Annotated in this window: 67 protein-coding genes, 2 tRNA genes and 1 riboswitch (2 of these 70 running past the window's edge); of the genes, 14 read left to right on the top strand and 55 right to left on the bottom strand. The window is 41.2% G+C overall.

What is annotated here, in order from left to right; all coding sequences use genetic code 11:
* Positions 1–279: the 5' portion of a hypothetical protein gene (locus tag POV27_RS06505; protein WP_272861934.1), read on the bottom strand. The gene continues 195 nt to the left of window position 1, outside the view; 279 of the gene's 474 nt are visible here — the first part of the coding sequence; the start codon lies at positions 277–279; its stop codon lies beyond the left edge, outside the window.
* On the bottom strand, positions 266–772 hold the full coding sequence (locus tag POV27_RS06500; protein WP_272861933.1) for an RNA polymerase sigma factor: 507 nt from the start codon (positions 770–772) through the stop codon (positions 266–268). Before POV27_RS06500 ends, POV27_RS06505 begins: the two co-directional genes overlap by 14 nt.
* A 150-nt stretch (positions 773–922) precedes the next feature.
* Here POV27_RS06500 and POV27_RS06495 point away from each other — a divergent pair, with 150 nt between their 5' ends.
* Together POV27_RS06495 and POV27_RS06490 are read left to right on the top strand one after the other, a co-directional pair.
* Positions 923–2,329 (top strand): S41 family peptidase, encoded by a 1,407-nt coding sequence (locus POV27_RS06495; RefSeq protein ID WP_272861932.1) that lies wholly within the window; start codon positions 923–925, stop codon positions 2,327–2,329.
* 96 nt (positions 2,330–2,425) lie between these two features.
* Positions 2,426–3,133 carry an SIMPL domain-containing protein gene (locus POV27_RS06490; RefSeq protein ID WP_272861931.1) on the top strand — a complete coding sequence of 236 codons (708 nt, stop codon included), beginning with the start codon at positions 2,426–2,428 and terminating at the stop codon, positions 3,131–3,133.
* A gap of 3 nt (positions 3,134–3,136) precedes the next feature.
* On the opposite strand, the gene POV27_RS06485 is transcribed toward POV27_RS06490, so the two are convergent.
* From POV27_RS06485 to POV27_RS06475, 3 genes are all read right to left on the bottom strand, one after another.
* The gene (locus tag POV27_RS06485; RefSeq protein ID WP_272861930.1) at positions 3,137–3,595 is read right to left on the bottom strand and encodes a hypothetical protein; all 459 of its coding nucleotides are present in this window, start codon (positions 3,593–3,595) and stop codon (positions 3,137–3,139) included.
* Positions 3,592–4,074, bottom strand: a complete 483-nt coding sequence (locus POV27_RS06480; protein WP_272861929.1) for a hypothetical protein — start codon at positions 4,072–4,074, stop codon at positions 3,592–3,594. The genes POV27_RS06485 and POV27_RS06480 overlap by 4 nt, the downstream gene beginning before the upstream one ends.
* A 115-nt stretch (positions 4,075–4,189) precedes the next feature.
* Positions 4,190–6,118, bottom strand: coding sequence for a TonB-dependent receptor plug domain-containing protein (locus tag POV27_RS06475; protein ID WP_272861928.1), 1,929 nt, complete (start codon positions 6,116–6,118; stop codon positions 4,190–4,192).
* A gap of 85 nt (positions 6,119–6,203) precedes the next feature.
* Positions 6,204–6,408, bottom strand: a riboswitch (cobalamin riboswitch).
* A gap of 45 nt (positions 6,409–6,453) precedes the next feature.
* On the opposite strand from POV27_RS06475, the gene POV27_RS06470 reads away from it, so the two are divergent.
* Genes POV27_RS06470 through POV27_RS06460 form a run of 3 tightly spaced genes read left to right on the top strand, consistent with a single transcriptional unit; the run spans position 6,454 to position 9,415 of the window.
* The gene (locus POV27_RS06470) at positions 6,454–7,596 is read left to right on the top strand and encodes an ABC transporter substrate-binding protein (protein WP_272861927.1); all 1,143 of its coding nucleotides are present in this window, start codon (positions 6,454–6,456) and stop codon (positions 7,594–7,596) included.
* Positions 7,593–8,624, top strand: coding sequence for a FecCD family ABC transporter permease (locus POV27_RS06465; RefSeq protein WP_272861926.1), 1,032 nt, complete (start codon positions 7,593–7,595; stop codon positions 8,622–8,624). The genes POV27_RS06470 and POV27_RS06465 overlap by 4 nt, the downstream gene beginning before the upstream one ends.
* A complete protein-coding gene (locus POV27_RS06460; protein ID WP_272861925.1) occupies positions 8,624–9,415 on the top strand; it encodes an ABC transporter ATP-binding protein in 792 nt (263 codons plus the stop codon). The genes POV27_RS06465 and POV27_RS06460 overlap by 1 nt, the downstream gene beginning before the upstream one ends.
* Here POV27_RS06460 and POV27_RS06455 read toward each other — a convergent pair.
* The 19 genes from POV27_RS06455 to POV27_RS06365 form a co-directional block, all read right to left on the bottom strand.
* Complete coding sequence (locus POV27_RS06455) at positions 9,402–9,899, bottom strand: hypothetical protein (protein ID WP_272861924.1); 498 nt, start codon at positions 9,897–9,899, stop codon at positions 9,402–9,404. The two genes, POV27_RS06460 and POV27_RS06455, sit on opposite strands and share 14 nt — an antisense overlap.
* A gap of 124 nt (positions 9,900–10,023) precedes the next feature.
* A complete protein-coding gene (locus tag POV27_RS06450) occupies positions 10,024–10,725 on the bottom strand; it encodes a CPBP family intramembrane glutamic endopeptidase (RefSeq protein ID WP_272861923.1) in 702 nt (233 codons plus the stop codon).
* An 87-nt stretch (positions 10,726–10,812) separates the two neighbouring features.
* Entirely contained in the window at positions 10,813–11,247 is a 435-nt protein-coding gene (locus POV27_RS06445; protein WP_272861922.1) for a nuclear transport factor 2 family protein, read from the bottom strand.
* A gap of 11 nt (positions 11,248–11,258) precedes the next feature.
* Positions 11,259–11,858, bottom strand: a complete 600-nt coding sequence (locus POV27_RS06440) for a DinB family protein (protein ID WP_272861921.1) — start codon at positions 11,856–11,858, stop codon at positions 11,259–11,261.
* An 11-nt stretch (positions 11,859–11,869) separates the two neighbouring features.
* Entirely contained in the window at positions 11,870–12,391 is a 522-nt protein-coding gene (locus POV27_RS06435; protein ID WP_272861920.1) for a hypothetical protein, read from the bottom strand.
* A gap of 86 nt (positions 12,392–12,477) precedes the next feature.
* Entirely contained in the window at positions 12,478–13,479 is a 1,002-nt protein-coding gene (locus POV27_RS06430) for a helix-turn-helix domain-containing protein (RefSeq protein WP_272861919.1), read from the bottom strand.
* A 190-nt stretch (positions 13,480–13,669) separates the two neighbouring features.
* Positions 13,670–13,909 (bottom strand): hexameric tyrosine-coordinated heme protein, encoded by a 240-nt coding sequence (locus POV27_RS06425; RefSeq protein ID WP_272861918.1) that lies wholly within the window; start codon positions 13,907–13,909, stop codon positions 13,670–13,672.
* A gap of 66 nt (positions 13,910–13,975) precedes the next feature.
* Complete coding sequence (locus POV27_RS06420) at positions 13,976–14,599, bottom strand: Crp/Fnr family transcriptional regulator (RefSeq protein ID WP_272861917.1); 624 nt, start codon at positions 14,597–14,599, stop codon at positions 13,976–13,978.
* The gene (locus POV27_RS06415; RefSeq protein ID WP_272861916.1) at positions 14,599–15,075 is read right to left on the bottom strand and encodes a carboxypeptidase-like regulatory domain-containing protein; all 477 of its coding nucleotides are present in this window, start codon (positions 15,073–15,075) and stop codon (positions 14,599–14,601) included. The genes POV27_RS06420 and POV27_RS06415 overlap by 1 nt, the downstream gene beginning before the upstream one ends.
* A gap of 104 nt (positions 15,076–15,179) precedes the next feature.
* Complete coding sequence (locus tag POV27_RS06410) at positions 15,180–15,686, bottom strand: hypothetical protein (protein WP_272861915.1); 507 nt, start codon at positions 15,684–15,686, stop codon at positions 15,180–15,182.
* A 3-nt stretch (positions 15,687–15,689) separates the two neighbouring features.
* Positions 15,690–16,523 (bottom strand): cyclase family protein, encoded by an 834-nt coding sequence (locus POV27_RS06405; RefSeq protein WP_272861914.1) that lies wholly within the window; start codon positions 16,521–16,523, stop codon positions 15,690–15,692.
* A gap of 47 nt (positions 16,524–16,570) precedes the next feature.
* Complete coding sequence (locus POV27_RS06400; protein WP_272861913.1) at positions 16,571–16,984, bottom strand: ester cyclase; 414 nt, start codon at positions 16,982–16,984, stop codon at positions 16,571–16,573.
* A 32-nt stretch (positions 16,985–17,016) separates the two neighbouring features.
* On the bottom strand, positions 17,017–17,475 hold the full coding sequence (locus POV27_RS06395; protein ID WP_272861912.1) for a TspO/MBR family protein: 459 nt from the start codon (positions 17,473–17,475) through the stop codon (positions 17,017–17,019).
* Positions 17,476–17,609: 134 nt separating this feature from the next.
* Positions 17,610–18,008: a hypothetical protein gene (locus POV27_RS06390; protein WP_272861911.1), complete on the bottom strand. Its 399-nt coding sequence runs from the start codon at positions 18,006–18,008 to the stop codon at positions 17,610–17,612.
* Between the two features lie 128 nt (positions 18,009–18,136).
* Positions 18,137–18,391 carry a hypothetical protein gene (locus POV27_RS06385; RefSeq protein ID WP_272861910.1) on the bottom strand — a complete coding sequence of 85 codons (255 nt, stop codon included), beginning with the start codon at positions 18,389–18,391 and terminating at the stop codon, positions 18,137–18,139.
* A 147-nt stretch (positions 18,392–18,538) separates the two neighbouring features.
* Positions 18,539–18,611, bottom strand: a tRNA-Arg gene (locus tag POV27_RS06380).
* 3 nt (positions 18,612–18,614) lie between these two features.
* Positions 18,615–18,686: transfer RNA gene (locus POV27_RS06375), tRNA-Lys, on the bottom strand.
* An 11-nt stretch (positions 18,687–18,697) separates the two neighbouring features.
* Entirely contained in the window at positions 18,698–20,071 is a 1,374-nt protein-coding gene (locus POV27_RS06370) for a hypothetical protein (protein ID WP_272861909.1), read from the bottom strand.
* 91 nt (positions 20,072–20,162) lie between these two features.
* The gene (locus POV27_RS06365; protein WP_272861908.1) at positions 20,163–20,612 is read right to left on the bottom strand and encodes an Lrp/AsnC family transcriptional regulator; all 450 of its coding nucleotides are present in this window, start codon (positions 20,610–20,612) and stop codon (positions 20,163–20,165) included.
* Positions 20,613–20,697: 85 nt separating this feature from the next.
* Between POV27_RS06365 and POV27_RS06360 the strand changes: the two genes are divergently transcribed.
* Positions 20,698–22,467, top strand: a complete 1,770-nt coding sequence (locus tag POV27_RS06360) for a hypothetical protein (RefSeq protein ID WP_272861907.1) — start codon at positions 20,698–20,700, stop codon at positions 22,465–22,467.
* 305 nt (positions 22,468–22,772) lie between these two features.
* Here POV27_RS06360 and POV27_RS06355 read toward each other — a convergent pair whose 3' ends face one another.
* The 15 genes from POV27_RS06355 to POV27_RS06285 form a co-directional block, all read right to left on the bottom strand.
* Positions 22,773–23,285: an alpha-ketoglutarate-dependent dioxygenase AlkB gene (locus POV27_RS06355; RefSeq protein ID WP_272861906.1), complete on the bottom strand. Its 513-nt coding sequence runs from the start codon at positions 23,283–23,285 to the stop codon at positions 22,773–22,775.
* Positions 23,286–23,308: 23 nt separating this feature from the next.
* Positions 23,309–23,752, bottom strand: coding sequence for an aminoglycoside 6'-N-acetyltransferase (gene aac(6') / locus POV27_RS06350; protein WP_272861905.1), 444 nt, complete (start codon positions 23,750–23,752; stop codon positions 23,309–23,311).
* 1 nt (position 23,753) lies between these two features.
* Positions 23,754–24,107, bottom strand: a complete 354-nt coding sequence (locus POV27_RS06345; RefSeq protein ID WP_272861904.1) for an OmpA family protein — start codon at positions 24,105–24,107, stop codon at positions 23,754–23,756.
* Positions 24,108–24,183: 76 nt separating this feature from the next.
* Positions 24,184–24,621, bottom strand: a complete 438-nt coding sequence (locus tag POV27_RS06340; protein ID WP_272861903.1) for an ester cyclase — start codon at positions 24,619–24,621, stop codon at positions 24,184–24,186.
* Between the two features lies 1 nt (position 24,622).
* Positions 24,623–24,961: a TfoX/Sxy family protein gene (locus POV27_RS06335; RefSeq protein ID WP_272861902.1), complete on the bottom strand. Its 339-nt coding sequence runs from the start codon at positions 24,959–24,961 to the stop codon at positions 24,623–24,625.
* A 14-nt stretch (positions 24,962–24,975) separates the two neighbouring features.
* Positions 24,976–25,728, bottom strand: a complete 753-nt coding sequence (locus POV27_RS06330; RefSeq protein ID WP_272861901.1) for a DUF5995 family protein — start codon at positions 25,726–25,728, stop codon at positions 24,976–24,978.
* Positions 25,729–25,870: 142 nt separating this feature from the next.
* A complete protein-coding gene (locus POV27_RS06325; protein ID WP_272861900.1) occupies positions 25,871–26,746 on the bottom strand; it encodes an energy transducer TonB in 876 nt (291 codons plus the stop codon).
* Positions 26,747–26,806: 60 nt separating this feature from the next.
* Positions 26,807–27,349, bottom strand: a complete 543-nt coding sequence (locus POV27_RS06320) for a 3'-5' exonuclease (protein WP_272861899.1) — start codon at positions 27,347–27,349, stop codon at positions 26,807–26,809.
* A 40-nt stretch (positions 27,350–27,389) separates the two neighbouring features.
* Positions 27,390–27,782: a hypothetical protein gene (locus POV27_RS06315; protein ID WP_272861898.1), complete on the bottom strand. Its 393-nt coding sequence runs from the start codon at positions 27,780–27,782 to the stop codon at positions 27,390–27,392.
* Between the two features lie 13 nt (positions 27,783–27,795).
* Entirely contained in the window at positions 27,796–28,275 is a 480-nt protein-coding gene (locus tag POV27_RS06310) for a hypothetical protein (protein WP_272861897.1), read from the bottom strand.
* 107 nt (positions 28,276–28,382) lie between these two features.
* The gene (locus POV27_RS06305; RefSeq protein WP_272861896.1) at positions 28,383–29,192 is read right to left on the bottom strand and encodes a sterol desaturase family protein; all 810 of its coding nucleotides are present in this window, start codon (positions 29,190–29,192) and stop codon (positions 28,383–28,385) included.
* Between the two features lie 2 nt (positions 29,193–29,194).
* On the bottom strand, positions 29,195–29,578 hold the full coding sequence (locus POV27_RS06300; RefSeq protein WP_272861895.1) for a hypothetical protein: 384 nt from the start codon (positions 29,576–29,578) through the stop codon (positions 29,195–29,197).
* 24 nt (positions 29,579–29,602) lie between these two features.
* On the bottom strand, positions 29,603–30,022 hold the full coding sequence (locus POV27_RS06295) for a hypothetical protein (RefSeq protein WP_272861894.1): 420 nt from the start codon (positions 30,020–30,022) through the stop codon (positions 29,603–29,605).
* Between the two features lie 135 nt (positions 30,023–30,157).
* Entirely contained in the window at positions 30,158–30,865 is a 708-nt protein-coding gene (locus tag POV27_RS06290) for a DNA alkylation repair protein (RefSeq protein ID WP_272861893.1), read from the bottom strand.
* A 25-nt stretch (positions 30,866–30,890) separates the two neighbouring features.
* On the bottom strand, positions 30,891–31,784 hold the full coding sequence (locus POV27_RS06285; RefSeq protein WP_272861892.1) for a TolB family protein: 894 nt from the start codon (positions 31,782–31,784) through the stop codon (positions 30,891–30,893).
* Between the two features lie 161 nt (positions 31,785–31,945).
* Between POV27_RS06285 and POV27_RS06280 the strand changes: the two genes are divergently transcribed.
* Positions 31,946–33,265 (top strand): DNA recombination protein RmuC, encoded by a 1,320-nt coding sequence (locus tag POV27_RS06280; protein WP_272861891.1) that lies wholly within the window; start codon positions 31,946–31,948, stop codon positions 33,263–33,265.
* 53 nt (positions 33,266–33,318) lie between these two features.
* On the opposite strand, the gene POV27_RS06275 is transcribed toward POV27_RS06280, so the two are convergent.
* The 11 genes from POV27_RS06275 to rpmH form a co-directional block, all read right to left on the bottom strand.
* Entirely contained in the window at positions 33,319–33,903 is a 585-nt protein-coding gene (locus POV27_RS06275; protein WP_272861890.1) for a hypothetical protein, read from the bottom strand.
* Positions 33,904–34,124: 221 nt separating this feature from the next.
* On the bottom strand, positions 34,125–34,970 hold the full coding sequence (locus POV27_RS06270; RefSeq protein WP_272861889.1) for a T9SS type A sorting domain-containing protein: 846 nt from the start codon (positions 34,968–34,970) through the stop codon (positions 34,125–34,127).
* Positions 34,971–35,192: 222 nt separating this feature from the next.
* Positions 35,193–35,330 carry a hypothetical protein gene (locus tag POV27_RS06265; RefSeq protein WP_272861888.1) on the bottom strand — a complete coding sequence of 46 codons (138 nt, stop codon included), beginning with the start codon at positions 35,328–35,330 and terminating at the stop codon, positions 35,193–35,195.
* 24 nt (positions 35,331–35,354) lie between these two features.
* A complete protein-coding gene (locus POV27_RS06260) occupies positions 35,355–36,239 on the bottom strand; it encodes a DUF5777 family beta-barrel protein (RefSeq protein WP_272861887.1) in 885 nt (294 codons plus the stop codon).
* Between the two features lie 6 nt (positions 36,240–36,245).
* On the bottom strand, positions 36,246–36,617 hold the full coding sequence (locus POV27_RS06255; RefSeq protein WP_272861886.1) for a hypothetical protein: 372 nt from the start codon (positions 36,615–36,617) through the stop codon (positions 36,246–36,248).
* Positions 36,618–36,620: 3 nt separating this feature from the next.
* The gene (locus POV27_RS06250) at positions 36,621–37,172 is read right to left on the bottom strand and encodes a YceI family protein (RefSeq protein WP_272861885.1); all 552 of its coding nucleotides are present in this window, start codon (positions 37,170–37,172) and stop codon (positions 36,621–36,623) included.
* 5 nt (positions 37,173–37,177) lie between these two features.
* The gene (locus POV27_RS06245; RefSeq protein WP_272861884.1) at positions 37,178–37,549 is read right to left on the bottom strand and encodes a hypothetical protein; all 372 of its coding nucleotides are present in this window, start codon (positions 37,547–37,549) and stop codon (positions 37,178–37,180) included.
* A gap of 148 nt (positions 37,550–37,697) precedes the next feature.
* Positions 37,698–39,875, bottom strand: coding sequence for a DUF3857 domain-containing protein (locus POV27_RS06240; RefSeq protein ID WP_272861883.1), 2,178 nt, complete (start codon positions 39,873–39,875; stop codon positions 37,698–37,700).
* Positions 39,876–39,886: 11 nt separating this feature from the next.
* Entirely contained in the window at positions 39,887–41,794 is a 1,908-nt protein-coding gene (locus POV27_RS06235; protein ID WP_272861882.1) for a transglutaminase-like domain-containing protein, read from the bottom strand.
* A 19-nt stretch (positions 41,795–41,813) separates the two neighbouring features.
* Entirely contained in the window at positions 41,814–44,666 is a 2,853-nt protein-coding gene (carB, locus tag POV27_RS06230; RefSeq protein ID WP_272861881.1) for a carbamoyl-phosphate synthase large subunit, read from the bottom strand.
* A 103-nt stretch (positions 44,667–44,769) separates the two neighbouring features.
* Positions 44,770–44,928 carry a 50S ribosomal protein L34 gene (gene rpmH, locus POV27_RS06225; protein WP_115123375.1) on the bottom strand — a complete coding sequence of 53 codons (159 nt, stop codon included), beginning with the start codon at positions 44,926–44,928 and terminating at the stop codon, positions 44,770–44,772.
* A 158-nt stretch (positions 44,929–45,086) separates the two neighbouring features.
* Here rpmH and POV27_RS06220 point away from each other — a divergent pair, with 158 nt between their 5' ends.
* From POV27_RS06220 to POV27_RS06210, 3 genes are all read left to right on the top strand, one after another.
* Positions 45,087–45,968 carry a DUF6263 family protein gene (locus POV27_RS06220; RefSeq protein ID WP_272861880.1) on the top strand — a complete coding sequence of 294 codons (882 nt, stop codon included), beginning with the start codon at positions 45,087–45,089 and terminating at the stop codon, positions 45,966–45,968.
* A gap of 1 nt (position 45,969) precedes the next feature.
* Positions 45,970–46,542: a DUF2892 domain-containing protein gene (locus POV27_RS06215; protein WP_272861879.1), complete on the top strand. Its 573-nt coding sequence runs from the start codon at positions 45,970–45,972 to the stop codon at positions 46,540–46,542.
* Between the two features lie 133 nt (positions 46,543–46,675).
* On the top strand, positions 46,676–47,374 hold the full coding sequence (locus POV27_RS06210) for a TlpA family protein disulfide reductase (RefSeq protein WP_272861878.1): 699 nt from the start codon (positions 46,676–46,678) through the stop codon (positions 47,372–47,374).
* Between the two features lie 7 nt (positions 47,375–47,381).
* On the opposite strand, the gene POV27_RS06205 is transcribed toward POV27_RS06210, so the two are convergent.
* Genes POV27_RS06205 through POV27_RS06195 form a run of 3 tightly spaced genes read right to left on the bottom strand, consistent with a single transcriptional unit; the run spans position 47,382 to position 49,471 of the window.
* Positions 47,382–47,753, bottom strand: a complete 372-nt coding sequence (locus tag POV27_RS06205; RefSeq protein ID WP_272861877.1) for a sulfite exporter TauE/SafE family protein — start codon at positions 47,751–47,753, stop codon at positions 47,382–47,384.
* Positions 47,754–47,794: 41 nt separating this feature from the next.
* Positions 47,795–48,763: a lytic transglycosylase domain-containing protein gene (locus POV27_RS06200; protein ID WP_272861876.1), complete on the bottom strand. Its 969-nt coding sequence runs from the start codon at positions 48,761–48,763 to the stop codon at positions 47,795–47,797.
* A 42-nt stretch (positions 48,764–48,805) separates the two neighbouring features.
* Positions 48,806–49,471 carry an alpha/beta fold hydrolase gene (locus tag POV27_RS06195; RefSeq protein ID WP_272861875.1) on the bottom strand — a complete coding sequence of 222 codons (666 nt, stop codon included), beginning with the start codon at positions 49,469–49,471 and terminating at the stop codon, positions 48,806–48,808.
* 91 nt (positions 49,472–49,562) lie between these two features.
* Here POV27_RS06195 and POV27_RS06190 point away from each other — a divergent pair, with 91 nt between their 5' ends.
* Together POV27_RS06190 and POV27_RS06185 are read left to right on the top strand one after the other, a co-directional pair.
* A complete protein-coding gene (locus POV27_RS06190; RefSeq protein ID WP_272861874.1) occupies positions 49,563–50,279 on the top strand; it encodes a pirin family protein in 717 nt (238 codons plus the stop codon).
* An 18-nt stretch (positions 50,280–50,297) separates the two neighbouring features.
* On the top strand, positions 50,298–50,597 hold the full coding sequence (locus POV27_RS06185) for a GNAT family N-acetyltransferase (protein WP_272861873.1): 300 nt from the start codon (positions 50,298–50,300) through the stop codon (positions 50,595–50,597).
* Here the strand turns inward: POV27_RS06185 and POV27_RS06180 are convergent.
* Both POV27_RS06180 and mtaB read right to left on the bottom strand, forming a co-directional pair.
* A complete protein-coding gene (locus POV27_RS06180) occupies positions 50,594–51,256 on the bottom strand; it encodes a potassium channel family protein (protein WP_272861872.1) in 663 nt (220 codons plus the stop codon). The genes POV27_RS06185 and POV27_RS06180 overlap by 4 nt on opposite strands.
* A 26-nt stretch (positions 51,257–51,282) precedes the next feature.
* Entirely contained in the window at positions 51,283–52,617 is a 1,335-nt protein-coding gene (gene mtaB / locus POV27_RS06175) for a tRNA (N(6)-L-threonylcarbamoyladenosine(37)-C(2))-methylthiotransferase MtaB (protein ID WP_272861871.1), read from the bottom strand.
* 99 nt (positions 52,618–52,716) lie between these two features.
* Between mtaB and POV27_RS06170 the strand changes: the two genes are divergently transcribed.
* A complete protein-coding gene (locus POV27_RS06170) occupies positions 52,717–53,877 on the top strand; it encodes an ABC transporter ATP-binding protein (RefSeq protein ID WP_272861870.1) in 1,161 nt (386 codons plus the stop codon).
* Positions 53,878–53,889: 12 nt separating this feature from the next.
* A protein-coding gene (locus POV27_RS06165; protein WP_272861869.1) for an ABC transporter permease crosses the window boundary here: on the top strand, positions 53,890–55,348 show its 5' portion. It continues 368 nt past the right edge of the window; 1,459 of the gene's 1,827 nt are visible here — the first part of the coding sequence; its start codon is at positions 53,890–53,892; its stop codon lies beyond the right edge, outside the window.

Genomic DNA, 55,348 nt, shown 5'->3' with positions numbered 1-55,348 from the left:
GTCATTGAACATAAAACCTACAATCCCTAAAAGGATTACGAAGGAAGCCGCAATACCCCACTTCCAATAGTTGAAAGTTCTGCTCTTGGGAAGTACAATCTCCGTCTGTATGGTTTCTTCCTTAGCCTGACCAAAGGCTACGAACATGGGACGGTATACTTCTAAGTGGCCGGGCACTTGTTTAGAAGCGAAAAACTCTTGCAGTAATTCCTCTTCTCCCAGGGTGGTTTCCCCTTGGAAATAGACTTCCAATAATTTTTCAATTTCAGCTAACTCCATAGTTGTATTGTTTTATTAATTGTTCCCTAACGGCCTTTCGTGCTCGGGATAAGGTTACCCTTACGGCAGTTTCTGTACTTTCCATCATTTCAGCGATCTCGTCGAAATCGAACTGCTCTACATCCCTTAACTGAAGGACCATTCTTTGCTTTTCAGGTAGGGTTTGCATGATTTTGAAAACCAATTCTACCCCATCGTTTACCTCGACCTTTTTCTGAAGGTTCTCGCCGTTCTGAAAATTGCTGTGCACAATTTTCAAGTTCGAAGCCTGCTTCGATTTTAATCGGTCCAAACAATAATTCTTTGTCATGGTCACGGCAAACGCCTCTGGGTTTTTATAGTTTCCAATATTCTCCCTTCCTTTCCACAATTTCAAATACACTTCCTGAACGGCGTCTTCTGCTTCTTCCGCTGAAACCAAAAGTCGCTTTGCCAAACGGTACAGTTTGTCCTTATAGGGTAGCACTTTGGCTAAAAACTCTTTTTGGTTCATGATGGTTAGTTTACAGACATTAATGATGCCATTCTATCTCTACGACGACCCACAATTATTTTTGTTACATTTTATTTTTAAATCACAATAATGTAAGTACTTTAGGGGTTTTATAGACTTATGCTATAGATTCTGAAAATAAAATTTGCCATGAAAAAGCGCTTTTTGCCCCTATTGCTTATCGTATTTCTCATCTGTTATTCCTGTTGGGAAGATAATGATGATAATTTAACCCCTGCTTCTACCTCTTCCATTAACGATTTTATTTGGCGCGGGCTTAATTTCTTTTACCTCTATAAAGCCGATACCCCCGAACTGGCAGACGATGCTTTTGCTACCAATGACGAATACAATACATTTTTGAATGGTTTCGACACCCCTGAAAGCTTCTTTGACTATTTGAAATCGAACCAAGACCGTTTCAGTATTCTTGTAGACGATTACATTGCTTTAGAAAATGCACTGGGAGGAACTACCGAAACCAATGGAATGGAATTTGGATTGGTATTCTATCCGGATGGGAGCGGTAATGTTTTTGGATACGTACGCTATGTGCTACCCAATACCAGTGCTTCACAGGCCGGACTTGAACGGGGCATGATATTCAATAGAATTGACGGTACCCAGATTACCGAAAATAACTTCAACGATCTGTTATCCCCAAGTGGTTACACTATTGGATTGGCCACTTTCGATGGACAAACAGTTACGCCCACTAACGAAACCGTTGGATTGGTAAAAGAACAGTATACCGAAAATCCGGTACATATTGTACGCACCTTGGATATCAACGGACAAAAGATTGGGTATCTCATGTACAATGCCTTTACCAACGAGTTCGACCCCCAACTTAATAATGCTTTTGCACAGTTTCAAGCGGACGGGGTTACGGATTTGGTAATCGATCTTCGTTACAATGGCGGAGGATCTGTAGAAACCGCAGTAGATCTTGGTGCCATGGTAACTGGGCAGTTTAGCGGCGATGTATTTTATACCGAACAATGGAATGCCGATCGCCAGGCAGAATATGCGGGCGCAGGGTTATTTAACACCTCCATATCTACGGGAGATGCTATCAACAGCTTAAACTTAAACGAAGTGTACTTCTTAACGACCAGAAGATCGGCATCAGCCAGTGAATTGGTAATTAACGGACTGGATGCTCATATCAATACCGTAAAGGTGGGTGATACCACTACTGGTAAGTTTCAGGCCTCTTTCCTACTCTACGATGCTCCAGCACCTAATTTTAGCCGTACACAGGCCAATCCTAACCATACCTACGCCATGTTGCCTTTGGTCTTTAAAACGGCTAACAAGAATGGTGTAACCGATTTTGTGGATGGATTGCCCCCCGATGTTCTTGTAGAGGAGGATTATGCCAATTTGGGTCAATTGGGTGATCCCAATGAGCCTTTACTAGCAGCCGCCATAGCAGAAATTACAGGCGTTCCTGCACCTCGACCTAGAGCTTCCTTTGTTCCTTTGAAGACCGTATCTGAAAGTAAGGCCTTTTCGCCTGCCTATCAGATTATGTATGTAGACGGCAATAGATAGTGTTGGATTTTCCCTAAACTAAAAGAAGGGTTCCCTCAATACGGTTACCTCAACGATTAGTGAAATCTTAGGTTTGTGATCATAAAATTACAAGCCATGAAAAAATTACTATTCTTTGCACTATTCTTATTGACATGTAATGTTTTCTCCCAGAATCAGAATTTCTTAGAGAAGCCTTATTTGGAAACTTCGGCCACCTATACCACCGAGGTGATTCCCGACAGAATTTATTTGTCCATCACCATTTCAGAAAAAGATACCCGAGGAAAAATTTCGGTAGAGGAGTTAGAAACCCGAATGATGGTAAAGCTCAAAGCCATAGGAATTGATACCGATAAGCAATTATTCCTATCAGACCTTGACAGCGATTTTCGAAAGTATCTCCTTAGAAAGACGGACATCCTTAAAAACAAGTCCTATACCCTGTTGGTTTATGACGGCAAAACAGCGGGACAGGTAATGAGAGAATTGGAACTCATCAATATTTCTAACATTGGTCTCGAAAAATATGAATATTCGAAGTTCGAAGAACTGAAAATAGAATTAAGGGGAAAGGCAGTGAGTAAAGCAAAACGACAGGCTAATGCTATATTACAACCCTTACAACAAAAAACTGGAAAAGTATTATTCGCATCAGATATTGAAACTACAGATGTGCATCTTCAAACAGGCATTTTAGTGCGAGGAGCAAATAGTTATCGCTCCAGAGTGGCAAGAGGATATGGAATTAAAAATGAAACCTATATAGGATTCAAACAAATTAAGGTACAGGCCGAAGTTACGGTCTGTTTCGAGATCCTTTAAAAACTATTGTTTAGGAAATGCATTCTTATGCATCTGCTGTACGATATAGGAAATAAGGAATCCCAAGGTAAATGTGGTTCCCACTACGCAAAAGGTGAAAGCAATGGCAGCAGGGATAAGAAACAAAAAGGGCTCTTCTTTTACAGTGAGCAGCACGATCACGCAAAAGATCATCCAAATAATCGAATTCGTGGTTAGGGAATACCGCAACGCTGTCCATAACACAGGTATTCCCTTTACCACACTTTTGTATACCAAAACACCCCCAATCCAAAGAGCAACGAGAAACCCCACGGTCAATCCAATAGCGGCCTTGCCATAAACAGCTAGCATGGCCATGGTAAAGAGCCCTTCTCCTGAAATGAGTCCCGGAAGGAAAATCGTGGCCGCAATAGACAAGCCTCCAAAAGGTAGTCCGAAGAGGTAGGAAATAAAGATGCTTTTCGACTTCAATTTGCTCATAAAATCACTTTTCTAAAACTCATTACGATGTCGTCCTCTGGCATATTAACAGGGTTTGTAATGGGTTCGCAGGTCATTAAACCATAAATTAACCACGGAGAAAGATTGTATTGATAGGAAGCTGTTTTTGTGGTTAATCTATCCTCGGAAAGCTCAAGAATTTCGCTCTCCCATGTACTTTCCAGTTCGAAGAAAATAAGTTTGTTGTCTTCAATCCAATACGATTGCTCCCCATTGCAGCTATAGAAGGTTTCCCCTTCATAATACACCCTTATTCTTCCATCATTGCTAAACTCCATCACGGTTCCAACGCCTATTCTGGGACATGATGGTGGGTGATACGCATAGTATTGATCTGATGCTACAACTTCCCATTTCCCAATCAGAGCCTGACTCTTCAATAAATCTTCAGATACTTCAGTATCATTCGATTTACAGCCCAAAACAATTAGAAATAGTGCACTTATAACAATCCTCATATCTCAAAGATAGGAAGCCTTGCCCGTTACTTTTCACAAGAGATCGTTAATACCTCAATAAAAAACCCCAACCGAATGGTTGGGGGTATTTGCAAACAATTATGAATAAAACAGTTTAAAAACTTAAGTTCAGTCCAAACTGAAAATTCCTTCCACGGGTCTGGAAACGGTACAATTCTTCGTACTCCTCATCCAGAATATTACTCACACCAGCAAATACGCGAACGTTGTCGGTAAACTGACGACTGGCAGTGAAATTCAGCAATCCGAAACTTTCCAAGACCACGGTCTCACTTAAAAAAGTTTCCGAATTAAAGAAGCTATCATCCCTATCGCTGGTATATAAATAGCTAAGGTTGATAAAGGTTTTGTTATCAGGCGCATAACTTACTCTTGCGTTGGCTTTGTGCTCGGGGATTCGCAAGGCAAAACGATCATCGGCTTGGGTATTGGTATAATTGGCAGCAACCTTCAACCAATCCCCAAATTGTTTGGATACCTCTACTTCTACTCCACTGGTATCGAATTCGTCGGAAATGTTCTGATATTGGAAAACAAACAATTCCGGATCTACAGTTACGAAATCCACAAAATTGGTTTCGTTTCTTGTAAAGTACACTGCACTTACTCTAAAATCTTTTCCAGCGGTGAACTCTAATCCACCCTCTATCGTAGTGTTCTCTTCTGGCTCCAATTCCTCATTTCCATACAAAGGATCGTACAACTGGAACAAGGATGGAGTGATATAGGCTGTGCTATACGATCCCAAGACCTTTAAGTTATTGTTCCCAAAATCGAATCCATAAGACGGGTTTACATTATATACGATGTGCGTACCATAGTTGCTATGGTTGTTCAGTCGTGCCCCGGCATTTACCTGCAATCCAAAATCGGAAATGTAAGTAGCATTCACATACGGGTCGATGATATCGAACTTGGCGGTTTCTTCGTCTACATTCTGAATAAAATCGGTAGCCCCAAATGGAACGGAGAATGAATTGAACTTACTGAAGTTCCCATTTACCCCGGCCAAAACCGTTAATTCGGAAGTTACTTGGTAGCTAGCGTAGGCATCGAACGTACTGGTCTGTGCGTCTGACTTTGAAGGAAAGGAAGAAGCAAACTCGCGATCTATCCAACTATGGCTATCGTTAATAACCAAGCTCCCTTTGTTATATTTCCATCGGAAGGTTCCCCCTGTTCTGATTTGCTCGGTAGTTCCCAAATAATCAGCATCTGTATAACTGAAATCGTCGAATTCGGTCTCAAACTGATCGGATGCGAAGAATCGCTTAATGGTGATGGCATCAGTAATTTTGTAGCCCAAATCTACTTTGGTACTAAAACTGTTGAATATATCCGCTTCAAAAGCATCTTCTCCTTCGGGTGCAGCCACAGCCGAAAGTCCGTCCGTATAGCGATTACTGAAACTCGCATTATAGAGGAACTTACCTAAGGTACCATTTATGGTCGCATGATTCACAAACTGTCCCAGTTTACGTTCGTCGGCATCTGCCGGTGCATTGGTAGCAATACTTGTCGTAAAGTCTCCAGAGATTCCCTTTTCGGCTTCCTTTTTGGTGGTAATACTAATTACCGCTGTTGCGGCACCACTTCCATAGAGCACACTGGAAGCTCCTTTAATAATCTCGATGGATTCCACGGCAGTCGCGGGAACCAATCGTAGGTCGTAATCATTGGAAATTTGAGAAGGATCATTTAACTGAACCCCATCTACCATAATCACTACCTGTCGGTTACGTCCCCCACGTACAAAGTACCCGAGGTTTTGTCCGTCGTTACTTCGGCTTCCATTGATTTCGATTCCGGAAACTTCGTTTACGATTTGTGCAACACTTTTACCGGTTTGTTGTTTTAGGTCTTCTGCGGTGATGGAAACGACCACCTTACCACTGTTTTTTCGAGCTAATGGGACCTTGGTATCTATAAATACCGAGTCCAATTGCTCTACCTTTTGTGTTTCTTGTGCAACGATGAAGGAAGATGCACAAAGGGTCAATGCCCAGAATAGGTGTTTTTTCATTTTACATGATTAAAACGGAAAAAGATAGAAGTAAGTAGAGCTCACGCTCTTCCCTTACGTTCCCAAACCTTTATCCCGAAAGTTTGACAAAATGTGAAAACTGGCAGGTCTCCTGGCTCGCCTCTTGTGTATACCTTCCCATTCTTCCTAAGAACAGTGGTGTTGAAGTTGTACACTATCCATGACGGACGGCTTACAGTTGCGGGAACAGCTTTGGATTTGCACCAAATTCCCTTTTAAGAAAGTTTTCCTGTGGAGGAAAACCCTCACCAAAATTCGACGCGAAAATAAGGCGCGTATACGGTAGCACCAAATAAAAACTCCTATTTTTGGGCATGCGAAACCTAATCCTATTCATTTCATTAGCTCTTTTGGCAGTGGGTTGTAAGAAAACCAACGAGTCTGCCGAGCAAGAAACTACCCAACCCCAATACAAGACCGAGATTAAATATGCCCAAGGTTTTACGATAGAAAATCGTGACGGTTTTAAACATATAACCCTAACGAATCCGTGGCCGGGAGCAAATGCGAGCTTTCGCTATGTACTAAAAGATGCCAATACCGCTTTGGAAGGTGAAATCGAAGTTGACGCAGTCCTCGACGTTCCAATTGACAATTTGGTCGTGACCTCAACCACGCATATTCCCTCTCTGGAAATGCTTGGTGAAGCAGAGTCTTTGATAGGTTTCCCGAATTTAGATTATATCTCGTCCGAAAAAACCCGTGGATTGATTGCAGAAGGAAAGATAAAGGAGCTCGGAAAGAATGAAGACCTCAATACGGAAATGCTTATCGATATGAACCCAGATGTGGTAGTCACCTTCGCGGTAGAAGGTTCTAACAAAACCGTGGCGAACATAAAGAAAATGGGCATTCCTGTATTGTACAATAGCGATTGGACCGAAACCCATCCCTTGGGAAAGGCCGAATGGATCAAATTCTTTGGAGCGCTTTATAATAAAGAAAAAGAAGCAGATAGTATTTTCAATGAAATAGAGCAGAATTACAATCAAGCGAAGGCATTGGCCTCACAAACCACTACCCGACCTACGGTATTGAGTGGTGCTATGTTTAAGGATATTTGGCATCTCCCACAAGGAGATAGTTGGGCCGCCCGATTTATTGAAGATGCCGGAGGGGAGTATCTCTGGAAAGACAGCGAAGGAACAGGGAGTATTTCCTTAAACCTAGAATCCGTTTTGGAAAAGGGACAACATGCCGAATTCTGGATCGGTCCAGGAAGCTTTTCCAGCTTTTCACAACTACAAGAAGCACATACCGTATATACCGAGTTTGATGCTTTTAAAAACCAACAGGTGTATAGTTTTACTACCAAAAAAGGAGAAACGGGCGGAGTTCTATACTATGAGTTGGCTCCTAACCGACCCGATATCGTACTAAAAGACATCATTAAAATATTGCATCCAGAGGTCATCCCCGATCACGAATTATACTTTTTTTCTTTGCTTGAAGAATGAAATCACCACGATCGTATAGCCGAATATTTATTCTCCTAGCACTTTTGCTGGTGGTCATTTTCTTTCTCAATGTGAGTCTCGGTTCGGTCACCATCCCCTTTTCTGAAGTTTTCAACGCATTGACGGGTGGAGAAGTTTCCAAATCGTCTTGGCAATATATTATTACAGACTATAGATTGCCCAAAGCGCTTACGGCCGTATTGGTAGGAAGTGGATTGGCCATTTCGGGCTTGCTCATGCAAACTTTGTTTCGTAATCCATTGGCAGGACCCTTTGTTTTGGGGCTTAGTAGTGGAGCCAGTTTAGGTGTGGCAGTCCTCATTTTGGGTGCCGGTGTTTTTGGAGGTGTTTTGGGTACATGGCTTACCAGTTCTTGGAGTTTGGTCATTGCTTCCGCCCTTGGGAGTTTTCTGGTGTTATTGGCGGTACTGGCAGTAACCCTACGTGTAAAAGACACCATGGCCATTCTTATTATCGGATTGATGTTTGGGAGTGTGACTGCGGCCGTAGTGGCTGTTTTGTCCTATTTCAGTAGTGCTGAAAAGCTGCAACAGTATGTGTTTTGGTCCTTCGGAAGTTTGGGGAATCAGTCGTGGGGTGGCATTGGTATTTTAAGCCTTTGCACTATAGTAGGTATCATCATTGCTTTTATTTCGAGTAAATCCCTAAATGCTTTGCTCTTGGGTGAAAATTATGCGCGAAGTCTTGGGGTCCGTATGAAAAGAACCACATTGGTCATTATCATTACCACCAGTATTTTAGCAGGAGCTATTACGGCCTTTGCCGGTCCTATTGCCTTCATTGGTTTGGCGGTACCGCATATTACAAGACAGTGGATTACCAGTTCAGATCACCGTATTTTAATTCCGGCCGTGTTGCTCTTCGGAAGTATCATTATGCTCGTTTGTGATGCCGTAGCACAGCTCCCCTTTTCTGAATATACCTTACCCATTAATGCCATCACCTCGCTCATTGGAGCGCCCGTAGTCATTTGGCTCTTGGTAAGAAAACGTAAATTGTTCTTCTAATGGCTTCAGAAAAAGAACATATCGTATTAGAGGCTAAAGCGCTTGCCATTGGCTATACTTCCAAAAAACAAAGGAGCGTGATTGCTGAAGGGATTCAGTTTCAATTTTCTGAAGGAGAATTGGTCGGTCTTGTTGGAGCCAACGGTATTGGTAAATCTACGCTATTGCGAACATTAAGTGGGATGCAAAAGGCCCTAGACGGTGACGTTTCCATTTTGAAAAGACCCCTTAGCTCCTTCCCTCCCGCAGCATTAGCAACGCAGTTAAGTGTCGTATTGACCGAAGCTCCTAGCTCCAAAAACCTGTCGGTCACCGAATTTATTTCCTTGGGACGACAACCGCATACCAATTGGTTGGGGCGATTGAGCGAAAAGGATCGAGAAATGATCCTTTGGGCCATGGAACAGACAGATACACTAGAAATACGGGAAAGAAAGTGCTTCGAATTGAGCGATGGGCAAATGCAACGGGTCGCTATTGCCAGGGCTTTGGCACAGGACACTCCATTGATCATTCTGGACGAGCCTACTACGCACTTGGACTTATATCACCGTGCTTATATTTTAAAGCTCCTGAAGCGCCTCGCCAACGACACCCAAAAGACCATCCTTTTCTCCACGCACGAGATCGATTTGGCCATTCAGCTATCCGATAAGATGATTGTGATGACGACCGATTCCATCGTTGTTGACGAACCTTGTAATCTGATTTCGCAGGGTCACTTCACCGACCTGTTCCCTAAGGATTCCATCTTTTTCGATGAGGAAACGGGAAGTTTTAGGGTGAAATAAGTTTAAAAAGCTGCCAGTACCGAATACGCCATTCCCTATTATCTTCAGAACGTTCTATAATTCGGACAACACTTCCATCGGATTGAGGAATCCACGTTTGTCTTGAGTAGAACTTCTTTCCCTTATAACTAAACTCTTTAAAGAAATACAATCTGCCATCCACATTTTGACTATCCCATAACTGAGCATTGAGGTCGTCCACATAGAAAAGCTTCCACCGATTGGTTTCCTTATCAAAGGCTCGGGTAACGTTCGCATCAACGTATTCGCCATCCCCAATGAAAATCTTCCAATTTTCTGTAAAAGCATTCATGCCTTCCAGCTTTCGTACTATAAAACTGTCTTTTTCAGGGATGGTGTCGTTATTATAAATGGTGATTTCTGATTCCCATTTGCCATTTTTCCAAAAATCGAAATGATCTGCAGATTGGGAATAGACCAGAAAAGTGGATAGAAAGAGTGTCCAAAAGGAAAGCGCTCGCATAACGATTAAGTAATTGGTTGTAAATTAATAACGCCCCCAAACTGAATTTTGTTACAGTTACTCCTAGTATTTAACGCTAACAATTTTCGTGTAGTTCGGAATTCGACTGGGGTACCCTTGCTATTTAATCCATTACCCTTCCTGCCATGGAGATCGTATTCAAAACGCAATGGGCGATGATTAAGGGCCATAAGTTTCTGCCAAACTTCACATAAGCTATTCCCATAACTAATCCTATAATGCCTACCGTAACAGATCTTTCCGATAGATCATAAGAATGCCTAAAGCCAAAAATCATAGCCTGGGCAAGGACAGCTATGACAGTGGCAAAAGTGGTTGAAGAAAACAACCGTTCAAACCACGTAATTAAAAAGCCTCTATCTAGCAATTCTTCCAACGTGGATTGTATTAACACAAAAGGGATAATGGTAAAAAAGTGAATCCAATTCCCCTTTAAATCCCCAAACTTTGAAGCTGCGTTTTCGGATGACATATCTGGCGCCAACGTAAAGGGCAAAAAGTCTTGAGTGATCTTAAAAATCATAATACCCACTGGGATTGCAGCTAAAATCCCAACTGTGACCAAGAAGGTCTTCAAGAGGTTTTCGGGTTTTCGAAGTCCAAGATCCTTCCACGAAATGTTTCGTACTTTCATTCTCCACATGGCCACGATTAAAGTTGATGATGACCACATAAGGCCATTGGCGATAAAGTGTAGATCCTCGAAATATACTTCCCGTATGAGGAACATTACAGATAGGTAAATGATTAGATCGAGTAAGAAGCCTTTTTGGTTGGCTGTGGAGGATTCGTTGGTTAAGTTCATATTGTTAGTTTGATGGTCTAGTTAGACGGCATGAATGCAAGCCCCGTTACAATTTTTCTTTGTTCTTTATACTTCTTTTGTCTGGTGCTAAAAATCGCGTACAAAACTAACGCTGCTAATAAGTCCCTTCTCCACTTTATAAATTGAAATATACTTGGTTTCCTCGCCATCGTTGGTTACAATTTCATGATTGATAACATAAGGGCCATTATCCATTTGATTTACAATTTCCACAGACACCAATTTGTTTTCGAAATCGGATTTAAAAATGGATGCTAATCTATCCGAACCTCTTCCCATTAGCTTATCCGGGTAGGTGTAAATCTCCACGTTGGTGTTGTAGAGTTTTATGAACGCATCGTAATTGTGTTCATTAAAGTAGTTCATCCTTTTATTTACTACTTCTACGGGTGTTAGACTAGAATAATTTTGTGCAACCTCTGAATTGTTATTGCCCCTTGAACCGTCTTTGCAGGCTATTATTAATAATAGTAGTACCCCAAAAATTGCTATTTTCTTCATATGGATCTTATTTAGTTCTTAGGAAAGTTTTTATCGTTTTTAACTTCATTAATCTGTGCAATATGGCGATGGGTATGCGCGGCCATATACAGGAATAGTTGAAAGGTGTCTACTGTTCCAAAATTCACATAATGATTCCTTAAATCGTCTTCTGTGGTTTGTATATAATACACATGCTTTTCCATTTTCTTCTTATAGGCATTTATGGTTGCCGTGTGATCACCATATATCTTATTAGGCTCGTAATCTTCATCAGTTTTGGTTTTATCGGTCCTGTCTTGTACATAAGCCATTAATTCTTCATCCGAATACTTCACATCCTTACGTCTTTCTGGATTGGCGGGAAGCTCGAGGGATTCTTCAAGTATTTCAAAAACTTCATCTACAAAAAGGGTGATGTGTTCGGTGCATTCTGCAATGGACCAAGATGCTTCGTCACTTTTAAAATGAAGCTGGGCATCGCTTAAGCCTTCAATAGCCGTTAATAGTTGGTTTTTGGAGGTATTTAATTGGGAAATGGCGTAGTCTCGCTCCTTTTTAGACAACACACTATTATCGCTGGAACATTGAATGAATAACACAAAGATGAATAGCATTAAAAGTTTTCTCATGGAAGTTTTATCTAATTTTTAATCATTCGTTTTGTCAAGCCCTTTTGCAAAAAGTAGCTTTCAAGTTCTTTAGATTCGCCCACCTGCGCATGATGCAATAGCGTTAGGCCATGTGGTCCTCTTGCAAAAAGTAATTCTGGATAGGTTTCAATAATTGATTTCACCAAATCTGTCATGCTCAGCATTGTAAAAGCGAAAATATTGGGTCTGGCTCCCTGTGTCATAAGGTAGTTCGCAATCTCCTTGTTGCCCATATGTATAGCTCCTTCTATGGCTTGTTCGTAATCGCCATTTCCCCAATCGTAAGCGGCGTTAATGAGATTAGGATGTTCGTTAAGCATCTCTTTAACCAATTTCAAATCCGAATGGCCCGAGATTACGAACTCTTTTATAAGGCCAATGTCTAATTGATCAGGCTCGCTTTTGGCACTATTGGATTGTTCATTTTTTGATGTGGAAAGAAAATAGGTTGGCACAGCGATGGCCGTTCCTAAACCTAAAAGTGAACCGAAAATGAATTTTTGTCTATTCATACCGAACATTGATTCTTTGCTCAATATTCAGAAATAAGAGACTAAAACACTTAAAAAAACATGTTCCTGTTAACGAAAAAAAGGAATTACGCTTTTCTATACGCTGAAGGAGTTGTACCTGTTTTTTTCTTGAAGGCTAAATTGAAAGAAGTAACATTACCAAAGCCCGATTCGTAGGCTATGGTGGCAATTTTTTCATTCTTGTAGGTGGAATCTTTTAAAAGCACTTGGGCTTTTTCTATTCGATGCTGATTGACAAAATCATAAAAATTCTGATTCGCATTCTCATTTATCGCTTGAGAAACCTCTCGTGGTTTTACATTCAACTTTTTCGCAATGGTTTCGAGGGTTACCTTCTCGTTTAGGTAGACGTCTTCATCTTCAAACAACATTTTAATTTGATGGTACAGCCTTTGCGAACTTTTTTTATCCAGTTGAGAGCTACCGTATTTCTGTAACTGCAAGCGATGCTGATGCAAAAAGAGATAGCTAAAGGCGTAGATTAATAAGGAATAGAAGATCGGACCTCTGATGTAGTAATACGTGAAATCCAATAGGTTTCCAACGTAATGAATCCAAATGAGTGTGGCGCCAATCAAAATTTTCAGGTACCAATTATAAAGGCTTCTGTTTACCTTCGATTTGTTCTTGTATAGGTATCTCCAAGAGGCAATTAGGTAGAACAACAAATGAAACACTGCAATGCCATAGTTCCAGAAGGACTCAAAGTTTCCACTTCTAGGAACAAAAGGGATAAAAAAGAGAAATAGAACAAAGGGTACAAAATGTAAGTATGCCCTTGGTCGAATGGTTTTGCTTTTTTCAAAAAGAGCGATCCCATACAACCATAAGGCAGGAGAGGCAATGAGGATTCCCGATATACCTATGTTGTTTTGCCAATTTTCCAGTGACACATAATAATTCAATACAGATTTACCAATTCTAATGGTTAATCCCAATAAGAATAGCCCCAGGAAAAAGTGTTTTTTACCGTGTCCATTTTTAAGACTGAAAACATAAAAACTTAAGAACAGTCCTTGTGCCAAGCCAATGGATGCAAGAATTAAGATGAGACCAGTTGTTAACATTAAGTGATTTGAACTTTACAGGTTCATGTATTGATTGTAAAAATCAATATTTCTTAGCCAAAATACTTTAAAGAACATGTTTATTTAAATATAATGACCTCTAATTGATTCCCATGAGTACCAAAAAAACAAATTTCTAAGCTTTAGCTTGAAGAATTATCCCATAAAGGATAGAATCACGAATTGTAGTCTATCTCCAGTAATTATTCGCTTGGGCAATAGTGGCAAACTCGGCCGCAATGACATGGGCAATGGAAATGAGCATATCGGCGTCATTGGCATAATCCGGACGCAATTTCTCTCGTACTGTAGCATCGGGCTGGGTCACTTTAATGGACAAGCGTGCCATTTTAATGGCCAAGGCACGTCCCGCTTCCGGGGAATAGGTAAGTAATGAATTTCCAGGGATGAGTTCTATGGAATCGGACATAATGTTGAATTTTGATGTTTTCAAAAGTAGTCCCTGGTCCTTTCCAAAACAGTAACATATGTCACACTAGAGTATTTTTATTTTGCGACCTTCCTGAATGGCCTTTCCATCGGCCGCGAGTTTACGCATTAATCGGGAAATGACCTCCCTAGAGGTTCCCAAATCGTCCGCAATGTCCTGATGGGATATTTTCAATACATCCGATTGTTCCCTTTCGGATTTGTTCTGAAGATAATTGAGCAATCGACTTTCTAGGTTATGACAAACGATCTGTTTGGTAGTGTGCAATAGATCTTCGTAATGTTTTTGATAATCTTTGAGCACCATATTGCAAAAGGAAGGATATTTCGTAAGCCACAAACGTACTTTATCCATAGGAAGCAACAAGAGTTCACTATCGAGTTCGGCAATGGCAGAAAATTCGGAAGGGCCTTCGTTTAGGATATGGGCAAAACTAAAAATACAGGTCTCTCCCGAAGCGATATAGTATAATAGAAACTGAATCGCATCTTCCTGATTGAATACCTTCACATTACCACTCAACACCATGGGCAAAAACCGAATGTACTGCCCTTGCCTAACAATATATTCCCCAGCAGCAAAGCTTTTAATAGAAGCCGACGCCTCCATCTCTTCGAGCAAGCTTCGTTCTAAAAGGGGAAAACACTGGGCAAGGAATTGGGTTTTCATTATTTGGTATTACTATCTGTTCTGACTAATTTTCCCTCATCGACATAATATTCGTTAACAGAATTCCCAACTCCCATTTTAGTGGTAAATCCAAGGAGTTCCCCTTCCTGCAAACAAACATTAGTAACCTTTACTGTATTGTAACCCACGTAACTTACTTCGAAATCATAACAAGATGCACTCACTTTAAGCTTGTAAGCCCCATTTAGGCGAGAATACTCTTCATATATGGAATCCGTTTTAATATCGCGGGCCGTAATTATTGCAAATGCCATGGGCTCGTTTTCTGAATCCGAAGACGTAAAAGTTTTATAGAAGACATCTCCATAGAGAATTGCCGAGGTGGCATCATTAATTCTAGATGGTTGCAATTCGGTAATTTCACTATCAATTTGGTCAATCCCTTGCCATGTGGAATCAACAAGGAAAACCAGTTTACTTTCATCATAGTTCGTTCCTAATTCAGGAGCAGCCAATCCTCCGCATACAGCGACCCTTTTCGAACACCCAGTAATGCTTAAAACTATTCCAATTGAAATAGCGCAAATAATTCTCGTACTCCTATATCTGAATCTTCGTCTCATTCCCTCCTAAACAACATGGCATTTCCATTATCGGGATCGCCAAAACCAAAAATTAGTTTGTGTGGTGATTTATTGTACATGATTCCGGGCACAAGGACTTCGTCGGGTAATCCTTCCAAAAGAATGCCCCAAGTCGTTTCCAATTTATCCCCTCCTTTATCCACAGTTCCTCGTTCTGTAAAGGTCCAATTTCCATCATGGCTTATCAATCCGAGAAATTCATGGGGACCTTCCCTATTAAATCTTGGAAGGTTCATCACTTTATAGGTGCCATTGGAGTGAATCCGAATTTCGGGCGTTACGACTTCCTGTGTTTCAGCATTTTTAAAGTCAGTCATATCATGATCCACTGTCTGTTTCTCCAGAAAATACCGTCCCACCATGTCTACCGTACTGGGCTTTTTAGTGTTGTAATCCTTGGCATAAGGATCGTATTGACAACCATAGAAAATGACGAAAAGTAAGAGAAAAAGAGCGGTTTTTATTTGGGCGGTACTACGCATAAGTTATTCTTTTACCAAAGCTATGATACGAAGCGGCGCTCCACTCCCTCCTTTTATTTTCATGGGTAGCGCAATGACTTCAAATCCTTGGGAAGGTAATCCTTCTAAGTTTGTTAGATTTTCGAAAGCGGGAATGTTTTCAGAAAGCAATATGACATGGCTTTCAAAATTCTGCGATTGGCCATAATCGATACTGGGAGTATCCAAACCAATAGCATTGATGTTTCGGTTCTTTACCAACCAATCGGCCGCAGCAGGCGATAGTCCTGGAAAGTGCAGTAATTTCACGGCCTCCTCCCCTCGCTGATCAGTGCCCAAATACTTCAGCTTATCGGGATAAAATTTAGAGTATCCGGTGTACAGCAAAACAATACTTCCATCGGGAATGGTGGTTTGCTCTTTGGTTTCCCAATTGGTAAAATCCTCAATGCTCACTTCATAATCCGGATTATTGGAAGCTCTGGCAGAGACATCAATTTTAATGGCATCACCGATTAATTTTTCCAATGGTATTTCATTCACGGCTTGCCTTCCTTCCGCAAAGTGGATGGGTGCATCAATGTGGGTCCCTCCATGTTCGGCTGTGGTAAAGTTGTTGGCAGAATAGTAATATCCCTTTTCGGTATGACCCTCAAAAACGGTATCGAGTTCGAATTCCTTGGCAGTCACCCAGTAGATAGTCTCTCGCGAATATTCATGGGAGAGGTCAACGATTTTTGGCTGTATTTCTTTGGTCGAGGTATCTTCTTCCGTTGACTCCGTTTGTTCCTTACAACCTATAAAGAGTAGCGAAAGCATCAATAAAGAGCCAAAAAGGTAGGTTGGTCTTGTTTTCATATTAGGTCATTTTGCTATAGTCCTAAAATTACTAAATATCCACTTACTTATTTCTTGAAAGATTGTTTTAGTAATAGCTGCCCCAGTAATTCGGAAACCACCCATTCCTCGGCTATTCTGTCTTCTTCGAAACGGCTCACTATCATTTCATTCCATACGATCTTCTTATTCGATGCTGGAATCCCCATCATGTTCTCGGTATGGGTTCCTTCTAATGTACGTAGCCATGCGATTGTGTCCTCTTTTTCTACTAACACCTTTATAATCGTCACCTTGATATCCGGAATGGATTTTCGGATCAGTTTGGAAAATTGCTCTAGAAAATTATGCCCTTTATAGTCTTTGCCTTCGGCATGAGCTACGTAATTTGCCGTAAAGGCCTTACGCACTACGTCTACGTCCCCTAACTCCATAAGATGCCGGGCGATGTATCGAATTTGGTCTTCTTTAGAGGTCATCATTTTGGTTTTTCTGAATGAGGTTACTGAAGGAATTAATTGTTAAAAAGTATATATCCATTCAGTGAACTGGCCAATACTAACCACAAAAAATAGGGTAGTAAAAGGTACGAATAGGATTTAAATTTTCGTCCATACGAAAATAGCATATACCCTACTACGATGGCCAATGATGCGATGACCACAAATCCTAACTGGGTATTTTGGTAGAAGAAGAAAACGGGGCTCCAGGCTACGTTTAGAAACCACTGCACAACAAACAGGGTTGCCAAGCGCTTTCTATTTGAAACCATGCCCCAGCCATAAGCCATATAGATAGAAAAACAAATCATAATGGTAGACCAGGCAGCTCCAAATACCCATCCTGGGGGTGTCCATGGAGCTTTATTTAGATTGATGTACCAATCGCCGGGAACACCTATACCGGTGAAGTAACTACTAATTCCCAAGGCAGCAAAGTTGACAATGAGAAATGCAATAATTCTATATATCATGTGATGGTTCGGATAAAATGATTCGGTATGATTTTGGGTCCGAAAAAGAACAAATAAATATACGCATTAATGCAAGGACAAGAAGGTGTTAAAAAGAGAATCTTTTTCCCTTAGGGAATGGTACCATAAAAAGATCAAAAAAGATCGCCTATGTATGGAATATCCAAAAAGGGCATGTACTCCTGCCAACCCAAGAAAAAGGAAAAGAGGACATGGATAAGGGGTGCGGACAGGAAGCTAAGTACTAAATAAAATACGGTTTGTCTTGTTCTCATTTTAAGGACTACGGGAGGTAACAGGACGGTCATGAGCATGGGAACGGGATAATATACCCACCAAGGTAGTCCCCATTGCGCCCCGTATTTACCAAATAACATTCCTACGACCACAACAAATAAGGACAGAATGATAATGATGCTACTTTGCCTTTGGAATGCTAACTTACCAATAACTAAAGCAATAATTACGAAAAATAAGAGCAAGGAGGCTAGGATCATTATGGGAAAATGCCAAACGGTGCTTAATGGTTCCATATAAGGTGAATTTTATCCCTAACTGGTTGTGTTATCTATTAAGACGCAAAAATCATAGAAAAGGTTGTTTCAACTAAAAAAGGCACGCCTTAAAGCATGCCCTCATTCCTTTGTAAAAGGGTTGTCAATTAACTTTCTTCTTCCCCTACGGCTTCTCCTTGCGTCGTTACCGATCCTGTACTGGCATTACCATATACAGGTGTTTCATTTCTTAGAATATCGATAACGCGGGCAAAGTTTTCGGATGTCATATAAGGGGTTTCTTCTCGTTTCCCCTGAAATGTGGTGAAGTAAAATTTACCTAGGTCAATTTTTGGGTCCCAAAGGGCTTGGTACCCGCTTAATTTGGTCCAACCTGTGGTCCCTTGAGCATAATGTGGCATAACTATTAATTTTAAATGTTTGTTAAATCAAAATTAACTGATAATCAGCATTTTAAACATAGTTATAACCTCCAGATTATGCCCGTATTTTGCCTTGGGTTTTTAAGGGGTTACCTCCAATGGAAATAACCCCTGCTTTCAAAAAGGTTCTGATAGCAGGGCTCGAACCTACGTCCTCCCGGAACCGGAGCCGGGCGCTCTACCGCTGAGCTATATCAGAATTAGATGGGTGCAGGGCTCGAACCTGCGTCTGCCCGGGTAAGAGCCGGGTATTCTACCACTGAATTAACCCATCCTTGCTTAATACTACGTATATATTTTAGCTTTTTTACCGGAGTAAAATTTATGCTTCTTCAATACGGTGGCCAAATACGCATTAGCCACTTGTACGCCATGCACCAACTCTGGTGTTGGCGTAAATTTCTCTACACCATGTGTTCGTGGGGCTATCCAGCCCGACTTTTCGGGATCCAAGCTCACTTTTCGACAGCTGGCAATGACCATCTGCTTATTACATGTAGCTTGTCCTTTAAACACTTCCCAAGGTAATGGTAAATCATTCCAAACCGCTGTGTTTGGATCTAAACCTCCACCCGAGAAATGGTGCCAGGAAGCTACATCTGCCGCCATTAATCGCATCACTTTTCCAAAACACAAATCGTCGAGAATAAAATCCATACCCATGGCATAGATAAGATTCATCCAATGATCCCTTGCTTTATTCCAAGCACCGGCGGTGTTGTTCCAGGTAGTGGAATCGTTACCTCGTCTAACGATCATGGTAGCGCGATTCATAGAACTACTGCTCCAAACCTCACCCAACAATTCGGCAATTTCCTGAAGAATAGTCGTCCATTTTCCCAAAAGCCAGCCCTTCTGAACTTCACTTAAGTGATCTAATACCTCCTTAGAAGTATAGATATGGGATATGGCGAACCAATTGGTTTTTCCTTCAGCAACTCCACTCCTTTTACCTCTCATCTTCTTTAAGAAAGAAGCATCTTGTCGTTGGCATCTTTTGAATAACATATCACTGATCTCATCATAGGCCCTAGCCTGACTCTTATTCGTGAATACACTTCTTAGGTTACATCTCGCATTAAAGTACGCTATAAAACAAGCAGTGTTCTTGTCTTTTTTGAATTCTTCAAAATCCAAGCGGTGTACAATACCGTGCTTAGCGATCATTTGAAATTCAACTTTCTTTTGTTCCCGTTGAAACTTAAGAAGTTTGTTTTCCAAACGCTTAATAAGCCGCCATTTTTTGTTGTAATTCCTTTTGGAAATATCCATTCCTTTGGCCTCCCGCTCATACTTATTTAAACGATCGGCAACAAAGTTGTTTCGACCATATTCCTTATGAATAAGCGGAGAAACTTTCCTTAAAAAGTTCTCTATGTCGGGTGCGTGGTTTCCATTGATATTCTCAACAGATTCCAATTCGAAAATTTCGATGGCCTTGTTTATTTGCTTATTAGCACCAACTGCCCTTGAGAATTCCTGCAACATAGACGTATACCCAAATACGTAACGCTTTAGGGAACCCTTAGCTGCTCGTTCCAAAATTCTCCTTTCAGAGTTGGATAGTTGACCACTCAATACCTCGAGAATCATTTCGGCTACATCTTCAGGTCTTTTTCGTTCCTGCAAACTTTTGTATAATGCTGCAAAGTCGGTCATGATTAATTCATTTATTGTTTACAGGGACAAGATTATAGCAGTTCTACGCAATCTATTTGCGTAGTCAAATTTTCATTATATAAACTGAGAATTACAGACTCAACCGAAGTGTCTCCTTTGAAGTGGTTAGCGACATAATGGTATTGGTACGCACAACCCCGGGAATGGTTTTTATTTTCTCTCCCAATACCCGCTCTAAAGCCTTGGTATTTCGTACCCTGATTTTTAGTAGATAGGAATATTCGCCCGTGATGAAATGACATTCCTGTACTTCATCTACCTCGTTAATCGTCTTTGCAAAATTGGCTTCTTCGGCCGGGACAGGCATCAATACTTGTACAAATGCGCAGATGTCGAAACCCAGCAGATCAGGATCGGGAATGTAGACATTATCTCTAAGTATCCCTGAGTTGACCATCTTCTTGATACGCTCTTTTACAGCCGTGATAGACAGGCCCACTTGTTCCCCAATTTCTGCATATGAGAGCTTCCCATTGGTCTGAACCAAACGAATGATTTCCGAGTCTTTAGAATCTACCATACAGTAAAAATAACCAAATATTGTTAATTATTTAGCATATTATGCATAAAAAATATAAATTTAATGCATTAATTTCATCATTCCCATGAGGCTTCTATTTTTCTTTGTAGGCGTATTCCTTTCTTTTTGGACTTGTTCCGCTCAGGTGTCCCCTACCCAACTTTTAGCAGATATCGATCAGTTAGAGGAACTTATCGAAACGAAACACATTCGGCCCTATCGCTTGGTTTCGAAAAAGAAGTTAGCGTCTGTTATACAAGAGGCCAAAGACTATATAGGAGCCAAAGAAGCCTGCGATGAAACTTGTTATGTAGCATTACTAAAGATAGTTGCCGCACTTCGCGACGGGCATTCGGTCGTTAGAACCAGTTCCCGGGAAAAGCTCTTCGGATTTATGCCCCTCACCGTTACTTGGTTTAAGGAAGGGCTCTACGTAACCCGAGTACCCGACTCCCGAACCGATCTGCTAGGAAGCCGATTAGAAGCGATTAATGATGTACCTATTGACGAAGTATTGGACAAAATAAGAACTGTATTGCCTCACGGAAACGATTCCCGATTTAAGAAATTTGCCTACGCCTACCTCCGAATGCCTGGATTACTATACGGTCTAGGAATTACCAATGATGCCGACCGAGCTTCCTTTACCCTTTCGAAAAACAATAAAACGGTCAATGCCGTTTTCGAAAACATGACCGATGAAGCCTACGAGCAAACGACCTTTGTTCACTTTGATGATCTTGCCGAGAAAATTCCCATCTATCGAAAGAACTACGACGACTACTATTGGTTTCGGTATGACGCCGATCTAAAAATATTCTATTGCAACTACAAAAGAGTGGGCACCATGGAGAAAGAACGGGTTTCCCAATTTGCAAACCGTATGTGGGGGCAAGTCGATTCCTTGGAGGTAGATAAATTCGTATTCGATATTCGGAATAATGGTGGTGGACAATTCGCCAGAAGCATGGCCTTTATTCAGGGGATATTGGATCGACCTAAGATCAATGCGCCTGGAAAACTTTTTATTATATCCGGTTACGATACCTTTTCGGCAGCTTTGGACCTGCTAAGAAAACTGGAGGTAAAAAGCAATGCCACCATCATTGGGGAACCTCCAGGGGATTATGCGGCTTCTTCGGGAGATCCGAAATCCTATACCTTGGAAAATACCGGTATTGAAGTACAGCTCTCCAGTGTTTTTCATCCTTCAGTCTTTCCAAATGACATGCGCCCTAAAATTCCCATGGATCAATTCATTGAAATTTCTTGGGAGGAATATTCGAAGGGTGAAGATGCGGCCTATCACTACATCGTTAACTATAATACCCAAATTCCTGAAAAGGCTTCCTCAGACAAGTACACGGACTATTTGGGACGTTATCATTATGATGAAGATCGACACCTCATCCTGGAGTCCAAAAACGGTCATTTACAACTCGAAATCTCTGAATCTCTTACCACCCCGATATACACAGGCACTGACGGCTCATTAACTACTGAAGTAAAAGGATTGAGTGTGCAATTGGGAAATGGGGTAACTGTACTTCGTCTTCCTGATGGGACTGCGCAAAGCTTCCACAAAACTGAAGACGAAAAGGCAGCCATAGAATATCTTTACGAGGGTAACATTGAAAAAGCTGGAAAACTGTATCGCGACATCAAATCCAACAACCCCAAAAGCCGAACCCTTCGGGATGGTGCTTTTTCTAACCATGCGTTGTTTGCCTATTTTAAGAAGCGTAGTGAAGACCGTACAAAAGCCTCTGAAATTGCTAAAGGAATTCTCAAATTAGGTATCGAACTAAACGAGGGGGACGCACCTTTTTGTGAGTTTGCACTTAGGTTTTATTAGACGGTTTTCTGTGGACAGTTGGCAGTAGCAGTTGGCAAGTTTATGGGTTACGGGTTCAAGGTTTGCGGGTTTCCAATTCGGCATTTTGGACTCCGAGTGGGCAGTGTACAGTTCTCAGTTGACAGTAGCAGTAGGCAGGTAATTCCCCGAAAGGACACTGAGTGATCCAAAGGTTTGCTTGCAAACCGAAGGATTAAGTGTCTGTGAGCTGTTTGCTTTTAATACCCCATGACAATATTATTTACACGTGTAAAAATTATTACCAATATACCATCTAAACAAATCAACGCATAAACAATTGAACATCAAATCATTTTCCGAAACGTAAGACTCATCCGTCCATTTTCGGTGTCTGACTTCGGAATTGCATGCTGCCATTCGTCCTGTACTTCATTCGTCATATAGATTAACGAACCAGAAGGCAGATCATAGTCTTCGATGATTTCCCTATTTTCAATATTCCGGAAGCGAAGGGTTCTTGTTTCGCCTATGGAAACAATGGCCACGCCAGTGCCTTCGTGTAAAATATCGGTCTGATCGGAATGAAACCCCATCTTGGATTTCCCATCCAAATAATAATTAATAAGACAATTGTTGGGTCTAAACTTGAGGGTGGCCTCGATGGCATCAATGATCATATTCAATTCATCTGTGAACTCCTGAAAGGGATAGCTCATTTGGGAATAGTTATAGGCTTTCCCGTAGCTAGCTGTCTTTCGGGCCGACATGCGCTCGTCCCAAGCTACATTGGTTTTCAATGTATTGAATAAGTCCTGTGGACTATCGATAAAATCTTCTATAAAGGTAATTCCGTTCATACCCTGAATACTACTTTAAAACATTATTTGATCCGCTTCGCAAAGCAAACGATCCTGTTTATTTCCTTAAAACCAACATGTTTATGAAGGGCGATACTGGCTTCGTTTCCTATTTCGGCATCGGAAGCTATTTCCGTGCAATTCATTTGCTTTCCCCACTGCTCTGCTTGTTGCATCAATAGTTCCGCATATCCCTTACGCCTGTACTCTGGTTCTATATAAATACCTTCTAAATAACAAACCGGTTTGGTCGTAGTGCCTTCTACATAATCATTCCGTAGGGAGACGTGGACGAACCCCGCATCTTTATCTGCCACCTTTAAAAGAAAGGCACTTTTTCCAACATCTTCGATGGCCTTAGCAAAATAATCCAGTTCTTCCTGCAATGAGCTATCTGGCCATAGCGTAAATGCAAGTTCGGCAATCACTTTCAAATTGTCCGATGATAATTCGTTAATCGAGTGCATACTATTCCAAAATAATCTCAACCCTACGGTTCCATTCATAATTCGACTTTGGGTTCATCACACAGCCTCTTGGCCTTGATTCAGCCCATCCCATCGTTTTAATATCCTCAAGGGGTACTCCAAATTGTACAAGAAGATGCTTCACCTTTTCTGCTACTTCTTCGGAGAGAATAAAATTGTCTTTCATATATCCTCTACTGTCCGTATGCGCTTCTACACTAACAGTTTCATAATCTGAGTTTAAGATCTCTTCTGCTATTTCCTGGAAAAGCTCTTTATCATTTTTCAACTTCCCGGTATGGTAATGAAAGTCGATCTCCTCTGCCAAGGAATCTAATTTGGTTTCGAACTGCATTCTCTGGGCATTCGTCGTCGAAAAAATAAGCAGACATAGTATTATCGCAAAGCTTCTCATTGTTGAAATTTAAACATTACACAAAATCACTTTCCTTGCTTCCGGAAATAAGTTCCTGATACATTTCGTAGGCACTGCGTTCTACCCAACATTCTGCCAATCTGCCATCTCTAATCGTCCAAATGGCAATGCCCGTGAAGGATATGAATCGATCGTCTGCCGCCAAACCAAAAAGTCCATTGTTTCTTCCTGAACATACCCAACGGGAAACAACCTTGTCCTGACTTTCGTTGTAAAAAAGATCTACACTTTCCGTTTTGGCATCTAACAATTGCTTGTGGAACTCTCCTACCCATTTTTTGAATTCAGAACGGCCTTCCACTACTTTTCCGGCAGTAGTGATTCGGTAGTCTTCTGCCATTAATTCGTCTATGGCATCCAACTCATGGGGACTGTGCCATACTCGATCAAAAAAGGACAACACGAGCCTTTCTGGTAGTTTCTTTTCAGTCATATTATTTCTTTTTCTTGGCGGCCGCTTTCTTGGCAATTTCGAAGGATTTACCTGCCCATTCGGCCAAAAGGGTTCTGTCTTCCAAAACCTCTTGAGGAACCTCCCAATAAGGCATGCCCTTCTTCTTTTTTTCTGAATAATAGGGCTTCATCCCATTTTCTTCATATTCCTTCTGATTGGTCTCATCTACCTTTAACCGAAAAATATCACTTCCAATCTTCCCAAACATAAGGCCTTCCCGGAAAATCCCAATACCACCAAACATTCGCTTCATGTCCACAGGTCCAAATTCAGAAAGTTGGTCCTCTACAAACTTCGCATACTCTTCACTTACGGCCATTTCCTTGTTTATTGTTAATTCTGCAGGGCAGTAATCTTGTCGGCTACGGTACCCCGTTCTCCAAATCTAATGATTCTGAAGATGAATCGCTCAATACGACCTGGTTTAACAATGGATTGCCCCAACTTGGCTATTTTCTTATCCCGTTTGGCGATCATTTCGTTTAAGGTAGTCCCAGCATCCCGAAACACCAATTCGTTGGCAAAGAGCCATGCACCTTCCCTAGCAATGTTCATACTGAAGTTGATCAGAAAATTATCCACTTTCTTGGTCACTTTCAGAATCCAAAGGAGAAAAGGCCATATTTCCGAAAGGTCCTTTTCCACCTCACCAACCAAGGCGCCCAGAATATCATTGATCTTGTTGAAATCCCCCTGCAAACTATGAATGGTTTGGGTATCTGTAATCTCTGCAGCGGCGATTCCCAAATCCAGATTGATATGGGCATTCATCCCTGCTAACAAATGCTGAAGCACAATCAATTTGCTGTTTTCGGAAGCTTCGAAGGCCACTTGCCAAGATTCGGTAATCTCTGTTCCTGCTTTATAGCCTGTGTAAGCAGCTAGATACCGATTGGCGAAGGTAACATCGAGCAATTCCATCCTCGCATCATCATCGAAAAAGTGTTGCCCTATTTTGTCCTTTACTTGCTGGGTTACCTTGCGATACAGGGCAGCAAAATAGCCTAAGGTACTTTGTTCCTCTTTGGAGGTCTCAATAATCTCATCTAAAAATCCAAGGACTTCGTCTATGGTAGTGGCGGTCATGGTCAGTTTAAAATTTGGTTCGTTGAATATGGTATGTAATGAATGTTCTTATTTCAAAAACATACAAACTGGGGAGCACTCAAAGTTAGCTAAAACTTGAGTATAACGATGACCGCCTTATTAATTATTTTCAGTCACAGGGCTAATCCACCACAGTAAATTGAAGAGGTAATCTATAGGATGTAGGAACGGCTGTTCCATCCTGTTGACCCGGCTTTAGCTGGGGGAGCTTTCCAACAGACAGTATGGCGTTTTCGTTCATTTCTTCTGGGCCGCCATTGGCTGTAATGTTTACTACTTTTCCGTCGGAATCTATAACAAACTCAATAGCTATTCTTATGGTACCCGATATTCCTAGATCATTCGCCAATTCAGTATTGAATTTACGTTGCAAGTGTTGTTGGATGAACAATGAGGTACATTTTTTCTTTTTACCTGTATCCCATTTCGATTTACAGCCGGGTGCCAAGGGTGGATCCTGAATAATAGCATATGGAACAATTAGATTTTCATCAATTTCCCTCTGAATCAATACTACATCGGTATCAGTCAGTCCTGCTTGTTTCTTTTTCTTTGATTTAACCATTTTGGGATCACGGGGGGTGTCGTTGCTTATTTTTTCAACTTGCAATCCCATCATGGGAAGCATAAAATAGGTTTTACCCTCCTGTTCCTGAACCGTAATGTGCATGGTAGAAAATCCTTCTTCTTCCGTTCCAATAAGGACTTGCGACTTTTGAATGATCCAGTTCTCTCCATTCAGAAAAAACAATTCCTTAAATCTTTCATCGGCCTTTTCGCTAAGCTTTATTTCAAAAACCCTATCTCCCCTAAAATTGAATTTGGCTCCTGTAAATGCATCCTTCATCATAGTGACAGCTTCCTTTTCTTTTACTTGATCTGGAACATAAACGCTTAGTACGTTCCATTCGCCCATGATTTCAAGCTCATCAAGATTTTGGGCATGCGCCAAAAGGCCCGTAAATAAGGTAGCCCATAGTAGAACTTTTAATTTCATATAGTTGTTTGTGTTAAGTAGTACCGCTAATAAGTGTCATGGCAGAAAGAAATGTTACCCTTATTTCCGAAACTCCCATTCCTCGAAATACTTAATGAAAATTTTAGCAATGTTTCTGGCATCGTCGATGCCGCGGTGATGCGTGCCTTCCAAGTTCATTTTCTCATGAAGTAATGCATTCTTCATCCCTATGGCACGCCTCAATTTTTTAAACTTGCCATATTGATGTTTCAAACTGATATGCTTCTCTACCCAATCGGCATTAAGACCATGAATTTCACAGTCGCTCTCCAACTGTTTTTTGTCGTAAAAACCCCATGAACAAAGCACGTACTCCTCATCATTGTTAAACCATTTTTTGAATTTTTCTATGGCTTCTCCAAAGTAGGGAGCATTGTCTACATCACTTTGGGTTATCGAAGTAAGATCTTTGCAAAAATCACTTAATACGGGGTGCTTAAGAGGTCGTACGAATTGTTCGAACTCGGAAATGATTTCTTTTCTATCATTGACCAAAACGGCGCCAATCTCAATGGTTTCATTCTGGCTCTTGTCCCATCCTTCCCAACAAGTGGCTTCTAGGTCGAATATTATATAGTTCATGTTTCTTTTCTTCTTTCAGTTTCCAAAATTATATTACCCCTCATATCTCGATGTTCTTCTTTTCAATAAAAACTCTTCCCAACCTAATAATTATAAGAATCAGTGCCACTACAGCCATAAACCAAGCCGTATTATAAACTCCGAAGTAAAAATCATCAATAGGAACGAATTGGGAAAATTGGGTGCCTAGCACAATGCAAATTAAAATAACTCGAATTAGGGTCTTAAGTTTTCCTGGTGCAGTCAGCATTTCGTAAAACCCAATGGCAACTACAAATAGAAATAATGTGTCTCCCAAAAAGTATCGATTAATCAATCCATCCAATGCAGGATTGGCTTTACCCCATTCAACATAATAGTGATAGTCTATGATCGAAAGGATCAGTTGGACTGTAATTACAACAATAGAAAAAATTGGTCTATATATCTTCAAAAGAAATGTTTATTCAATTATCTATTTCCACATCTCCCTTTATAGAAACCAGAAGTTCTCCCGTAACATCATAATAATAGTCCTTAGGAGCGTCACTCTCTTCAAGTTGATAGTTTATAAAGGCTATTTGGAGTTTTGAACCATTTTCAAATTCCAAATTCATTCCAACCACCCTATTCTCTACGATCTTGGTCATGGTATAGTCCTTTATGAAGTCGAATTCTCGGGTTATGAACTCAATATTCGTAATTTCCTGAATGAGATAGCTCTTTAATTTGAGAATGTTATCATTCTCCAGTTGCATATATTCTGTGGAATCGAACATTTGATTAAAGCCATAGTCTTCCATCGCCATGATCTCCTCCCGTGAGTTCCAACCCATACAGCAAATGCCCTTGGCAAATACCAGTTCAACGCCTCCATCGATAACCCATTGGCCCTTTTCGGGAAATTCAAAAAAATAATCGTTTACCTGAAAAAGTTTGATCTCCAAAATTGGACCTGACCGAAGAAGACGTCGAAAATGTTCTTCCCTATGCTTATCGAACATGAACTAACTGAATTGTTTTGAATTATTTTTATTCGGTCCTAAAAAGAAATTTACAACTTTTCCGACCCCTGTTTTATGCGATCCCAAACCCGTTTGGGTAAAAGCGGCTCTATCAATTGCCCTAAATAGCTATTTGGCGTTTCTTCCTGTATCCCAAATTTCTCGGGTTCTTTATCCGGACATTTGTAAGTTCCGAAAATAACATCCATAATGGGCGAAATATTCGCGTAGTTTCCGGCTCTTCTGTCCAAATCATGGTGCCAATGATGCAATTCAGGAGCGCCAATCAATATTCTGAGTTTACCAATAGGCAATCTTACGTTGGAGTGAATGTAAATGGCCCAAATACCTCTAAAGGCAATCACTCCGGCTATGGACTCCAAAGGAAATCCCATGATGAAGGCTGGTAAATTAATCAACCCAATGGTGTAAATAGAGTCCAACGGATGTTCCCGATGCGCCGCTAACCAGTCCAAATGCTCAGCACTGTGATGCACCTTATGAAAACGCCATAAGAAATCTACATTGTGCTGCAATCGGTGTCCCCAATAAATAAGGAAATCACTTAGCACCAGTACTTCAAAAACCTGTAACAAAAAGGGTTGTGAGGCTATTTTTTGTTGAAACGAATTGGGAATAATCGATGTTAGGTAATCTGCAAAGTAATTGAGTGTCCATAGCACCAATCCACTCCAAAGTAGGTACTGCCCAAGAAAAAAACAAAAATCCAACAACCACTTCGGTCGCAATATTTTCTGATGCTTTTTGGCGGGAAATACCTTCTCCATGGGTACAAAAACCAGCATAAGAAATACCAGGCTTATGCCCATTGCTTCTAGAGCGCTATAGAACTCTGCCAAGGTCATTTGCGTTTAATCGAATCTTGCTCCAGGGAATCCTTGACCATTTTCTTTAGATCTTCGGGAGTAACAATGATTCCTGATTTAGAACTATAGATTAAGGGATCGATTTGTAAGGAAGAATCCAACTTCGTACTATCTTCCAAACCTTTCAAGGGATCATGAATGACGAATGATTTGGAGGAAGAAATTAAAAATGACTTCTTCCATTTAATGGAATCAACCTTTTGAATCGTGTCTGCCTGATTGATCAACGTGCTTCCGTTGGGACTTCCAGAAACGGAAGATTTCTTTCCTCCGAAATAACCGGATTGAAAGGCCACAAATCCAATAATAAGACTTGAGAACAAGGTGAGTGTGGCAACTTTTATGATCTTGTTTTTCATGTTTCAGCTATTAAATTAAAAACATCACTCAATCCGTTTTAAGTGCATAGTTCTGGGGTCACTAAAATTGGTTGGACGTTCGTTGGGAAGTAGTCCTACATTTATGCGTAATATATTCTTATCAACAAACTCTGCAATTCCTAAAAACGTTTTTTCTTCATTCTTCCCGTGATTAATTAACACCAAATCAAAATACATCGGATTCTTTTTAGAGTCTACGCTGTATTGCATTGTTACCTTGTTTCCATCTACTTCAAATCCTTTTCCATTATAAAATCTCCGATTATCTTCAAATGAAAAATATCCATCCTTCTCGAAGGTGAAATACAATATCCCATATTCATTTTCAACTTCCCATTTCCCCACAAAATCATACGTGTCCCTATCGGAAAAAGTAAAGGACAATAGAGGAATGAGTAGAAATGCTATGACTAGTTTTTTCATAATACAAATATCTTTACTTGTAAAGCTAGTGTTTTATCACAGGTTTACCCCAGATGGATCTGGGAATCTATCTGGATTCTTTAATTACGTGCTACAAACAGGGTTTTCGATAAATCTATTGGTTTGGTTCTTTGTTTAACACCGCGCCGTTTTCCGTTTCTTCCCCACGCGTTGCTTATCTATCACTTTCTGAATATAGGTAGTCGCTAAAGGCACCTTACAGGCCGTACCATTCATGTCTACCGTTATAGCTCCTATTTTCTCGGCAATCTGAGTGGCCTTCGCCGTTAACCCCTTCACATAGGTTCCTACTGTAATGACAAAACCGTTCATGGTATATTTTACTCGATTTTGAGCGTCATCTATTTCAGCAGCCACTCGATCCAAAAGTGCTTCGTACTTTGCAATATCCAATACCTCATCATCATTTACCGTGGTATACGAAGCCAAGGTAGACCATCCTGCTGAAGCAATGCATTCGTCCGAGGATTCAATCCATTCCAATCCCAGCTCAAAACCAAAGTCGGTTTCCGAAGCCACCCAAGGCACAGCATATTCGCTTAGATACGACCAATAGGCCTTCTCTACCCAACCGTTTAATTGTTCCTTGGTGATTCGTTTTTCATCGGCCATTAGGCCCGCCAAATACATGGCGTCCGAATTTCCCGTGTCGTACAAGGCCAAGGATAGTTCGTGGTTCTTTTTCGTTTTCTTGAGGATCTTTTTTAAATCGGCCACCTTCACCCCAAAGAAGGGCTCCTTGGCACCGTGGCTCATGAGCGTATTCTTGGTCCTTTCGTCCCCATACTGCTCTAATTCCTGAAGTACTTCATTAACTGTCATGATTGAAACTTTTTAATATGTACGTCTATTTTTCTGTTGCCGTAGCATTTTTCTTGTAATGGTCAAAGATGGTTTTGAAATCCACCCGATAGATATTCACACTGGGATTCTTAATACTATCGCTACTGGCGTAATAAAGTGTCTTGTTTTTATTCGTTAAACAAGCTGAAAGATCGCTTCCGCTTGTATTCAATTCAGTTATATTTTGTGGTACGGTCCACCCATCATTTTCTTTGAAACTAATATAAAGATCACCATACGAAGAAACGTTTTCTGGTCTTCCTGAAGCTTCGAAAATAAGTATCTTCCCATCCCGACTTATTTCCAAATTCCATTCGCCTTGATCCGTATTTACAGCATCCCCAAGATTTGCAGGCGCTGCAAACTGGCCGCCCTCTGTCTTTGCCACGTATAAATCGCCTTGCCCGTAACCACCGGATCGATCGGAAGCAAAATACAGATTGCCTTGATCATCAGTTTTGGGGCTGTATTCATTACCTTCGGAATTAATGGGTTCCTGCAAACGTATGGGCGTACCCCATTTTCCGTCCTCATCTTTGTTCACCTTCCAGATATCGGCCGAAGTTTGTCCAGTTTCTGAAGCTCTTTTGGAAATGAAATATAGGGTGTTTCTATCGTTCGTTATATGAGGATCGCTGTCGTCATATACTCCCGAAAACGATACGAGTTCTGGCTTCGACCACATCTCATTCTCTTTTACGGAATGATATATGGCACTAGTCAGTGGTCCTTGCCCCCATTTATCGGCACTTCTGGCAAAATACATTTCCTGTCCCGAGGCCGAAAATGAGGGGCCGTACTCTACTATTTCTGTGGATACATTATTGGGTTCGAATAGTACGGGCTTCCCACTCGCCTGACCACTATCGCAACTGGCTACAATGAAAAGTTGTAGCAAACACAACGCTATTATATGATAAGCTTTCATCTTTATCGCTCGAATGATAAAATCTTCAAACCGAATTGCTCAGGATTGAATACGGGATATACTCAAATATAATCAAAATTAGACCGGAACCACCTCTGTAATATTTCTTACTTTTAGACAAAATATAATTCATGAGCGAACCATTCATCATTTTCCTTATCGGAGCCATTTCTGCACTGGCCGGGGCCTATGTGGGCAATCTCATTGCGCGCTTAAAGATCAAGTCCGAAACAGGGAAAATGGAAGAGCGCTTATCACAGCTTAAGGATCAAGAGGAACGATTGAATGAACGCTTTCAAACCGCTCTGAATGATAAGGAAAAGATACGGGAGGAAAAGGACTTTCTCAATGCTGAATTGGTGCGCCGTAATTCCGAAAACGATCACTTGGAGAAAAAACTGATCGAACAAAAGGATGAATTGGAGCAACTCCAGGAAAAATTCACCAAGGAATTCGAAAACCTTGCCAATAAGATTCTGGATAACAAATCGGAAAAGTTTACCAAGCAAAATAAGGAGCAAATCGATACCATCTTAAAGCCATTACAGGAAAAGATCGATCGATTTGAAAAGAAAGTAGATACGTCACAAAAGGAAAGCCTTACCATGCATGCGGCTCTTAAAGAGCAACTTTTGGGGTTAAAGGACCTCAACCTGCAAATGACCAAGGACGCCACCAACCTTACGCGTGCTCTGAAGGGAGATAGCAAATTACAAGGGAATTGGGGCGAATTGGTGCTGGAGCGCGTACTTGAGAAGTCGGGATTGGAAAAGGACCGAGAGTACTTCGTGCAGCAAAGTTTTGCCCAGGAAGATGGCAGTCGTGTTATGCCTGATGTCGTGATTCACCTACCCGATAAAAAGAAAATGGTGATCGACTCCAAGGTATCTATTACCGATTACAATCGTTATGTAAATGCCGAGGATGAAGAAAAGGAGATTCACTTAAAGGCCCATATCAATTCCATAAACAAACACGTGGAGCAGCTTTCGGACAAAAACTATCAGGACCTTTACGATATCGAATCCCCAGATTTTGTCCTTATGTTCATTCCTATTGAACCTGCCTTCGCGGTCGCCATAAACCAAGACAATAATCTCTACACCAAGGCCTTCGAAAAGAACATTGTGATTGTAACCCCTTCCACCCTTCTAGCGACCCTGCGTACGATCGACACTATGTGGAATAACGAAAAGCAACAGCGGAATGCCATTGAAATCGCGAGACAAGCAGGTGCATTGTATGATAAATTTGAAGGCTTGCTGAAAGATCTTACGGGGATTGGAAAGAAAATGGACGATGCCAAAAGGGATTATTCTGCCGCCATGAACAAATTAGTGGAAGGTCGAGGCAATCTCATTACCAGTGTGGAAAAGCTGAAAAAAATGGGTGCCAAGGCCAAAAAGTCGCTTCCCGAGAACATTATGAAACGGGCCAAAGAAAGCGAATAAAAAAGCCAGCCCCTAATTGGAACTGGCCGTACTATTTTTTCCACCAATCTGAGTTAGTTACAACTTAACTGCAAATCCACCACCTGTACGCTTGGCTCATCTGTGTTTACCGCCGGTATAGAAGTGGCATTATTGGAAAAATCGTTTGTGGTAACATCTAGAGTTAGGATTTCTCCTGCATTGTTTACTTCGAACGCCAGAATGTATGAGGTTCTTGGTACATCAAAGGAAACAAAAATATCCTTATGGTTTGTAGCGGGCACATTGGCAACAGTGGGAACAATATCCGGATGCCCTATAATTCTAACATTGCTTACTTGGTTGTGCAAAACCCGTACACTTATACTTCCTACTCCACCTCGGTCTGTACCGATAACACGAAAATCTACGGAATCGCCTGCGATAGAAGTTGGATAGCAACAAAGTACTTGACCTGCGTCTGCGGTACCTGTGGGACAGATGAACGGTCCAACCGTGACATTGGGATTGGTTGATCTAATGACCTCGGTTCCGGAGTTTTCCACAACCGACACTGTAATGGTTGGAGGTGTGGTATCATTTTCTGGAACGGTTACCCGGCAACTATAGCTAGTGAATAGCAATACGACTAAAACTGTGGTAATCTTAAAATATTTCATAATGCAAATGGTTAAAATGAACAGTCGTAAAACTATATACTGTACCATTCACATTCGGAAAGCGTTCTCCCGTTTTTATATAGGATTATTCCGTTGAAAAAATACCAGAATTCATAGATTTTCGTGCTATCCATGAATTCATGATATGGCAACCTCAAAAAAATAAAAGGTTCCTTACCAAAAATTGGAAAGAAACCTTTCTATCTAATGATTTGTATAATTTATCTCTTCAGAAACTTCTGAGTTGTAGTTTGACTTCCAGAAGCCACCTCAATTAAATAAGTACCACTTTGCAAGGCGGAAACATCGATTTGTTTCTGGGTCCCTTCAATAACTCCTTGAGCTACCTTGGCTCCCAAAAGATTGTAAATCGCATAGCTTTCCATCGCTACTTGGGCATCCAATCGCATAACGTTATCGGCTGGATTTGGAGAGAGCTGGAATGTTTTGGCCAACTGATCCTCAAAACCAATAAGCCCAATAACGCCCACATTGTCCAAATGCAGAGTAGCGTCTATACTTTGCCCAATAAAGCTTGGAGTATCACTGTGCAAAATCCTAATTTCGGTAACATCCTGTAATACCTCTTCTATGGTATTAGCTCCGTCAATAAGGGTAAAATCGGCTGCATCCAAACTCAGGGTATATTCATTCCAATTGCTTTGCGCAGGAACGGTAACGGCTGTGGTAGACGAAATAGTGGTTTCATCACTTCCTCCTTCCATAGCCAACCTTATGAAAAGATCTTCGTTGGTAGGGGTCTTAGCATTGAAATTTAGGACGATGGTCAAAGCTTCGTAATTCCCCAACCATTCATCATTGGTATTAAAAACGATCATCCTACTTCCCGGACCAGCACCACCACCACTAATCTCTTCTAGAAACGCATCTCCAGCCCCTCCAGGGCCTCCATCGGGTATATTGGTGGGTGGATTGGGCGAACTACTACCATTATCCCATCCTTGGGTAGTTCCATCCTCGAAATCATTGAATGTGCTTGTGCTAATTTGCGCCGAGGCAACGGTATAAATGCCTGCGGCAATTAAAAGAAGTACTATTTTTTTCATATTTATTTTTTTTAGAGATTAAAGTTACAAAAAAACCAGCCCTAGCCTAGCGGTGTCGGGCTGGTTTCCCAATTAACTAACTTAAAAACTGAACTATTGTTTCACTACCTTTTAGTAGTCTCCAATTCTCTTGAAGTTAGCCCCACAAAATAAATTTCACCGAGAAGGCTCAAAATGTGCCATTCCACAACATTCCCGGTATCTTTTTCTTGCATGAGCTTCTTACCCGCGACATCGTAAATAAAACGTTCTATGGGAACGTTCGTGATCTCTTTCGGGTGTTAGGAGCGTATTACTATTGAAGACAGATTTGCCTCCAATAGTAATGTCATCTCCCGCAACTAGTATAATCTTTTTCATAGCAATTTTTAATGATTATATAGTCTAGAATACTCTGCTTAAATTAAAACCAAAGAAGAAGTCTCCATCACCCCAATCTCCTTGTCCTTGTATAATAAATCCTTCTTCGAACATAGCTTGTGCATTGGTAAAATGCATCTGGAATACGTGTCCTCCCGTTTCTAAGTCCACTCCTATGGAGAGTGGGTTCTTAAAATTGGAATTGTCATTTCTATTCAGATGTATTCCGTAGTCTGCATTAATACTCCAACGCTTTGTTAACTTATATCTTCCACCGACTCCCACTGCAAATTGGTTGTTATCCTCATCGAACGTCATGGTTTCCTCTCCTTGTATCTGAAAACTTCTGGTCGCCAAATTTTCATGAATGAACGTAGGCGCCAACAATACTGAAAAGTCTTCCGAAAATTTATGGGAAACCAAGGCTTGGGTAGTATAGGTTAAACGGTCCCCAAATTCGATATTGGGGAAAAGATCTTCGTCTAAGGCCGTGTTTACGGTTATCAAATTGTATCCAACAATGGTAAAGGGAAATCCTTCGGTTTTCTGACGCACCAATCGATACTTTGCATGTACCCCATATTTTTTCTGAAGTGAGCTCCGCGCTGCACCTAAATTCAACCAATCATTTACTCCGTAAATAAACTTAATTTGGGTCACGGCATTGTCCAATCCGAAGAAATCATCGATCCCATTCTTAACGGTTCCGAACCTGTGGGAAACTACCAAATAAAGCTCTTTGGCGCCACCCAACTTGGTAGATTCGAAGTTCACCACCTTCAATCCCTTAAAGGCGGCCTTTACCTCTGTACTGGTATCCACACCTTCTTCCAATTCGCTAAGCAGGTCGTCCTGCGAAAAGACGAGCAAAGGAAGCAGTAGAAAAATACAAGTGATTATTCTTTTCATGATTAGTTAGTTGATTAGTTGTGATTGGTCTAGTTTTACGATTTCGAAGAGATCATCATATCCTATGCACCTTCCTTTCACCTTTATTTCGGTACCAATGGCCACCTCCATGGTTTCAGCAAAGACACATTGTACTTTGTCATCTAACGTAATAGAAGTTCCTTCTACCTGACTCACACTTCCCGTAACGATCACGGTTTGGTTCAATAATTCTTCCTGTCCGGATGCAAATTGTCCTTGGATTTCTTCGGCCGATCCGTTAAACACGGCGGTTTCCTCTGCAATGTTGCGATGGTCCTTGTAGAGGTACTTATAACCAACATAAGCACCCACTACAAGTACCAAAGTCACTACCAAAAAAACGGTTTTCTTTTTCATATGTCACTTTTGAGATAGTGTATACATTGCCGTAACAGTAACCTCATCGGCAATTTTATTACTCACAATACTGGGTATTTTAATATCGAAGTCCCCCGGTTTTAATATGAATGAGGTGGACATCTCCATCTGATCCCCGAGCTTCGTCAAGTTCACCTTCGTTTCCAAAGGTTGGGTCACTCCATGTATTGCAATGGTTCCTTTAAAATTAAATTCTGTAGTAGTATCTGAAAGTCGTCCGGCATCAAAATCGGTGATGCTCCCCTTTACAATGGCTTTGGGATATTGCGCCGACTCCATATAATTTTCGTTGAAGTGTTCTTCCATCAAAGCTACCTTAAAACGGAATCCCTGAATGAGTGCCAAAGAGGCAAATTCTCCTGTAGCGGTATTTAAGATGGCACTTACCGAGCTGTTTTTGGCCTTTACCTCCTCAAAAGAAGGTACCGAGGCTTCAAAATCGATCACGCCGCTCTTTGTCGCATACTTTTGGGCATTTACTTGTCCCACGCAAAGTAGCAGCAAGACAATAAGATATGTGATGTTGTTTTTCATAGTTGTTAATTTTCGGGTAGTCCGTCCGCACTCCATTGCATGATAAGGTCTATCGTTTCTTGGGGTAATCTGGGACCTCCCAAAGGCATAAGGCCCGGTGCTCCCTCCTGCCTGCTAATACGATCTAGTAATCCGCGATCCAAAACCGCATTGCGAACATCGTTATAGGTAACTAAGGGCATGGGGGCTCCATTTTGTGGAGGGTTTGAGTGGCAGGCCTGACATATATTTTCGAATACAAAACGAACATCCTGAAAGGTCACGGTCTCCTCCTCTTGAACAGGCTCCATGGGTTCAGAAATATCATCGAAAGTATTACTGGTACAGGCGTACAGGAAAAAGGGTATTCCTATTGCTAATAGAAATCTGCGGTTCATAACTTAAACTTTGGTTAGGCGATAAGCGCATAAAAACTGCCCTTACACATATATAACAACCTTAAACAAAAAAATCCCCCTTTGCTACATAAAAAAACCCTACCAAATTGGCAGGGTTTGTACGAAACTCCCAATAATTGTGAGTCTTCTATATCTTTTTAAACATTACTTTTTCTTGGCTAAAATCATACGCGTCCTGTAACCAAGGTACCATATCGCTCCATTCCGAAACTTCGTAATTTCGCTTTGCATATACTTTTTTGGTCGTATACTTTAGCATTCCTTCTTCTACTACCGCTGTAGCCGTAAATCCGCCTGTTCCATTAGTGATATTACGCTGTAGCTTATCCAGTCCAACCACCTCGAATCCTTCAGGGATTTTAATGCTCACTTCGTAAACATAGGTTTTGGCATGATCTAAATATACTCCCTTGGTACGCTCAAGTTCATCTGCTTCCAACTGTACCTGACCGCCAATAAACTTTCCTACTTCTACCAAATAATTGGGTCCAGCCTTTTTTACAAATTCGTTTTCAATGGCAAACTGATCCTTAATAATTAGGGCATCGTTAGAATATCTACCTGTCTTCTCTACGGAATAATCATAGTCCTTGATTTCTATATCGAACTCAGCCGAAACAATTTGCTCGATACGTTCAATCTTTTTATCCCGATAGGTTTTCATCACCGATTTCATTTTAGATTCGGCCTCCTTATCGGACTTATTCTGGCGCTTTTTACAATTGTAAAAGTGCTTAGTTCCATAACGCTTAAACTCTTCATTCAAAAAGTCTTCGAATACCAATCTTCTTCTTAACTCATACGGCTTAAATTGTCCTTTGTAATGTTGCTCTCTGGTAATGGCAATTTTTTTGAAACTGTCTTCGAAACTGACATTCACCACTTGTTTCGCCATGTTCTCATCTGCTGAAGTTACTGGCAATACGTCGAAGGCCACATCTTCTAGCTTACGATTCTTCTTTACACTTAAGGTATATACTTTGGTCCCTTCCAAATTCTCTGGGAAGTAATCGGATTGTACGTGGGGAGATACCTCGAATAGGTACATGGGCTTCGGAAAATTGAAGCGTAGTCCATAGGATACATTAGAACGTAATAACAAATTATCTATCGTACCATTATAATCTGCAGTAGCCACAATGATATCGTAATCGATCTCTAATTGCTTGGCCAAGCCCGCGAAATAATTCACAAATGTATTCTCATCTAGAATCACGTAATCGCTATCGCATGGGAGCGCGCTGTAGCGTATGTTGTTTTCCCGAGCAATGTAAAGCTCCAAGAAACGATTATAGCTCTTATGTCTAAGGTAATACAGGGCAGATTCTAATTGCTTGCGCTTACCGCTAATTCCCTTGTCCTTTAAATAACGTAGCACGTCTTTAACACTTCCCTTCTTTTGTGCTTCGAAATTCTTCCCATAATATTCTATAATCTCTTCCTTACTAACATCTGCCTTCCTTTCGGCATCTTTATCGGCTAGGAATACGGAAGCGTAGTATTCATTTTTGGAACGTAAGGCAAAAGTTACCTGAAACTTTAATGAAGGCAACTCTGCCAAGGGATAAAACCAGCGTGGAAACTCACTTTTCTCAACATCGGAGGCTTCGATCACATATCGACGGGTTGACTTTTTACCGGTTTCTTCTTCCTTTACTTTAGGCGCTCCATTGAAAGATTCCATATTTAGGAAATAGTCGTTCTCCACTTCTACCGCTACCCTACTAAATAGTACTGGATGACTTCTACTAATAACACGCTCTACTGGGTCGTAAATATGGGTTCCTGAAAACGTTCGTTGGAAATCATCTTCAAAAACAAATAAGTCTACAATGTCCCCTATTTCCAAATTAGGAATGGCGATCTTCTTTTCCTTATCCTCTTCTACACTTTCTGCCTCTACATCTATGATGATTTCGTCTCCACTGGGTTTAATCACTTTAATCCCTACGGTAGACTTTTCACGATAAAAATTCACAAACCCAAAGCTTGATCCTCTGTTCTTCTCGAAACTGAATTCTGAATACTCCTCTACTGCAGCCTTATCCAACAACTTTATCCTTGTGTGATAATGGGAAGGGTTGTACATTTTTTTCCCGTTGTTGGTATACTTATAGTACTCATCAACATACAGAATAACGGCACTCTCACTTTGCCATTTTTCGGGAACTTCGGATACGACGGCCTTTTTATTCTTCGGATTCCAAAATCGCTCTTGCAATTCCTTTAAGTCCTTTGACTGAGAAAAGGCGAAAGAAGAAAATAATAGGCATAGAACTAGGGCAATGGTATAGTTCAATTTCATAAAGGTGGGTGTTATTTGTTAAGCGTAATTTGTTGGTTGAGTTGCTCTTTCAACGCTTCAAATGTCTCATTCCACAACTCGAACTGGGCGGGATCTACCACGCGTTTCTTCAAAGTAATTTCATTCTTGTAAAGGATGGAATTACCCTGTTGCTGGTAGGATAAGTTTATATCCAAAAGATCATTGGAGATCGAAAGTCCTTCCGGAAGCTCGGCTTTAGAATAGCCTTCGGGCATTGTAAGATTCACCTCGGTAATATAGGCTTCTTTTAGGTAGTGAAGAAAAGGGGTTGACCTATTTTCATCAATTTGGGGTATAAGTTGTTTGGTCGGGTCTATTTCCAAATACAAAACCCCATCGAATTCCGTCACGCTGTTTTCCACTTGCACCACGAAATCTACGGACAAATCATTTTCCCGATCCTCTTCATCGGATACCTTCAGTTCATCCACGAAGAAATTCTGATTGCTCCCTCCCAAATAACCGGAAAGACGATCCAGTTTTTCGTCCCCACCAAACGCTTGGTAAGAATTCTGAAAGGAAACCCTGGTTTCTCCACTAAATGTCCTCGTAGCAGTTCCCAATAGGGATTCGTCATTTACCCGCAAGTTGTAAACCGCTTTATCCCTATTGCCCGTACCCGAAGCAGCTGGCACCTTGATTATTTTAAAGGAATCGCCATCCTGCATCATAGCCTCCTTATTCTGTATCCTAGTGGCGTATTCTCCAAACCTGTTATACTTCTCTGTACCATCTAAAAAAATGGTTTCTCCGTTAAGTACTACTGCAGCGATCATATGATTGTCTACCGACAGGGAAGGAATGGAATAATCGTATGCCAAGCGATCGGTACCAATCCATACCAAACGGGCATCGAAGCCAGCCTCCTGCAACATGTTTTTGGTGAGAATTGCCATTCCCTTACAGTCGCCATAGCGCTTGGTGAATACATTTTGAGGGCTATCGGGTTTAAACCCAGCGATTCCATCCTCAAAGGCAATGTAACGTATGTTGTCCTGTACCCAATAGTAGATATTCTTTATCTTCTCTTCGTCCGAGCTAACACCGGCAACGAGTTCCTTCACTTTGTCGGTATAGACCGACGAATCGATCTCAACACTTTCCACCAAACTGTTATACCAAGCAAAAAGATCTTCGGTATTGGAGAATAAATTCACCGTTCCTTCTTTGGATTTATAGGCCTTGGCTATGAACAGTACATGCGGATACAAATAGGAAGGCCCTAAGGAGTACTTCTTCTTAGAGCGCTCATCCAGTTCCTTATAAGTGTAGGTTATTACCGAATTTCCTTCTGAAGTCTTTTCCGACTTTTCTATGGTATATCCTTCGAAATTAAACTCCTTAATATCCAACTCCAACCAACTGGGAATGGTAACAATCAATTTTCCCTCAACTACGGGAAAATGATCGCTGAAATAAAGGCTCGTAAAGTACTTGCTATCTGTGTACCGCTTCTCAATTTCGATCATTCGGTTATACCCCTGTAGTGGAAAAGACAACTCCGTATACTTGACGCGATAGTCCGTATGGAACAAATCCTCACTTTTCATCGCCTCATCCTTTACCACAGCAGTAATATCACGCCCTTTATTGCTTCTAAGCATGAATCGCTCTACCTTGGATTCGGAATCGTAAAAAACAGGATATTGAATGCGTGCACTGGAACTAATGCCCACAAGGTTTATCTTGTCGCGCACTAAGGCCTCCAGTTTACCACTTTGCTTGTTTCTTTTAAAGGTAACCTTCGTTGTCCTACTCTTTATGGCAATATCGGCCTCCTCGTACTTCTCCTTTAATTCCTTGGCCAGGCTAACATTCTCTGGCAGTGGATTCTTCTTCTTTTGTGCAAAAGATTGAAAGGTGAAGGCACACAAAAAACAAACTAGCAAAAATCTCATAGGGGCGAATATATGGATTTTATTTGCTCAAGTACATTCTTCTGCGCGAATACAACTCGTAAAATTCGTCTTCTTTCAAGTTATCGATGAACAAAATACTTTCCCCTGTACTTTTCATTTCAGGCCCCAATTGCTTGTTTACATTCGGGAACTTGTTGAAACTAAATACGGGTTGCTTAATAGCGTACCCTTCCAATTCTGGGTTGAACTCGAAGTCGGTCACCTTGTTTTTGCCCAACATTACCTTAGTCGCATAATTTACATACGGCTCTCCATACGCCTTTGCGATAAATGGAACTGTTCTAGAAGCTCTTGGGTTGGCTTCGATAATAAACACTTGATCGTCCTTAATGGCAAACTGAATGTTGATGAGTCCCACAGTATTCAAAGCCAAGGCGATCTTCTTAGTATGATCCTTTATTTGCTGCATTACGAACTCTCCTAGATTAAAAGGAGGTAAGGTAGCGTTAGAATCCCCAGAGTGCACCCCACAAGGCTCAATATGCTCCATGATCCCTATGATATAAACATTCTCACCATCGCAAATGGCATCGGCCTCTGCTTCTATAGCTCCATCTAAGTAGTGATCCAACAACAGTTTGTTGTTAGGAATCTTACGCAATAAATCTACTACATGCGCTTCAAGGTCTTTCTTATTGATTACAATCTTCATCCCTTGCCCTCCAAGAACGTAGGAAGGACGAATAAGCAATGGGAAGTCCAATTCGTCTGCCAGCGCCAATGCTTCCTCAGTCGTTTCGGCGGTACCGAACTTTGGATAAGGAATATTGTTCTCTTTCAACAACGTGGAGAAGCTTCCACGATCTTCTGCTAAATCCAAGGATTGATAACTGGTTCCCATGACCTTAATTCCGTAGCGATCTAGCTTTTCGGCCAGCTTAAGAGCTGTTTGCCCTCCTAACTGAACAATAACCCCTTCGGGCTTCTCATGACGGATGATGTCGTAAATATGTTCCCAGAAAACAGGCTCGAAGTATAGCTTATCTGCTACATCGAAGTCGGTAGAAACCGTTTCTGGATTACAGTTGATCATAATAGTCTCGTAACCACACTCGGAAGCGGCCAGTACTCCATGTACACAGCAGTAATCGAACTCGATTCCTTGTCCGATACGGTTAGGACCAGATCCCAATACAATGATTTTCTTTTTATCGGTTACCTCACTGTCATTTTGGGCGAATACCTTTCCATCCTTCGTTTCCATTTCATTTTCGAAAGTGGAATAATAATATGGTGTTTCTGCCTTAAACTCGGCCGCACAGGTATCTACCAGTTTGTATACACGTTGAATATTCAACTCTTCCCGCTTCTTGTACACCTGACTTTCCAAACAACCCAACATGTGAGCAATTTGACGGTCTCCGTATCCTTTTTGCTTGGCTTCTAGCAACAACTCTCTTGGAAGCGTGTCTAAAGCGTAGGAAGAAATTTCTTTCTCTAGCATGTACAGTTCCTCGTATTGTTTTAGGAACCACATATCTATTTTGGTAATCTCATTGATTCGACTCAATGGGATTCCCATTTGAATGGCATCATAGATCACGAACACTCGGTCCCAACTGGCATTTTCCAGCTTCTCTAGGATCTGTTCGTAGTTGGTATAGCTCTTTCCATCGGCTCCTAAACCGTTACGCTTAATTTCCAAGGATTGTGTCGCCTTGTGAAGCGCTTCTTGGAACGATCGGCCAATACCCATTACCTCCCCTACGGCTTTCATCTGCAATCCTAGGGTACGATCGGAACCTTCGAACTTGTCGAAATTCCATCGAGGTATTTTTACGATAACGTAGTCTAGCGTTGGCTCGAACAGGGCCGAAGTAGATTTTGTAATCTGGTTATCCAGTTCGTCCAAATTGTATCCGATAGCCAATTTACTAGCGATTTTCGCAATAGGATAACCCGTGGCCTTAGAGGCCAAAGCCGAAGATCGGGATACCCTTGGGTTGATCTCGATGGCAATGATATCTTCTTTTTCATCCGGGCTTACGGCAAACTGTACATTACATCCTCCAGCAAAATCCCCAATGCTACGCATCATCTTAATGGCCATATCACGCATACGTTGGAACGTACGGTCGCTCAAGGTCATGGCAGGTGCTACGGTAATAGAATCCCCGGTATGAATCCCCATAGGATCCATATTTTCGATGGTACAAATAATAACAACATTGTCGTTATTGTCCCTTAATAGCTCCAATTCGTATTCTTTCCAGCCCATCATGGCCTTATCGATCATTACCTCGTGGATGGGTGAAACTTCCAATCCACGGGTAAGTAATTCGTCAAAATCTTCAGGGTCATATACAATGGAAGCTCCTGCACCCCCTAAGGTATAGGAAGCACGGATTACCAATGGAAAACCGAATTCTTGGGCAATTTCCTTTCCTTTCAAATAGGAATTGGCAGTAGCTTGGGGTGCCATAGGCACTCCAATCTTCGTCATAAGGGTACGGAACTGCTCGCGATCCTCGGTGATATTAATGGCGTCTATATCGACCCCAATAAGATCTACCCCAAAATCTTCCCAAATGCCTTTTTCGTCGGCTTCAATACATAAGTTAAGTGCCGTTTGTCCTCCCATAGTGGGCAATACGGCATCAATTTGTGGGTGTTCCTTAAGAATCTTAATGATGGACTTTGTCGTTAACGGCAAAAGATAAACGTGGTCCGCCATGGACGGATCCGTCATGATGGTTGCAGGATTCGAGTTAATGAGAATGGTCTCAATACCATCTTCCCGAAGGGATCTTAAACTTTGCGATCCAGAGTAATCGAACTCACAGGCTTGTCCAATAATAATGGGACCAGAACCAATAATTAAAACGGATTTTAATTTGTCGTTTTTAGGCATAAAAAAAGAACTATTTTTTGGGCGTTAAAATTACGATGCATTAGGGTATAAAAAAAAGGTGTTGCTTATAAAAACAACACCTTTTATTTATGAGTTATCAACATTATTTCTTGTGGCGTGGCTCAGAAGATACAGAAAGTTTCTTTCTGCCCTTTGCTCTACGGGCAGCTAACACTTTACGTCCATTTACAGAAGCCATACGCTCTCTAAATCCGTGCTTATTTCTTCTTTTTCTTTTCGATGGCTGAAATGTTCTTTTCATTACTAACTTATATTATATCCTCTGATAATTTTTTAAATACAAAAGACCTTTCTTAAAAGTCGGGTGCAAATATACGATCATTTTTTACTTCCGCAAACCGAAATGCGAAAATATTTAGGATTGTTTTTAGTACCTTTGTCGCCCTTAGAAAAACACCAATGAAACGACTCATCTACTTATGTGCTTTTTTCCTTTTTTTATCGGGAATTGGTGCCACTGCCCAAAATTCGCTTCAATATAACTTTAAGGTTGGAGACGAATTCGATATGGAGCAGACAGCCCGACAGGAAATGATTCAGAATATAGAAGGAATGACCAATACGACAGTTAATGTGCTTTCTGGCTCATTCAATTTCAAGGTAATAGAAGCTACAGAAGAGAAATATGTAATCGCAACGGCATATACTTCCTTGGTATTGAAATCGGAATCGGATATGATTGGCGTACTTATGGACATTGACACCAAAAGGGATGCAGATAAGGACGATATTGAAGCGCAGATCTTCCAAGGATTAATAAACATTCCTTTTCAAATCCACATGTTGAAAACCGGAGAGATTGTTTCCTTGGAGAACTCTAGTGCCTTGATCGATGGTATGATTTCTCGTTCTGGACTGGAAGATGAAGCTTCCAAGGAAATGATGCGCCAGAGCCTTGAATCTGAATTTGGGGACGATAGCTTGGCCGAAAGTATGGAACAACTGCTTTACCTCTACCCCAATAAGCCTGTGCACGTTGGAGATACGTGGATCAACGCCTATACTGGGGAATTTAAAGCAAACAACACTTGGAAACTGGACAATTATGCTTCTGATGCCTTCTCCCTTTCAGCCACTTCGACCATTTCGTTATCTACCGATGTACAGGAAGGAGTACGACTAAGCTTGGATGGAGATCAGGAATCTTCGGTATCTATAGAAACAGGCACTGGATTCCCGAAAGAAATGTCCGTAAACCAAACTGCTAAGGGAGCCACAGTTATCAACGGTACTGAGTATCCCACTACATTAACCTCAACAATTACGTACAAAAGAATTTAATATGTTCAACAAAAACATAAAACTCGTATTAGCTGTATTAAGTCTTGCCGCCACCGTTTGGCAATTCTATGAAGGTAATATTGGTAACGGAATTATGTTCATTCTGCTAGCTGGGATGTTCGTATTCCTGTATTTCAAGAATGAAATGATCTTATTGGCCTTTCTTCAACTAAGGAAACAGAACTTTCCTGGGGCCAAAAAATGGCTGGACCGCATTTCGAACCCAGAAAGTTCCTTGGTCACCAAACAACAGGGATATTATAACTACCTAAACGGGCTTATGGTGTCTCAAACCAATATGAATGAGGCCGAAAAATACTTTAAGAAGGCCGAAAAGCTAGGTTTGAATATGAGTGCGGATATGGCCATGGTAAAATTAAACCTTGCCGGTATTGCCATGAGCAAAAACCGAAAAAGGGAAGCCGAAAGCCTACTAAGCGAAGCCAAAAAGCTGGATAAGCACAATATGCTGGATGAACAGATTAAAATGATGAAACAGCAAATGAAACGTGCCAATATGCCGCGCCAGCAGTTCGGAGGGGGCCATCGTGGACGTGGTCGAAGAATGCGCTAAGATTCATGAAAACAGGGTGATTTGGGGTGTTTTTGTATAGACAAAAACCTTTACAAAACTTCTAATTATCCATTTCCTAACTTGGATTTTCGCAAATCTTACTACTTTTACGCCAACCAATCACAATCTGCCTATGGGTAAACTACTACTTGCCCTATTCATTCTTTTAAGCATTCCTACCCTCGCCCAACAGGCTGAGCCTAAGGATCTTTTTTCCCAAGCCATAGGTAAAAACATCCGTAAATACAGAAAGCAGGCAAAGCTCGCATACATTAGAAAAGATGAAGAAAGAGCCCAGTTTTTATTCGATTCGCTGGTAAAGAAAGTAGTGAATGGTTCGTATATAGATAATTTCAAGGTTCGAAAGTTTACGGGAAGACGAATTAACCTCTATAAATTCGAAAAGCCCATCTATCTTATTACCTATGCGTCTTGGTGCGTTCCTGGCAAGGGTGAAGTCCCAGCTTTTAATGATGTGGCCGAAAAGTATCACGATCAGATCGATTTTGTGATGCTCTATTGGGGATCCAAGAAAAAGATACGGAAGTCGAAACGAAAAATAAGTAAGCACATACACGTTCTTTATGTGGACGAGAAGGAAAACCGGAACGATTTCGCCATTCGCACTATGAAGCACAGCTTAGGGTTTCCCACCTCGTTTTTTATTTCTGCAGATAAGCGAATATTGGATGTGCGAAGAAACTTCATGCATCATTACTCTAAAGAATACACAGAATCCTACAACTCCAACTACCAAAGTTTTACAAGTGGGATATCGCTTCTACAACGTGGTGAAGTTCAGAAAGAACTCAAATCTGAATACGAAAACTAGCGTTTCCTTATTTTGAAAAGAAAAGTTTGATGGCCGCAACGATTAGGATACCGGCAAAAATCTTCTTTAGGATTCCCTGATCGATTTTAACAGCAAACTTAGACCCCAAGTACCCCCCTACAATAAAGAAGAGGGCTATGACAAGAGCATACCGCCAATTTATGGGATGACCCGTGGAATGATAGGTATAAGCTGCCACAAAGGTTACAGGGACGGCCAAAACGGCCAAACTGGTCCCTTGCGCAGCGTGTTGGTCATAGCCAAGAAGGAGTATCATTAGGGGAATCATGACAACTCCACCTCCTACACCCATAAAGCCACTTAAAACTCCAGCGGCTAGGCCTATGATTACCAACGATAATAAAACGGTTAAATTCATAAGTTAGGTTAGTTAGTGTTTATCTTTTTTAAGCATTTAAATTACTGCCCTGTATTGTAATGTCCTTTTTCCGGAATCTCTATAAAATATTCCTTCCCTGAGGCGTTTTTCAAATAGTTATCGCGTAGCCAAGGGTTGTGCAACTTAAGAATTTTATAGTTAATATCGAATTGTTTGGCGAAATGAGCAAAGTCCGTTACGGCCGTATCTACCTTCACTTTAAAGGTAGGAACCTGATTATAAAGGTCTTGCTCCCTGAAATTAAATCCATATTTCTTTGGGTTGGATAAAATTTCTTTGAAAGCCAAAATGCGGAATACATAACGACTCGTCTCATCGTTAAGCAACACATCGTAATAATCGTCCACTTGTTGCTTTTTCAATTGTTTGTTTATACCAGCATTACCTGCGTTGTACGCAGCGGCGGCAAGGGTCCAACTCCCGAATCGTCTTTTGGAGGCTTTCAGGTACTCTGCGGCAACTTTCGTGGCCAATTCCAAATTGTATCGCTCGTCCACATAATCGTTTATTTCCAGTCCGTATTCCCTACCCGTACCTTTCAGAAAATGCCAGAACCCAGCAGCACCTGCAGGAGATCTATTGTTTTGAAGTGCACTTTCGGCAATGGCTAAGTACTTAAAATCTTCCGGAATGCCATGCTTTTCCAATAAAGGTTCTATGATAGGAAAATACTTATTGGCACGCTTAAAGATGAGAAGACCGTTGGACTGCCAGTAGGTATTTACCAACAATTCCCTGTCCATACGCTCGCGGATATCCGGATCTTCCAAGGGAACCCGTTCCCCTGCAAAATTCATACTTTCGGGAAGCTCTAAGGCGTATACGTTGTAACCGTTTGTCAATTTTTCTTCCAACGTTTCGTCGGTTGTAGCCACTTCTTCAACAACATCTGGCTTCGTTTCTTTTTGGGGCTCCTGTACGGCATTTGTACACAACATACCTACCCCAATAAGTACAGTGGCTAAGCCGATTTTCGACAAAATATTCATAACCTCAAAATTTCATTAAATATACGCAATTAGGCACTTGCGTTAGCCCGTTTCTATAATATTTTCCAACAGTTTACTAACCTTACTTCCTTTGTTCAAAATCATGACATGGGTACCTCCTTCCAGTAGCGTATATTCTGAAATGTTTTTGGAAGGAAAAACAATATCCCCATCCCCATGAATGTGATGTACGCCGGGTACTTTTTCGGTACGTTCCCAGCACACCATCTGTTTGATGGCCCAATCCAAATATTGCTTATCACGAACCGAAAGATATTCTTGGTATAAGGTGAGGCGTTTCTTGCTTCTGGGGCCGATGGCTAATTTGGTAAGATCCTTTACACTCAACGCCCATCCCGTAGGGAGCAGTTTGTAAGCACCCGTATTCCGAACCCATCGAAAACGAGCGGGTAATTCGTTTTTGGTCTTGACACTGGAAATAATAACAAGTGCTCGCAAATCTAGAAATTGACTCATTTCCTGTACCATTACCCCGCCAAAAGAAACACCTACCAAAACAGCATTTTGGTGTTCGATGCGGTCTGCCATGCGCTTGGCATATTGTTGGATGGTCTCCTCTTTTTCGGGAATGAGCCACTCCAGAATGTGAATTTCGTAACGGTCTTCTGGCAACCGTATATTTCGAAAAATTTCCTTGGAGGCAGCTAGACCAGGTACAAAATAAATGGGAATTTTCTCAGTATTCATAGGGCTTTAACACGGAAATAACGCAATCGCCTTTCATTTTTTTGTAACTTTGTAACAAAGATAGAATTCTCAAAAAGGTTTTTGAGCATTTATGAACAAGATTTTACACCCCGCAGCTACCCGTGGCACCGCCAATTATGGATGGTTGCAGGCGAAATATTCGTTCAGCTTCGCTAACTATTTCGATCCCAATCGATTACAATTCGGATCCTTACGGGTATTGAATGACGACGTCATTGCCCCAGGTATGGGTTTTGGTACACATCCACATAAGAATATGGAAATAGTGACCATTCCCCAACTAGGTGCCGTAAAACACAAGGACTCTATGGGAAATAATGGAATTGTTGCAGCTGGGGATATACAGGTGATGAGTGCGGGAAGTGGTGTGGAACACAGTGAATTTAATGCTAGCACAACCGAACCCTTGAAGTTATTTCAGATTTGGTTGTTTCCAGAAACTGAGAATGTTACTCCTCGCTATGACCAAAAGGAAATAGCACCACTCCTCACACCAAATACCTTTAGCCCAGTAGTAAAGCCTAAATCTGAAGCTTCGGATAGCGATCTTTGGATTCACCAACAGGCCTATTTCCACATTGGCGATTTTACAGAAGAAAGAACAACTAACTATTCAGTAAAGCAACCTTCCAATGGAGTTTATCTCATGGTAATTAAAGGTTCCGTTGTCATAGATAATGAAACACTTACGAGCCGAGATGCCATTGGACTCTGGGACACTAAAGAGGTTCCCCTAACCGTTTCCAAAGACAGCAGGTTGTTACTTATTGAAGTACCAATGAATTAAATGCAAAATTTACTCCCTATGATTGAAGATGTAGAAATTACCGACAATGAATTCTTACGGCAATTCGAGCTCGAAATTGGAGACAATATGGCCAGAATCGAGTACGCGCTTCAGGACCGTAAGATTTTTTTGACCAAGTATGACATGCCAGAGGATCTGGAAGAGCAAGGATTTCGGGATATATTTATTAGAGCCGTTTTCGAAGAGGTAAAACAGAGAGGAATCAGCTTGGTGCCCACCAGTCCAGAAATTGCCGGTTTCATGCGGCGCAACCGAAGAGTTTATAAGGACCTATTGCCCGTAGGAATTAGTATTTAAGCTGTATTTCTTTGGTTGATGTACTTACCCACGATGATTGCGGTGAGGATCACCAAATAGAATTGCCCAACCATACCTGTAAATATAGCGGCCTTTCGAGCCAATACAGTAGACGGAACGATATCTCCATATCCTATCGTCATTAACGTAATATAACTATAGTACAACAATCCGCTACTATCTGGTTTTCCATTCAAAGATTGCAATCCTTGAAAAGAATTCGGATGATAGGTTTCTATACTCAAACACACAAAGAACACCACAAACCCTAGCGAAATATACCCAGAAATAAGGCCATAAATAACATTCTTCCCTACTTTTTTAGCCTGCCACACCTGTAAAATAAGCTCCAACGTTAGGATCACATAAAACAAATAAAGACTGAACAATCTTACCGCTTTAACCACTGCAGAATCATGATCCACAAATTGCTCCCAGACCATGGCAAACAAGGCGGTAGCCAGTAATATAAGAATAGCCGTTATTTTCTTTCTGTGTTTTGAAAACAGAAGGATCCCGGCCAAAAAGTTGATTAGAAACAAAGGCTGCGAGAGGTATTCCTCGAACCATTCCCCAAAAAAGAACAGCTCCCCGAATAGAATGGTTAGCTGGCTTATCAATAAAATTTCGAAACGATAGGTATGAAGCTTATCTACCATGGATTAAAGATACCCATTTTTTCAAGCTAAGCTTCCGAAAGTTGTTTGGCGAATTCGAAACGGACCAAACCGTCTTCATCTATTTTGGTGAGTTCCACCCGATGAAGTGTATTTACCAATTCCGGATTCCATGGGGTTTTTACTTTTACATAGTTTTCGGTAAATCCGTGAATGTACCCTTCCTTATTTTCACCTTCAAAAAGGACGGTTCTGGTAGTTCCCAGTTGGCTTTCATAAAACGCCCTACGCTTCTTAACCGATAGTCCACGGAGCATTTTACTTCTTTTATGACGCACTTGTTTCGGCACCACGCCTTCCATTTCGGCGGCAGGCGTATTATCCCTTTCAGAATAAGTAAACACGTGTAAATAAGAAATATCCAGTTCGCTCAAAAAATGATATGTCTCTAAGAATCGCTCTTCGGTTTCTCCTGGGAATCCTACAATAACATCCACCCCGATGCAGGCATGGGGCATTACCTCCCTAATTTTGGTAACGCGGTCTGAATACAGCTCGCGCATATAGCGACGACGCATCAATTTCAATAAATCGTTGCTTCCGCTTTGCAATGGGATATGAAAGTGAGGAACGAAAGTTCGCGATTGGGATACGAAATCGATGGTTTCGTTCTTCAACAAATTGGGCTCAATCGAAGAAATACGCAGGCGCTCAATCCCGGGTACCTCATCCAATGCTTCACACAATTCGAAAAAGGTGTGCTCGTGCTTTTTATTACCGAACTCCCCTTTTCCATAATCGCCAATATTCACACCTGTTAGTACTATTTCCTTGATTCCCTTAGCGGAAATCTCGGCGGCATTGTTTAGTACGTTCTCCAACGTATCACTTCTAGAAATTCCACGGGCCAATGGGATGGTGCAATAGGTACATTTATAATCGCAGCCATCCTGCACCTTCAGGAATGCTCTCGTACGATCTCCAATAGAATAGGATCCTACGTAAAAATCGGCTTCGGAAATCTCACAGGAATGTACTTCGCCAAAATCGTTTTTGCTCAAATCATTGATATAATCCGTGATTTTAAACTTTTCGGTCGCTCCCAGTACCAAATCCACGCCATGCACATCGGCCAATTCCTGAGGCTTTAGCTGGGCGTAACAACCTATGGCCGCTACAAATGCTTCGGGGTTTGCCTTTTGGGCTTGCTTAACAATGGTTTTAAAACGCTTGTCGGCATTTTCGGTAACGCTGCAGGTATTGATGACATAAATGTCTGCCCTTTCAGAAAAATCCACACGATCAAAGCCTTCGGAAGTGAAATTCCGGGCAATGGTAGAGGTCTCGCTGAAATTGAGCTTACAACCCAAGGTGTAAAATGCGACTTTTTTAGATGCGTTCATTCTTGTACTTTAGCAAAATGGGCACAAAGATACGAACTAAAGACAAAGTAATCTTCTAATTTCCATATAACCAGAACACATACACCGTAAGATTTATTTATGACGCAAGCGCAACAGAGAATTCAAGAAGTAAAACGATATTTTAAGAATGGAGATGTTGACATTGGGTACAGAAGGCTTTTGGATTGTGTTATGGACACCCAGGATATGGAGTTCTACAACCGTGCCATCGATCTAACGGAATGGAAAGAAAGCCATCCAGAAGCCTTGGATCAATTTCAGGAAAAGGCGAACCAACTCCTTGATCAGCTAGCAAACATTCCGGTACAGGAAGCCAAAAGGGAAACCATTATTGCTGTCAATGAATTGGAAAAAAGCTACGGATACAATCGTTTTTGTTTAGGACCCATTTCACTGGAACTTAAAAAAGGCGAAGTATATGGACTGGTTGGCGAAAACGGAAATGGTAAGACTACCTTGCTTAGAGCACTGGCGAAAGAACTGAAACCCACCAAAGGAGAGGCTTATTATTTATTCGACGAAAAAGAACAGGGAGATTTCGACCTAAGAACCAAACTGGTGTATATCCCACAACGCACGCCCGTCTGGTATGGAAGCTTAAAGGATAATTTGAAATTTGTACTTTCCAATTACGGCGTCCCTCCCGAAGAGAATGAAACTCGCATTCTTATGATGATTGCCCGTTTTGGCCTTTGGAATTATAAACACCTAAAATGGAAGGAACTCTCATCGGGATACAAAATGCGGTTCGAATTGGCCAGAACCTTGCTAAGGCAACCGGAGTTGCTGCTTTTGGATGAACCCTTGGCGAATCTGGATATTCTGTCGCAACAGCTCATTTTGGAGGATTTAAAGTCCATTTGCAACTCCATAAACAACCCTATCGCCTTGTTGCTGAGTTCGCAACAATTATACGAGGTAGAAAAGGTCTCGGACAAAGTGATTTATCTGGAAAAAGGAAAGCACATTGCTCAGGATGCAGGGGCTACGGATGAATCAGTGCCGGAAGACAAATCCCTTATCGTCGAAATTGAAGGGGAAATAGAAAGGGAAGCCCTTCAACGTATTTTGTCACATTTACCGCTGGAACGGCTTTTGTTTAATGGTGGGGTGTACATTGCGTATTTCTCTTCGGAAACTCAGTATCATCAGGTGCTATACGTTCTTGGTAAGCACGAGGCCACCATAACCTATTCCCGTAACATTTCAGAATCCTCCCGAAGGTTTTTTGTATCCTAATCCGAACAGTCCATGAATAGATTCATTCAAAAAATAAATAAATATTTACTGGAACGATATCCTTTACTCTGGAATACGCGTATCGTTTGGATGCTCGCTAGCAGCATCATTCTACACTTGCTTTTCTTTTTGGGAGGATACCTTGCTTTAACGGATGTTACCAAATTGCATAAGCATGGAGCGGTGGATATGTTCCTAAACAATGGGACCGTCTTCATGGGTATTATTATTTCCATCCTTCAGGTCGCGATTTGGCTTATCTTTTTGCTCAAGAACAACGCCTTCAAAAACTACTACCCAACCACAAGGAAAGGACTTTGGCTTCAGTTTGTATTGTTCTTCCTAACCTTCTTTGTCTGTACTACTTATTACTATTCGTATACAGCAGGGATAAAGGCTCATACTGCGATACACTATCCCGATGAGGAATTTGAACAAGACATTAGAACTGCGAATGAAGCCCATTTGTTTTTTTCACAAAGTATTTACGAGTATACCCTAGAAAATGTAGCCCATCCAAGCGTATTGGACACATTACATTGTGAAGCCAACAGTTTTTATGTACAGGATTCTCTACCGCATTTTAGTTTTGAAGGTAGGAAATGGCAGTACTACACCTTGGAAAAGAAAGTATTTGATTTCAATGATTTTGGGAGGAACTTTTATCGGCATATCGATTCATTACAGCAGGAAAGTGTCTATAATATTAGAAAAGACTCTTCCATAATTTGCTATTTTCGGAATGAGGTAGTAGACGTTAAAGACCTTATTAAAAACCCCAATCCCTCTTACTATAATTTCTCTGGTCGTTTCTTCAGTACCTCAACAGCTGGAACACCCTATTATGGTTATTCCGTGTATCAACCCGACCTGTATTATAATGATACGGAATATCTAATGGAAGATGAATATGATTACTATCGCATTAGAAATTTCATCAGTGAAGCACAAAGGGATAGTGTCATCAAACGCAAGCGCCTTCGGAATATGGAGAATCAGGCGTTATTGGATAGAAATGACCCTGCAGAAATAAAAGGTAAGTTGGAGAACCTGCTTCTGGTAGCCGATAAATATGAAGTCCCACACAACCTCGAAACTGATGCTTGGTTTACTATGGTTTATCACCCTCCGCTTTTTGATCTAAAATCGCGAATAAGACCTTCGAAAAAAAGTGAAAACGGAGATCTCTATGTGGACGAAGAGGCACAAATGAACAAGTTCGAAAAACACAGCAGGGAAATCTTAACGAATTATTATTTCGAAACTACCGCCTTGAAAAGGGTATTCGAAAACATCGATGAAATAAAAAACGACGATATTTTTAATCCTTCCATCCACTTTTTCCTTTGGATAAGTTTTATGCTGGCCTGTGTGCTTTTTGCGTTTAGGGTTACAAATATAAAGGCCCTATTATTTGCCATTATTAGCGCAGGAGTGCTTACCATGCTTGTCGCCTTGGTGATGGTTTTGA

The organism is Aureisphaera galaxeae, assembly GCF_028561275.1.
Taxonomy (GTDB): domain Bacteria; phylum Bacteroidota; class Bacteroidia; order Flavobacteriales; family Flavobacteriaceae; genus Aureisphaera; species Aureisphaera galaxeae.
The sequence above is the reverse complement of the archived record's forward strand: the minus strand, read 5'-3'. Positions and strand labels throughout refer to the sequence as shown.

Excerpts from the sequence above, each read along its gene's own strand:
- POV27_RS06260 (WP_272861887.1), bottom strand. The coding sequence starts at position 36,239 with ATGAAAAGAATAATCACTTGTATTTTTCTACTGCTTCCTTTGCTCGTC.
- carB (WP_272861881.1), bottom strand. The coding sequence starts at position 44,666 with ATGCCTAAAAACGACAAATTAAAATCCGTTTTAATTATTGGTTCTGGT.
- POV27_RS06245 (WP_272861884.1), bottom strand. The coding sequence starts at position 37,549 with ATGAACCGCAGATTTCTATTAGCAATAGGAATACCCTTTTTCCTGTAC.
- POV27_RS06365 (WP_272861908.1), bottom strand. The coding sequence starts at position 20,612 with ATGGTAGATTCTAAAGACTCGGAAATCATTCGTTTGGTTCAGACCAAT.
- POV27_RS06440 (WP_272861921.1), bottom strand. The coding sequence starts at position 11,858 with ATGAGAAAACTTTTAATGCTATTCATCTTTGTGTTATTCATTCAATGT.
- POV27_RS06445 (WP_272861922.1), bottom strand. The coding sequence starts at position 11,247 with ATGAAGAAAATAGCAATTTTTGGGGTACTACTATTATTAATAATAGCC.
- POV27_RS06220 (WP_272861880.1), top strand. The coding sequence starts at position 45,087 with ATGAAACGACTCATCTACTTATGTGCTTTTTTCCTTTTTTTATCGGGA.
- POV27_RS06330 (WP_272861901.1), bottom strand. The coding sequence starts at position 25,728 with ATGACCGCCACTACCATAGACGAAGTCCTTGGATTTTTAGATGAGATT.
- POV27_RS06500 (WP_272861933.1), bottom strand. The coding sequence starts at position 772 with ATGAACCAAAAAGAGTTTTTAGCCAAAGTGCTACCCTATAAGGACAAA.
- POV27_RS06395 (WP_272861912.1), bottom strand. The coding sequence starts at position 17,475 with ATGATATATAGAATTATTGCATTTCTCATTGTCAACTTTGCTGCCTTG.
- POV27_RS06485 (WP_272861930.1), bottom strand. The coding sequence starts at position 3,595 with ATGAGCAAATTGAAGTCGAAAAGCATCTTTATTTCCTACCTCTTCGGA.
- POV27_RS06455 (WP_272861924.1), bottom strand. The coding sequence starts at position 9,899 with ATGCGAGCGCTTTCCTTTTGGACACTCTTTCTATCCACTTTTCTGGTC.
- POV27_RS06355 (WP_272861906.1), bottom strand. The coding sequence starts at position 23,285 with ATGAACGGAATTACCTTTATAGAAGATTTTATCGATAGTCCACAGGAC.
- POV27_RS06340 (WP_272861903.1), bottom strand. The coding sequence starts at position 24,621 with ATGACTGAAAAGAAACTACCAGAAAGGCTCGTGTTGTCCTTTTTTGAT.
- POV27_RS06335 (WP_272861902.1), bottom strand. The coding sequence starts at position 24,961 with ATGGCCGTAAGTGAAGAGTATGCGAAGTTTGTAGAGGACCAACTTTCT.
- POV27_RS06290 (WP_272861893.1), bottom strand. The coding sequence starts at position 30,865 with ATGACAGTTAATGAAGTACTTCAGGAATTAGAGCAGTATGGGGACGAA.
- POV27_RS06420 (WP_272861917.1), bottom strand. The coding sequence starts at position 14,599 with ATGAAAACCCAATTCCTTGCCCAGTGTTTTCCCCTTTTAGAACGAAGC.
- POV27_RS06370 (WP_272861909.1), bottom strand. The coding sequence starts at position 20,071 with ATGACCGACTTTGCAGCATTATACAAAAGTTTGCAGGAACGAAAAAGA.
- POV27_RS06450 (WP_272861923.1), bottom strand. The coding sequence starts at position 10,725 with ATGAACTTAACCAACGAATCCTCCACAGCCAACCAAAAAGGCTTCTTA.
- POV27_RS06280 (WP_272861891.1), top strand. The coding sequence starts at position 31,946 with ATGAGCGAACCATTCATCATTTTCCTTATCGGAGCCATTTCTGCACTG.
- POV27_RS06250 (WP_272861885.1), bottom strand. The coding sequence starts at position 37,172 with ATGAAAAACAACATCACATATCTTATTGTCTTGCTGCTACTTTGCGTG.
- POV27_RS06235 (WP_272861882.1), bottom strand. The coding sequence starts at position 41,794 with ATGAGATTTTTGCTAGTTTGTTTTTTGTGTGCCTTCACCTTTCAATCT.
- POV27_RS06265 (WP_272861888.1), bottom strand. The coding sequence starts at position 35,330 with ATGAAAAAGATTATACTAGTTGCGGGAGATGACATTACTATTGGAGGC.
- POV27_RS06400 (WP_272861913.1), bottom strand. The coding sequence starts at position 16,984 with ATGATGACCTCTAAAGAAGACCAAATTCGATACATCGCCCGGCATCTT.
- POV27_RS06345 (WP_272861904.1), bottom strand. The coding sequence starts at position 24,107 with ATGCAGTTCGAAACCAAATTAGATTCCTTGGCAGAGGAGATCGACTTT.
- POV27_RS06170 (WP_272861870.1), top strand. The coding sequence starts at position 52,717 with ATGACGCAAGCGCAACAGAGAATTCAAGAAGTAAAACGATATTTTAAG.
- POV27_RS06360 (WP_272861907.1), top strand. The coding sequence starts at position 20,698 with ATGAGGCTTCTATTTTTCTTTGTAGGCGTATTCCTTTCTTTTTGGACT.
- POV27_RS06475 (WP_272861928.1), bottom strand. The coding sequence starts at position 6,118 with ATGAAAAAACACCTATTCTGGGCATTGACCCTTTGTGCATCTTCCTTC.
- POV27_RS06255 (WP_272861886.1), bottom strand. The coding sequence starts at position 36,617 with ATGAAAAAGAAAACCGTTTTTTTGGTAGTGACTTTGGTACTTGTAGTG.
- POV27_RS06275 (WP_272861890.1), bottom strand. The coding sequence starts at position 33,903 with ATGAAATATTTTAAGATTACCACAGTTTTAGTCGTATTGCTATTCACT.
- POV27_RS06390 (WP_272861911.1), bottom strand. The coding sequence starts at position 18,008 with ATGGAACCATTAAGCACCGTTTGGCATTTTCCCATAATGATCCTAGCC.
- POV27_RS06430 (WP_272861919.1), bottom strand. The coding sequence starts at position 13,479 with ATGTTAACAACTGGTCTCATCTTAATTCTTGCATCCATTGGCTTGGCA.
- POV27_RS06385 (WP_272861910.1), bottom strand. The coding sequence starts at position 18,391 with ATGCCACATTATGCTCAAGGGACCACAGGTTGGACCAAATTAAGCGGG.
- POV27_RS06425 (WP_272861918.1), bottom strand. The coding sequence starts at position 13,909 with ATGTCCGATTCCATAGAACTCATCCCTGGAAATTCATTACTTACCTAT.
- POV27_RS06410 (WP_272861915.1), bottom strand. The coding sequence starts at position 15,686 with ATGCGTAGTACCGCCCAAATAAAAACCGCTCTTTTTCTCTTACTTTTC.
- POV27_RS06465 (WP_272861926.1), top strand. The coding sequence starts at position 7,593 with ATGAAATCACCACGATCGTATAGCCGAATATTTATTCTCCTAGCACTT.
- POV27_RS06405 (WP_272861914.1), bottom strand. The coding sequence starts at position 16,523 with ATGAAAACAAGACCAACCTACCTTTTTGGCTCTTTATTGATGCTTTCG.
- POV27_RS06180 (WP_272861872.1), bottom strand. The coding sequence starts at position 51,256 with ATGGTAGATAAGCTTCATACCTATCGTTTCGAAATTTTATTGATAAGC.
- POV27_RS06460 (WP_272861925.1), top strand. The coding sequence starts at position 8,624 with ATGGCTTCAGAAAAAGAACATATCGTATTAGAGGCTAAAGCGCTTGCC.
- POV27_RS06325 (WP_272861900.1), bottom strand. The coding sequence starts at position 26,746 with ATGAAATTAAAAGTTCTACTATGGGCTACCTTATTTACGGGCCTTTTG.
- POV27_RS06215 (WP_272861879.1), top strand. The coding sequence starts at position 45,970 with ATGTTCAACAAAAACATAAAACTCGTATTAGCTGTATTAAGTCTTGCC.
- POV27_RS06300 (WP_272861895.1), bottom strand. The coding sequence starts at position 29,578 with ATGAAAAACAAGATCATAAAAGTTGCCACACTCACCTTGTTCTCAAGT.
- POV27_RS06470 (WP_272861927.1), top strand. The coding sequence starts at position 6,454 with ATGCGAAACCTAATCCTATTCATTTCATTAGCTCTTTTGGCAGTGGGT.
- POV27_RS06320 (WP_272861899.1), bottom strand. The coding sequence starts at position 27,349 with ATGAACTATATAATATTCGACCTAGAAGCCACTTGTTGGGAAGGATGG.
- POV27_RS06495 (WP_272861932.1), top strand. The coding sequence starts at position 923 with ATGAAAAAGCGCTTTTTGCCCCTATTGCTTATCGTATTTCTCATCTGT.
- POV27_RS06240 (WP_272861883.1), bottom strand. The coding sequence starts at position 39,875 with ATGAAATTGAACTATACCATTGCCCTAGTTCTATGCCTATTATTTTCT.
- POV27_RS06210 (WP_272861878.1), top strand. The coding sequence starts at position 46,676 with ATGGGTAAACTACTACTTGCCCTATTCATTCTTTTAAGCATTCCTACC.
- POV27_RS06205 (WP_272861877.1), bottom strand. The coding sequence starts at position 47,753 with ATGAATTTAACCGTTTTATTATCGTTGGTAATCATAGGCCTAGCCGCT.
- POV27_RS06190 (WP_272861874.1), top strand. The coding sequence starts at position 49,563 with ATGAACAAGATTTTACACCCCGCAGCTACCCGTGGCACCGCCAATTAT.
- rpmH (WP_115123375.1), bottom strand. The coding sequence starts at position 44,928 with ATGAAAAGAACATTTCAGCCATCGAAAAGAAAAAGAAGAAATAAGCAC.
- POV27_RS06490 (WP_272861931.1), top strand. The coding sequence starts at position 2,426 with ATGAAAAAATTACTATTCTTTGCACTATTCTTATTGACATGTAATGTT.
- mtaB (WP_272861871.1), bottom strand. The coding sequence starts at position 52,617 with ATGAACGCATCTAAAAAAGTCGCATTTTACACCTTGGGTTGTAAGCTC.
- POV27_RS06195 (WP_272861875.1), bottom strand. The coding sequence starts at position 49,471 with ATGAATACTGAGAAAATTCCCATTTATTTTGTACCTGGTCTAGCTGCC.
- POV27_RS06200 (WP_272861876.1), bottom strand. The coding sequence starts at position 48,763 with ATGAATATTTTGTCGAAAATCGGCTTAGCCACTGTACTTATTGGGGTA.
- POV27_RS06480 (WP_272861929.1), bottom strand. The coding sequence starts at position 4,074 with ATGAGGATTGTTATAAGTGCACTATTTCTAATTGTTTTGGGCTGTAAA.
- POV27_RS06435 (WP_272861920.1), bottom strand. The coding sequence starts at position 12,391 with ATGAATAGACAAAAATTCATTTTCGGTTCACTTTTAGGTTTAGGAACG.
- POV27_RS06270 (WP_272861889.1), bottom strand. The coding sequence starts at position 34,970 with ATGAAAAAAATAGTACTTCTTTTAATTGCCGCAGGCATTTATACCGTT.
- POV27_RS06185 (WP_272861873.1), top strand. The coding sequence starts at position 50,298 with ATGATTGAAGATGTAGAAATTACCGACAATGAATTCTTACGGCAATTC.
- POV27_RS06295 (WP_272861894.1), bottom strand. The coding sequence starts at position 30,022 with ATGAAAAAACTAGTCATAGCATTTCTACTCATTCCTCTATTGTCCTTT.